Here is a 55102-nt window from a genome sequence, read left to right as displayed (position 1 = left end):
GGTTCTCAAGGATCGGATCGCCCGTCTCAGGGTCTTCCGGTACCCTGAAGAGAATTTCATCGATAACGACCTCCCGCAGATCAGATGTGTCTGGGTTCTTGGCGGCGTTCAGCGGATCTGTGATGCCCAGTTCGCGCAGCTCGTCCACGACCTCCCAGAACTGCTGGAGCTTGGTCTGGACTTCGAGATTGCCTCGTCCGGCCTTGCGCTTGGCCTCTGCCAGCAGCTTTTCGAATCGCTGATGGACAGAAGGGTAAGAGCGCAGGGCTTCCTCCCGGGTGCGCCCGAGGGGAGCGACAAGCTCGCCTTTGCCGATGATTTGCCTGAGAGAGTCTGGGACGCGTCTGCGATATCGAAACCGCTGACGGTTAGCCTGTGGTTCCTGAACGTACTTCAACACCAACCCCATGGTGGACCGCTCCATGTACTGAATTGTGTACCGGAAGGCTGCCTATCATGCTGCAAACGTTGATTTTATTGGACAAAAACGAAGAAAATGGCGCACCCGAAGAGATTCGAACTCCTGACCCCCAGATTCGTAGTCTGGTGCTCTATCCAGCTGAGCTACGGGTGCTTGCCTGACCGCCGTCGTTTCCGGCGGTGTGCGGCTCTACTACTGCGCGGCTTTGAGGATTGCAAGCGGCTTTTTCAAATAAATGCAACAAAAGCCGTGGGAGGTCGGTCGCAGGGCGGGCCAAACGGGGGCGCGGAGAATGCTCAAAGTCCTGCGCGATGCGGGATTTCCACCCGGAAGAGGCAGCCGGGAGAGGACTTTTCCACAAGGGTAATCGCGCCGCCATGGGCGAGCGCGATGTCGCGGGCGATCACCAGGCCGAGGCCGACGCCGCCGGCGCGGGTGGAGCCGCGGAAGGCGGAGAAGAGATGGGCGCGGGCTTTTTCGGGCATGCCGGGGCCGTTGTCGTCGATATCGAGCCGCAGGCGATCGCCGATGACGGCGACGTCGACCCGGATCTGCTTGTCGTCGCCGTCATGCGGCTCGAGCGCCTGCAGCGAGTTGCGGCAGAGATTGTAGATCACCCGGAACATCTGTTCGGGATCGGCCTCGATCTCCAGCGTCGGCTCGACGTCGGTCACGAATCGGATCTGCCCGTCCGCGGCCAGGCCGAGGATTTCGCCGACGTCGTCGATCAGCGGGCGCAGCGCGAAACGGCTGATCTGCGGCGCGGCCTCGCTCGCCCGGCCATAGGCCAGCACGTCGGAGGAATAGCTGATGGCGCGACCGAGCGTGCGCACCAGCTTGGCCGACAGCCCGCGGCCGACGGGATCGCCGAGTTCGGTGAGCCGGTCCGACATCAGTTGCGCCGACGACAGGATGTTGCGCATGTCGTGATTGATCTTGGAGACGGCGAGGCCGAGATCGGCGAGATTCTTCTGCTGCTTGAGCGTCCGCTGCAATTCTGTCTGCATGGCGGCGAGATGGCGGGCCGCGACCGAGAGCTCGTCTCGGCCCTCTGGCGGAGCCATGATCGCCGCGGGATTGCCGGGATCGGCGGCAAACCCCTGCATGCTCGCCGTCATCCGTCCGATCGGGCGGATCAGGATGCGGTTGATGGTGAAGAAGATCAGCGCCGCCGTGGTCAGCGAGATGACGATGGAGAAGAACAGGATTTCGCGGCAATAGACCAGCATCGCCTGGCGCAGCGCCCGGTCGCTCATGACCAGTTCGATCTCCATGCCGGACGCGCCGATCGGGCCGCGAACGCTCACCACCTGTTCGCCGCCCCAGGCCAGCGTCGAAAAGGCGTCATAGGCGTCTGCGAAGAAGCTCTTCGTCGACAGGTCATACTGCGCGTTCACCGCCGGCGGCACTTCGGACACCACGATCATCCGGGTCAGCTCTTCCTTGTGCAGCGCGATGGCTTTGGTGCCGGTGGCCATCAGCGTCGAATCCTCGAGTGAGCGCGGCAGCTTGATGTCCGGCAGGCCGTCGATGACGATCGCGGCGGCGGCGGCGGTGTTCAACCGGTCGCGCAGCCAGGACAGGCGCATGTCGGTGACCGACGGCACGAAGATCATGATTTCCGCCAGCATGACGAAGATGACGGTCAGCAGCAGGATCCGGGTGGAAAGCCGGGCGGTGGGCGGGGTTTCCACCGCCGCATCGAAGGCGAGGCTGCGGACAGGCGCCTGTGCTGTCGTTCCATCCCGGGCCAATCGCCGCTCCGTTGTCTGGCGTTTCCTGTCGGGGCCGTCGGGCCGTCCGTGCTCGCGCTCATCATGTAGAGGTCTGGGTGGAATGCGCAAGACCGCGACGCTCCGGAAATCGGGCCGAATGGTTGACTTCCTCGGCGTCTCTCCCTATAAGCCCGGCCACGTTCGGGAAGCCGGGCCCGCGCAAGCGGCCGCGGCGGCGCCGTGCGACATCCAAAAAAACGCTCATCAAGAAGGGCCGCACTCCGCGGTAATTAAATAAATGGCAACAAAGCGTACCTACCAGCCGTCCAAGCTCGTTCGCAAGCGTCGTCACGGCTTCCGCGCCCGCATCGCCACCAAGGGTGGCCGCAAGGTCATTAGCGCTCGCCGCAATCGCGGCCGCAAGGTCCTGTCCGCTTAAGCGGACGGGCCTGAAAGACCGATGACGAACCGAAAAGATGTTCGTACTGCCGGTCGGCTGAAGAGCCGGCCGGAATTTTTGCGTGCGCGCGAGGGTGAGAGGCGCAGAGGCCGCTTGTTCATCGTTGAGGTCCTGGATCGCAAGTCTCCCGAAGACGCGCCGCGCGTCGGCTTCACCGTCACCAAGAAGCAGGGCAATTCGGTGGAGCGCAACCGCATCCGCCGGCGTCTGAAAGAGGCGGTCCGGCTAAAGGCGCAGTTTGCAATGCAGCCGGGACACGACTATGTGATTGTGGCCCATCGGGAGGCGATGTCCGCCTCCTTCGATGATTTGAGCAAAACCCTTATCGCGCGCATCTCCAGCCGGCAGGACAAGAAAAGCCGGCCACCGGGAAAGAGTGATGGAAAACAACCGTAATTATTATCTCGCGATCGTTCTGTCCGTCCTGATCGTCTTCGGCTGGCAGTTCTTCTACATGGGCCCGAAAATGGAAGCCCAGCAGAAGCTCGAGGAGCAGCGCCAGGCCGAACTCGCCAAACAGCAGAAGGCCAACCCGGCCGCTGCGCCGGCCGTCGACCAGTCCGGCCAGCCGATTCCGGCCGCCAACGGCCAGGCCGTGGCGGTGGTGACGCGCGAGCAGGCGCTTTCCCAGACCGACCGCATCGTCATCGACACGCCCGCTCTGACCGGCTCGATCAGCCTGGCCGGCGCCCGCTTCGACGACCTCCGGCTCAAGAATTACCGCGAGACGATCGACAAGGACAGCCCGATCATCACGCTGTTCAGCCCAGGCAACACCAAGGACGGCTATTTCGTCGAACTGGGTTTTCTCGGCGCGCAGAACCTGCCCGGCATGACCACCAACTGGACGGTGGAGGGCGCCAATCGCCTGACCCAGTCCACGCCGGTGACGCTGACCTACACCAATCCCGAAGGCGTCACCTTCACCCGCAAGATCTCGGTCGACGACAAATACATGTTCCAGATCGAGGACAGCGTGAAGAACGGCTCCGCCGCGCCGCTGTCGCTGACGCCCTACGGCCGCGTCGTGCGCTACAATCAGCCGACGCACGCCTCCGCCTGGGTGCTGCATGAGGGTTATGTCGGCGTCATGGACGGCAGCCTGAAGGAAGAGACCTTCGGCAACGCCGAAAGCGAGCCGGCCAAGTTCGAGGCGCCGCAGGGCGGCTGGTTCGGCATCACCGACAAATACTGGGCCGCCACCATCGTGCCCCAGAAGAGCTCCTCCTTCACCTCGCAATTTTCGCATGTCGAGACCGGACAGCCGCTCTACCAGGCGGATTACCGCGAAAACGCCGCCACCAGCGTGGCCGCGGGCGAGACCAAGAGCTTCTCGACCATGGTGTTCGCCGGCGCCAAGCAGGTGCCCGTGATCGAGGGCTACGAAGAGAAATACGGCATCCAGGATTTCAACAAGCTGATCGACTGGGGCTATTTCTACTTCCTCACCAAGCCCATGTTCTATCTCATGGACTGGCTGTTCCACTATTTCGGCAATTTCGGCCTCGCCATCCTCGGAACGACCGTCATCGTCAAGCTGATCTTCTTCCCGATCGCCAACCGGCAATACGCCTCTATGGCCAAGATGAAGACGCTGCAGCCGAAGATGGAGGAGCTGAAGGCCAAGCATGGCGACGACCGCATGGCGCTGCAGCAAGCCATGATGCAGCTCTACAAGGAAGAGAAGGTCAATCCGGTGGCCGGCTGCTGGCCGGTGCTCTTGCAGATCCCGGTGTTCTTCGCGCTCTACAAGGTCATCTATGTGACGATCGAAATGCGGCATGCGCCGTTCTTCGGCTGGATCCAGGACCTGTCGGCGCCCGACCCGACCACGATCTTCAACCTGTTCGGCCTGATCCCCTGGACGCCGCCGCATGCGCTGATGCTCGGCGTCTGGCCGATCATCATGGGCTTCACCATGTTCATCCAGATGCGCATGAACCCGACGCCGCCCGATCCGACCCAGGCGATGATCTTCAACTGGATGCCGCTGATCTTCACCTTCATGCTGGGTTCGTTCCCCGCCGGCCTCGTCATTTACTGGGCCTGGAACAACACGCTGTCGGTGTTGCAGCAGGGCGTCATCATGAAGCGTCACGGCGCCAAGATCGAACTGTTCGACAATCTCAAGGGACTGTTCAAGCGAAAGCCATCATCGGCCTGAATGCGTCTTGAAAAGAATTGATCGATCGTAAATGTCGCAACCGGGGCTTCGCCCCGGTTGCTTTCGTTTACACTGACGACGACGCGAGCAGGGGACTGGACGGCAGATGGACAAGAGCATGACGGCCTCGCCGGCCGCGCAGGAGGGCGCAGGCGCGCTTTTGGTGTTTCTCTCGGCCGTGGCCTGGAGCTTCGGCGGCGCTCTCGCGCGCTATCTCGATATCGACGACAGTTGGACCGTGGTGTGCTGGCGCGGCCTGTTCGCCGGCCTCTTTCTCCTCGGCTTCCTGCTGTTGCGCGACGGACCGCGCAAGACCCTGTCGCTCTACCGGAACATGGGCGCGCCCGGCCTTCTCGTCGCCTTCGGCTTCGCCGTCGCATCCTCCTGTTTCGTCATCGCCATCTCCTACACCACCGTCGCCAATGTCGTGCTGATCCAGGCCGGCGTGCCGCTGTTTGCGGCGTTGATCGCCTGGATCCTGTTTCGCGAGCGGGTGACGTTCGCCACCTGGCTCGCCATCGCAGCCGTCATCGCCGGCGTGGCCATCATGGTGGCGGGCGGGCCGCTGCTCGCCGCGCTCACGGGCCACGAGGCGCAGGCTTCCGGCTCCGGCGTCGATTATCCCATGGCCTGGTTCGGCAATCTCCTGGCGCTCGCCATCGCCATCGTCTTCGCCATGACCACGGTGGTCACGAGACGTTTTCCGAATGTCCGGCAGACGCCGGGAGCGAGTCTCGGTTGTTTCGCCGCCTCGGCATTCGCCGCGACGCAGGCCTCGGGCTTCGCCGTGACGCCGGGCGAGCTCGGCGTACTCTTCGTGTTCGGCGCGCTCAATCTGGGGCTGGGCATGGCGCTGTTCGTCACCGGCGCCCGGCTGATCCCCTCGGCATTCGCGGCGCTGCTCGGAACGGCCGAGACCATGCTGGGACCTGTCTGGGTGGCGATTTTCCACGGCGAGATCCCCGGCGTCGAGACCGTGATCGGCGGCCTGATCATCCTCGCCGCGCTGATCTTCTACCTCTCCAAGGCGTTGAAACGGCAGGCGCCGGCGCCGGCCATCGCCGCCAAGCCTTGACTTATGCGGGGAATTGCCCAAAAGGCGTGGTTTAGCCGCAAGACAGGATAGACCCATGGCCGACACGCAAGCCGACAAACTCAGCCGCATCTTCACGCGGCCCTGGGTGTTTATCCGCGGCGTGCCGGCGATGAAGTTTCTGCCCCCGGAAGGCCCGGCCGAAATCGCCTTCGCCGGCCGATCCAATGTCGGCAAATCCTCGCTGATCAATGCGCTGGTCGGCCAGAGCGGGCTCGCCCGCACCTCCAACACGCCGGGCCGCACCCAGGAGCTCAATTATTTCGTGCCGGACGGCTATACGGGCGAGGCGGGCGACCTGCCGCCCTGCGCGCTGGTCGACATGCCGGGCTATGGCTATGCGCAGGCGCCGAAGGCGCAGGTGGACGCCTGGACCAAGCTGGTCTTCGATTACCTTCGCGGCCGCACGACGCTCAGGCGCGTCTATGTGCTGATCGACAGCCGCCACGGCATCAAGAAGAACGACGAAGAGGTGCTGAAGCTGCTCGACCTCGCGGCGGTGTCCTACCAGGTCGTGCTGACCAAGACAGACAAGATCAAGGCGGCCGAACTCGAGACGCTCAAGGTCGAGACGCTCGCCAAGCTCGCCAAGCATCCGGCCTCCTATCCGGAAATCCTCGCCACCTCCTCGGAAAAAGGCGTCGGCGTCGACGAGATGCGGGCGGCGATCCTGCATCTTCTGTCGCTCGGCTGACATTTCCATGAAAAAAGCCGCCCGGGAGGTTCGGGCGGCAAGAAAGGCGGGTCCGGGGGCGGCAGCCCCGATGGGAGGACCCGCGCGCGACTGCTCGGGCTTCAGCCCTTCGGCAGCAGCACCTTGTCGATCACGTGGATGACGCCGTTCTTCTGCTTGACGTCGGCGATGGTCACGGTGGCCATATTGCCCATTTCGTCGGTGAGCATGATCTTGCCGCCCATTTCCGTGGCCTTCAGCGTGCAGCCGCCCACGGTCTTGACGTCGTGCGAACCGCCGTCGTCCTTGATCATCTTGTCGATCGCGGCGGACATGGCGTCGGCCGCCACCACATGGCAGGTCAGCACCTTGGTCAGCTGATCCTTGTTCTCGGGCTTCAGCAGCGTGTCGACCGTGCCGGCCGGCAGTGCGGCGAAGGCTTCGTTGGTGGGGGCGAAGACGGTGAAGGGGCCTGCGCCGTTCAGCGTGTCGACCAGGCCGGCGGCCTTGACGGCGGCGACCAGCGTGGTGTGATCCTTGGAGTTGACGGCGTTTTCGACAATCGTCTTGTTGTCATACATCGGCGCGCCGCCGACTTCCGGGTTGGAAGAGGCATAGGCCACGGCGCCCACCCCGATCACGGCGGAGATGAGGGCTGCAGTGCGAAGCGTGGTCTTGAGCATGGATCTTTCCTTCCTGTTGAACATCACGCCGGGCGTTCCGCCGGCATGGTCCTCGTTGGGGGACGGAGCGATCTACGGAAGGGCGAAAAAAGAGTTTCAGCACGGGTGATAATTTTCTCAAGAAAATGCCGCAGGCCCCCAGTCTGTTCTCGCTCGAATACGCGACCCCTGATTCGAGCGGCTGCCGGGGCCGCCGCGCCAGCGTCGGACATCGGCGGAAAGCCGCCCAAATCAGCATTGAATAAGTATATGAGAGATTGTAAACTTACGCTGCGTCGCCTTTTAAGATCGTCGTGTTCGCGCGCCAGCGCCCCAAGCCCGACGAAAAGCGAAAACGTAAGAATTGCAGTCGGTGCGATGCCGCATTGTTTAAACGCCGAGGGGTGGGGGAGTTCTTGAACAGCATCCACGAGTCCGCCGTCTCGCCGACGCCGCTGTCTCCGACGGTGGCGGCGAATATCGACATCGTGCTCGAGATGATCCGTACCCATCTACGCATGGATGTGGCTTTCCTCGCCGAGTTTTCCGAAGCGGCGCGCGTTTTCCGGGGCGTGTCGGCGCGGCGCGACAATCCGCCGATCCGGGCGGGCGACGTTCACCCGATCGGCGCAGGCTATTGCCGGAAGATCGTCGACTGCATCCTGCCGGAATTGATCCCGGACACGGCCGATTTTCCCGTCGCCGCCATGATTCCCGAAACCGCTTCGATCCCGATCGGAGCCCATCTGAGCGTGCCGGTGCGGTTCGGCGACGGCCGGGTCTACGGAACGCTCTGCTGTTTCAGCTATCTGCCGCGACCGACGCTCGGCCAGAGCGATCTCGACCTGCTGCACCAGCTGGCGGGCCTGACGGCCAATATGCTGGCCGCCGATGTCACCGCGCATCAGCGTCGCAGGCGGTTGCGCAAGATGATCGATGCGGCTCTCTCCGCGGGCGATCCGCGCATCGTCTTTCAGCCGATCGTCGACCTCGCATCGCGAGCCGTCACCGGCTATGAAGCATTGTCCCGCTTCGCCGCCGAGCCTGCTCGAAGCCCGGACAAATGGTTTGCGGACGCCGCCGACGCGGGCGTCGGCAAGCGCGTCGAACTGATCGCCGCGCAAAAGGCGATCGTCGAGAGCAGGCGGCTGCCCGCAGAGCTCACGGTCAACATCAATCTGTCGCCGGCGACCATTGTGACCAGCGACCTCGAGCCGTTGCTCTCGTTGATCGACCCCGAAAGGCTGGTGATCGAGATCACCGAGCATGCTCCGATCGAGGATTACGGACGCGTCGAGACGGCGTTGAGGGCGGTTCGTGGGGCGGGGGCGCGTATCGCAATCGACGACGCCGGAGCCGGCTATTCGAGCCTTCTCCATGTTCTCAGGCTGCAACCCGACATCATCAAGTTCGACATCAGCCTGACGCGCGGGATAGACACCGATCCCAATCGGATCGCCATGGTCGGAGCCCTGGTGGAGTACAGCAGGCGAACCGGGACCACTGTCGTCGCCGAGGGCGTCGAAACACCGGAAGAAGAAAAGGTCCTGCGCGAACTCCGCGTCGACAAGGCCCAGGGCTATTTCTATGGCCGCCCTTCGCCGGTGTCCGATATAGCGGCTGTCTCGGGTCTCACAACGTAACCGCGCGCCCTGCGGCGATCACCGGCCCCGTCGGCTTGCCGTTGGGGGAGCCGCCGAGCGGTTCGACCGTAATCGCGATGGTGCGGCCGGCCGTGAACGAAGCGCGCAGCGAGGTGGGGATGACGATGTCGCCGCGGCCCGTATCGGGCAGCACGCCGACCGATAGCGGCGGCTTGCCGTCTTCGATCACCCACACTTCCAGCGATTTCGGCCCGTCCTGGCGAAGCGCCGCGGGGATGACGCTGAGACGGCCAGTGCCGAAGTCGTAGGTTGCGACGAGATTGAAGCCGTTCTTTTCGCCGGTCAGTTCGGCCACCAGGGGGCGGGCGGGCTGTCCGACCCCGAGCGGCGGAAGGCGGTGAGCGACGCCGAACCAGGCGGCGGCGACAGCCCCGGCCACCGCCAGGCCGCGCCACAGCGTCAGCGAGTTCCACAAACGCGACAGGCCGCCTCCGTCCCTGGCTTCTTCGGGCTGGAACAGCTGCGCTTCGATACGGCGGAAAACATGCGACGGCGGAGCTTCCGCCTGATAGTCGTCGTTGAATTCGGCGAGATTGGTCTGCCAGCGGCGCACCTGCATGGCGAATTTGGGATCGATGGCCATGCGGGCTTCGACGCGCCGGCGATCGGCGTCTGACAGGACGCCCAGCACGTATTCGCCCGAGATGATCTCATCCCGGCTACGATCCCAATCCTGCGGCTTCTCGCTCATTGCCCGAGGCACTCTCTCAATTTCAGCAGGCTGCGGCGCAGCCAGGTTCGCATCGTGTTCAGCGGCACCTGGTAGAGATCCGCCAATTCCTGATAACTCCGACCTTCGACATAGGCTTTCCGGACGGCGTCTCTCCTATCCGATTCGAGGGTCTGCATGCATCTGTGAATTCTCATCCCTTCGCTTCTCAACATGGCAAGTTTTTCCGGATCTGGATCGGACCCTGCCAGATCATAGGCTTCGTCGATCGAACTCGCTTCGGGACGCCGCGCCCTGAGCGCGTCGATCGCGTGATTGCGCGCCACAGCGGCGAGCCAGACCTCGGCCGAGCCGGCCTCATGATTGAACCGATCGGCGCGCCGCCAGACCTTGACGAAGACATCCTGCAATGCATCCTCGGCCTCCTGCCTGTTTTTGAGGATACGGAGGAGGATCCCGAAAAGTTTCGGGCCGCTTTGGTCATAAAGCGCGGAAAAGGCCTTGCGGTCGCCGAGGGCGACCCGGCCGAGCAATCCGTTCAGATCATGCATCGTCTCGTCCATTCGATGGTGAGCAGGATGCGCCTCCCCCGCGCGACGCCTGACGAAATTACGCCTTCATGCCGGAGACGGATCATTCCATCTGTCACGAAGTTGGGCTAAATAGGCTCGATTTCAGTCCATGCGAGGCCTTTCATGTCCCACACCGAAAGCGAGATCCAGGCGCGGCTCCTGGTCCAGGCGCTGCCCTTCATGCAGCGCTACGAGAACAAGACCATCGTGGTGAAATATGGCGGCCACGCCATGGGCAATCCGGAACTGGGCAAGGCTTTCGCGGCCGATATCGCGCTTTTGAAGCAGTCCGGCGTCAATCCGATCGTCGTGCATGGCGGCGGCCCGCAGATCGGCGCGATGCTCGCCAAGATGGGCATCGAATCCCGCTTCGAGAACGGTCTGCGCGTGACCGACCAGAAGACGGTCGAGATCGTCGAAATGGTGCTGGCCGGCTCCATCAACAAGGAGATCGTCGCGCTGATCAACCAGACCGGCGAATGGGCGATCGGCCTTTGCGGCAAGGACGGCAACATGGTCTTCGCCGAAAAGGCGCAGAAGAAGGTCAAGGACCCGGACAGCAATATCGAACGCATCCTCGATCTCGGCTTCGTCGGCGAAGTGGTCGAAGTCGACCGCACGCTGCTCGACCTTCTCGCACGCTCGGAAATGATCCCGGTCATCGCCCCCGTCGCACCGGGCCGCGACGGCGCGACCTACAATATCAACGCCGACACATTCGCCGGCGCGATCGCCGGCGCGCTCAACGCCTCGCGCCTGCTGTTCCTCACCGACGTTCCGGGCGTGCTCGACAAGAACGGCAACCTGATCAAGGAATTGTCGGTCGCCGAGGCGCATGCGCTGATCGAGGACGGCACGATCTCCGGCGGCATGATCCCCAAGGTCGAAACCTGCATCGAAGCCATCCAGGCCGGCGTGCAGGGCGTGGTCATCCTCAACGGCAAGACGGCGCATTCGGTGCTGCTCGAACTGTTCACCGAGACCGGCGCCGGCACGCTGCTGGTGCCCTGATCAGCCTCGCTTCAGCGAGCTGCGCTATCCAGCGGCGGGTTCCGCCGCTGGAGTTACGTCATGAAGCGCCTCGTTCTCGCCGCCTGCCTTGTTGCCGCTTTGGCGGCGACGCCCGTGGAAGCCGCCAAGCGCATCCGCTTTTCGGGCTATGATTTCACCGTCAAGATCGGCGCGGGCCTCGGCCCCGGTCCCAACCGCTGGGCGGCGAGCCAGGCCAGGGTCGACGGCCAGGGCCGTCTGCATCTGCGATTTTCCAGGGATGACGAAGGACGCTGGATATCTGGCGAAATCCAGAGCGTCAGCCGCTTCGGCTATGGAACCTATGAAATGGAGTGGGAGGGCGATATCGGCGGCCAGGACAAGAATGTCGTGTTCGGCTTCTTCAATTACCCTTCCGCCGATGTCGGACCGGACACCACCAACGAAATCGACGTCGAATTCGCCCGCTGGGGCGACCGCGCCAACAAGCCGCTCAACTTCACGGTCTGGCCCGCCAAGGACGATCTCAAGCAGACCGGCAAGAGTTTTTCCTGGCCGCGCGGCGTTTCCCGCAGTCGTCACGTCTTCGTCTGGAGCCGCAAGTCGGTGGACTACACCTCCGTGCTGCTCGATAGCGACGGCGACGCGCTGAAGACGGTAAGCTGGCGCTATGCGCCGACCGATCATCAAGACCGCATCGGCTCCAAACCCATGTCGATCTTCTTCAATCTCTGGGGCTTCCGGGGCAAGCCACCCAGCGACGGCAAGCCGGTCGAGGCGATCGTCACGAAGTTCAAGTTCACCCCCGCAAAGTGACGGCGACGCGCTGTGGCCGGCGCCGCATCATGCGTCGATCGTGTTCGCCACGCCATGCTCGCGCAAGAAAGAAAGAATGCGCCCGGCGACAACATCCGGGGCTTCCCAATGCGGATTATGCCCGACCTCCGCCAGCGCCACGAATTCCGCCAAGCGCAGCGTTTCGCAAAGGTCTTGGCGGTGAGAGCGACCGAACAACGGGTCGCACAGGCCGCTGATGGAGAGCGCCGGATTGGAAATCCTGGCGGCTGTCGAGGTCAGGTCGGTCTGTTCAAATCCATCGGCGATCGCCCGCCACAGCTTCGCCGGCATAACGGCGGCTTCCCGCCGCATCGTGTCGAGGAAGTCCGCATTCACCTGTGACGCACACGCATACCATTCTCTCAAGAACGCACTGGCCGGATCGATCGGATCGCGTAGAGACCGGATGGCGAGAGCGACGTCGTTGTCGTCGCCGAAGCCGGGATTCAGGCTCGCCGACAACAACACGATCGGACCGTCGAAGCTGCGGCCGGCGATTTCGAGGGTCGTCATGGCTCCCATCGAATGGCCGATGATCGCCGCGGGCGTGACCCCCATGCCATGCATGAGAGAAACGATGGATGTGGCGAAGTTTGCGACATGCATCTCGTTCATGGGCGCCGAGCCTCCATGGCCCGGCATATCCGGCATGATCAGGCGATACCCGCGAAGGAGCGGCTCGAGATATGCAAAGCTCCGGCTGGTGTCGGAGAAGCCGTGCAAAAGCAGAAGCGTGGGACCGGCTCCTCCGGTGTCGATGAACGCCATGCGACCGACAGCCGGAAGGTCGATCATCCGCTTGCGCGCGTTCCAGGCGTCGGCATGCGAGGGCGTCACAATCCCAACGACGCCTCTACGGCCGCAAGACCCGGCTGGCCGTCGAACGTGGTTACGCCCTCGAGCCAGACTTTCAGCCTTTGCGGCTCCTGCTTGATCGCCTTGAGCGCGGCTTCTTCCGGAGACAAACCGTCGTTCATGAGCAATGACATTCCCTTGTTTTCGAAGTCGATGTCGAAAGCGAGATTTTTCAGAAGCCGCGCAACGTTCGGGCACTCCTGCAGGTAACCCTTGCGCACCTGAGTGGAGACGGTGGCCGCTCCGAAATTCGGACCATAGAACTTGTCGCCGCCCGTCAGATATTTGATGGCGAACGTCGTATTCATCGGATGCGGAGCCCAGGCCTGAAAGACGATGAACGAGTGATCGCTCGTCTTCCGGGCGACTTCCGAAAGCATGCCCTGTTCACTGGATTCAACCACCTGCCAATCACTGATCTGGAGCGATTGGTCGTTGACGGCGTCCAGCATCAGTTGGTTCGATCCGGGTTCGATTCCGTAGAGTTTGCGGTCGAACTTGTCGGCGAATTTGTGAAGATCCGAGAAATCCTTCACGCCGGCCTCCCAGACATAGTCGGGAACTGCGAACGTGTATTTCGCGCCTTCGAGATTGGTCCTCACCGTTTCAACCGATCCGTCTTCGCCATAGGGCTTGAAATAGGAAATCATCGCCGGATCCCAATAGCCGAGGAAGACATCGAGATCCTTCGCCTTCAGGCTCGTATAGATCACGTCGATGCCGAGAAGCTTGCTGTTGGCTTCATAGCCGAGCGCTTTCAAGAGCGTGGCGCCGACGCCGGTCGTGAAAGCGAGATCATTCCAGCCGGGCTCGCCCATCCGGACCGTCTTGCAACTTTCCTGATCGGCGCAGAGAGCGGTTTCTGCGACCATGACGAGCGCCGCCGCGCCCAATGCTGCCTTCAACGTCCGGTGCATGCAAAATCCCCTTGACCGTATGGAATGAAAATTGACCCAATGGTCAACAATTGATCTTTCCGGGAAAATTGTCAATGTCGCCGCAAAAGGGATTCTGTGATGCGCCTTGCCAAAATCAGCGAAATTCGAAAAAAAGAACTGCGGCGCGCGGCCTTCGAGGTTCTGAAGCGCGAAGGCATGGCCGGCGCGACGCTCGAAAAGGTCGCCGCTCAGGCGGGGGCCTCCAAGGGTATCGTGCTGCACTATTTCTCGAACAAGCAGGAGCTTTTCGAGCACGCCATGCGTGAAGCCAATGCGGAACTCAGGGACGCGGTGGCGGCGCGCCTGGCGGCGGCGCGCTCACCGAGACAGCGCCTCGACGCCATCATCGAGGGAAACTTCGAAGAGCGCTTTTTCCAGCCATCCATCTGTCACGCCTGGCTTTCGCTCTGCGCGGAAGTGCCGAGAGAGCCGCAGCTGGCCCGCATTCAGCGAGTCATCCACGGCAGGATGCGTTCGAACCTGATGTCGGCGCTGACCGACATCCTTCCGAGGGACGAATGCGAGGAGGTCGCGCTGGCCATCACCGCATTGATCGATGGCCTCTGGCTGCGGCTGGGACTGCAATCGAATGGCTTGAACCGGGACGATGCGCTGCGTCAGATGCGAGACTATCTCTCGCACAGACTGCCGCAGACATACCGTTGACGCGAGGCGTCCCATGCTCTGGATCGGCCGGCTCGCATCCCGTCGAAACTCTCGACCTCCGGGCCGGGGTCACGCATGTCGTTCTGCCGGCCCGCCCGGCTCCTTGCGCCCTTGCGGGGGAGCCTCGAGAAACAGCGCGAGCAGAGAAACGACGCCATAACAGGCGATGTTGTAGAGAACGGCGGTGGAAAGCGCGGCGCGGTAGGCGGCGTGTTGGTCTGCGCCGCTCGCCAGGCTTCCGCCCAGCACTGCGAAGAATATCTGCGAGATGATCGCCACGCCGAAGGCGCCGCCGATCTGCTGGATCGATTGCAGCGCGCCGGAACCGGAGCCCGCATCCTTCGGCGGCACGCCTGCCAGCGCCGTCTGGAACAAGGGCGAAATGGCCAGGCCGGTGCCCAGTCCGCCCAGCGCCAGCGGCAGGATGAGACTGGCCTGATCCAGCGTGTCGCCCAGCGTTCCCACCGCGCTTCGAAGAAGCGTCATCGACCCGATCAGCGAGGCGGCGCCGAGGACGATGCGGCTGCGCGCGAATTTTCCGCCCGATCGCCCCGAGATCAGCGACGCGATCAAGACGCCGACGGGGAAGGGAATGGTGGTGACGCCGGAGGAGAGGGGATCGAGCCCGTAGCCGCTCTGCAGGAAGACGGCCAGGACGAAGAAGAAGCCGGGCAGCGCGGAGAAGAACACCATGGCGCCCACCGACGCCGTGACGAAATTGCGATTGGCCATCAGGCCGAGCGGCACGAGTTCGGCCGCGCCGGTCGCATTCTGTCGTTTTTCCCACCAGACGAAAGCGGCGGCGAGCGGAAGCGCGAGCGCCATCACGACGAAGATCCAGGACGGCCAGCCGAAGCCACGGCCCTCGATGAGCGGGAAGATCAGGCAGAGCATGGCCGCGCCCGCCAGCGCGATGCCGCCCCAGTCGTTGCGCAGGCCGGGATTGCCGGGAATGTCCGGAATGATCCTCGCCCCCGCCCAGAGCGCGAACGCCCCGATCGGCAGATTGATGAGGAAGATCGGCCGCCAGCCGAGATCGAACAGATCGGCATGAATGAGCGAGCCGCCGGCGACGGGCCCGGCCACCGAGGCGAGGCCGGCGGTGAGGCCGAACAGCGAAAAGGCCATCGCCCGCTCCTTGGGCGGGAACATCACCTGGGCGATCGACAGCACCTGCGGCGTCATCACCGCGCCGCCGACGCCCTGGATGATGCGGGCCGCAATCAGCATTTCGATATTGGCGGCCATGCCGCAGACCGCCGAGGCGAGCGTGAAGCCGCCGACGCCCAGCATGAACATCCGCTTCTTGCCGATGATGTCGCCGTAGCGTCCGAAGGGCAGAAGGCCGAGCGCGAAGGACAGGATATAGCCGGCCACCACCCATTCGATGCCGCTCTCGGTCGCGCCGAGATCGGCGCGCATGCTGGGCAGCGCGACATTGACGATGGTGACGTCGATCATATTCATGAAGCTGGCCAGCAGCAGCACCGCCATCGCCATCCAGCGGCGTTCGTGGGCGCGGCCTTCCGCAGTCCCGGCGGAGCCGGGTCGTATCGCTTCGTTCATGGCGGGAATCCTCTCTTCTCAGTCGCAAGAAGACAGGGGAATGCCAGGGAGGTCAAGGCTCGCAAGGGGGTCTGAGCGACTTCGACGTCAAAGCCGTCGCAGCGAGCGGTCGATGCTCGCGGCGTCGGACAGCGCCGAGGATCCTGTGGCGGTCGAGCCCGTGACCATGGCCAGGAATTTCTGCAGTTCTACGGCGTCGGCATTGGCGATATAGACGACATCCTTGTCGCGCAGGGCGAGCCGTTGGGCGGCGAACAGCATGGCGGGATCGGAGAGATCGACGCGCAGTATGGCTGCGGTCCGCTCGCCGGTCGATGCGGTCGGGAGACCGGCCGACGCGAGTTCGTCCTTCGTCATGTCGCGATAGAGAAAGATCCGGGCCGCATTGGCGCGGTCGTCGCGCAAGCCGCCCGCGCTGGCGATGGCTTCGCCCAGGCTCGGGGCGTCCTCGGCGAAATCGAACCGGCCCTGCTGCGAGGACGCGCCGAGCACGATATAGCTGCGTCGGTCGCGACTGACCGATACGACGTCGCCGGGCCGGACGAAGACATTGCGGTTCGGCTCGTCGATCAACTCTGTGAGTCGCATCGCGGCATGACGACGATGTCCCTCGATACGGACCCAGGCTTCCTGCTGCGGCCCATCTACTCCGCCGGCGCGGGCGATCAGATCCAGAACCCGTTCGCCGGCGGGATTGAGATCGAGCCGGCCGGGCTGCCTGACGTCGCCGAGCACGGACACCCGTTTCGAGCGGCTTTCCACGAGACTGACGACGGCTTGCGGCTCGATGGCGCGGTTCGACAGCTTCGTCTCGATATCCTGCTGGATGGCGGAAACGGTTCGCCCGGAGGCGACGATCGCGCCTGCATAGGGCACGACGATCAAGCCGCGCCCATCGACCGCCTGTCGGGGGAGGGTGATGTAATTGCCGGGACGGCTCCCGGCGTCGTCCGGAATGAACAAGCCGCCCGATTGCGATTCGAAGATCGTCACATCGACGAGGTCGCCGACGCCGAGCGTTTGTTGCGGGGCTGTGGGACTTGGGGGCGCGTCATGGGAAGCGGTCAGAGGCGCGTGGTTGAGGCGGTCCGCGAGGTCCAGCGACAGGTTCGTCAGCACGTAAGGCGTCTGAACGGCCGCATGCACAGGGTTGGAAGCCTGGGCGTCGATTTGCCGGTAGGAAGGCCCCGAACCGGGCAACTTGCCGCAACTCGCAACGAACAGAGGGATCAAAAGCAGAAAAAGCGCAGACGGAAAACGCACGCAGAGCCACATGGCCGCGCTCCAAATACCGAGTTGACTGAAAGAACTGCTAGAAGATCATGAAAGTAATGCGGCATGGATGCGCGTCGAAGCGCGCTGCCCGACCAAGCGCCGACATCACGCTCACGGAATAAGTGTAGAGAATTGCGCTGCAATTTCAAGATATATTTTCAACGACGATGCGCGCCCGCGATCGGCGCTCGCTGTCCCGGATCAATATGCATGCGATATGCCAGCGCGAAAGCCTCGCGCAGCCGCAAACATCTAGAAGAGGGCGGCACTCTCTCACGGCGACGGTCATGGACTACAAGCTGACGGATTCGGCAACCTATCTGACCAGCCTTCTGGCGCGGGCGTTTTCGCGTTCGTTGCAGGAGAGGGCGGCCGTATTGGGCTTCTCGCCCGGACAGTTTCCGGTACTTTGCGCGCTCTGGGATGAGGACGGCCTGACCCAGAGGCAGATCCTCGACCGACTGACGATCGAGCAGGCGACGCTCGCCAACACGTTGCAGCGCATGGAGCGCGACGGATTGATCCGCCGGCAGGTTCACCCGAGCGACCGGCGCGCCACGCAGAATTTCCTCACCGAGCGCGGCCGTGAGATCCAAGGCGAGGCGGTTGCCGCCGCGCTGGCGGCCGACGCCGAGCTCTTCAAAGGGTTCAGGCGTTTCGAAAAGGAGTTGCTGCTCGAATATATGCGTTGGGCGCTCGCCAATTCCGACAAGGCCTGACGGATCCGCATCGATGCCGGAACAGCCGGGGATGCGGCGCGTTTCTCCTCGAAGCAAAGGAGATAACCATGGCCGATCCCAAATCTCTCATCAAAGACGCCGCCACGCCCGTCAGCGGCGGCGCGCAGACCGAACGCGATCCCGGCCTCGGCGCTCCGCTGGACCCCGACGCCGCGCAATTGCCCATCGGCGACGCGCCGAACGGCGTTCCACCCCAGGGTCTCGACGATGCGCCCGCCGATGAGGCAGCCACCCGCCCGCCGCGCCTCGGTCCCGCGCCCGAGCCAGCGGCCAGCGAGCCAGATCTGAAAAATCGACTCGGCCAGGGAGAGCGGACATGACCGGTGATCACGACAAACATTCAGCCGAGCCGATCGTCAACGGGGCGTCCGATCGGGACGCCCATCAGCGGCGCAGCGGAGGCAGCGCGAACGATCCGCATGGCGGCTATGAGCAGGAGACGTCGTCGGTCGCATCCGGCTCGGATCCCGAACGGCTCGACGAACTGGCGCGAGTCAATTTCCAGGCGGGCCGGGATAAAGCATGGCATCGCTCGGCGCCGGATCTTCGCGGCGGCGACCAGCCCATATTGCGGTCAGACGGTGAGGTCAGGGTCGAAGGCGAAGAGAAGGTGAGGGATCAGGACGCCGGGAATAAAACATAGCGCGGTTCGTCAGATCCGCATCTTCGTTTTTTCCGCAGACGGACGTGCGGCTGAAGAGCCGCAACTGTCGGGATCAGTCGTCACGTCGTCAGACCGATGTCCGGAGACCCAGTCTCATCAGTTCATGAACTCGAAATAGCTGCTTTCGATGGCGTTGCGGGAAGCGGACGCGAGCGAAGCGTCGTCGGACTGGCGGTTTTCCTGCGCCGCCCACAGGGCGTTGGCCAGATTGGCGCTCAGCACGGCGTTGCTGCCGGTGAGGGCGTTGTCGCGACGGTCGATCCTCCCGGCGAGAGTCTCCGCCGAACTTTCCTGCTTCGTGGGCAGTTCGTAAGCGCGCGGCGTTCGACCATAGCCGCCGACATTCGTGTTGATTTCCATCGTCCGGACCCACCATCAATCGTTAACCGACGTTAACTTTCGAGGCTTGCCCGGAGCTTGCGGCCGACGATTGAGGGTGTTGCGCTCGGGCGTCGCTCCAGGAGGCGGCTTCTCAATCGCGGCAAGCCGGGGGCCGGCCGATTTTCGCCTGCGAGCGGCGAAAGGGAATTTGCATGTTCGAAGAAAGGGGGGCGGACAAAGGCTCGGAGAGGGGGAAGGAGCCTTTGTCCGTCGAACCTGGCAAGGCGGGGGACGAGCCAATCAACCAGGTTGTCGGGCGTTCATCATGAGCGCCGCGCCACTGATTTGTGTCTCGAAATGCGGCTTTTCAAGGAAGGCTCCGATTACAAATCGGTAACCTTGCCGTGAGGTCGGCGTGACCGCCCCTCCGCGATCAGGGGTAGATTACGCCCTTACGCAGGATGATGTTGCCGTAGAGCCTCGGCTCGGATGTCTGCACGATCGTATGGGCGCGCCGCACCCGTTCGTAGAAGTCCTGCGGAGCGAGCGGCAGCACGACCCTCTCCGGCTCCCATCGGGCGCAGACCGCGATCATCTCGGCGTGAACGGGGTCGACCGCTTCGAGATCGCCGCGAACGGTGGCGCGGAACAGGCCGCAATCGACGAAATCATCGACCGGCATCAGCGAAAGAATGGCGTCCAGAATGCGGATGACGCCGTGGCCATCGGCCCGGACAAGCCGACGCGCATGTTCGAGTCCGGGATAATTGCCATCCACCAAAGCGATTTCGTCGCCATGTCCCATGGCGCGCAACGTCGAAAGCAGATCAGGACTCAATACGGGATCGACCCCTTTCAGCATCAGGCCAGCTCCTTGAACAACACGCTTTGATCGATGTGGTAACGGGAAAACAGCGGCAGGCTGGCGGCGCCGATGGCGCGGGCGGACGCTCCGACCAATCCGGCTTCGATCACGGGGGCTGAGACGCCCTGCAGATTGACGCGGCCCATCGCCTGGCGGGTCGCCTCGACGATCCTTCCTTTGACCGACGGGCTGAAGCCTCCGTCGATGATGACGGCCTCGAAATCGATGACCGAACAGACCGACGCCGTGGCGAACGCCAGCGCGTCGGCCGTTTCCTCGATCCATTCGGTTTCGATCGCGCCGAAATCCTCCCAGCGATCCGGTTCGAGCCAGATGGAGGAGGGGTCGCGGCCGGCTTTTTCGAGCTTCCGCTCGAGCTGGATGATCGAGGCGTGATCGATCAGTTGGTCCTGCTCGGCGCTCCCCGCCCGGAACGGCATGGAGCCGAAGGCGCCGGCATTGCCCGTGCGTCCCGGATAGAGGGCGTGATTGATCGCCACGCCGCCGCCGATGAAGGTGCCGATGAAGAAATAGGCGAAATCGGCGTAGCGAGGCCCGTGGCCGAAGGCCAGCTCGGCGGCGCAAGCGGCGGTGGCGTCGTTCTGCACCACGACCGGCAACTCCATGGCGTCGGCCAACAGAGCGGCGACGTCCGTGTTGCGCCAGGCGTCCATATCCGCCTTGGGCGCCCCCAGCGCCTCCACCCAGTTCCACAATTCGAAGGGCAGAGCGACGCCGAGGCCCGAGACCTTGCGCCAGAGGCTGTCCGAGAGGTCGCGGCGCATGCTGGCGACGGATCGGGTGACGAAATCGACGATCAGCGCCGGCGTGGGATAGCGGTAAGCCTCGCTGCGGCGCATGCGGACCGCGCCGATGAAATCCATCAGGATGAGCTCGCAACTGCGGCGACCGACCTTGAGGCCGAGGGAGAACACTCCGTCGGCGTTCAGGCTCATCGGTATCGACGGCTGGCCGACGCGGCCGCGTTGCGGCAGGCCGCGGCTCAGCAAGCCGTCCTTTTCGAGCGCGCGCATGATCACCGACACCGTCTGCGCCGACAGGCCGGTGCGACGGGCGATTTCCGCTTTGGACAGGCTGCCATGACGGCGCACCAGCGACAGCACGAGGCGTTCGTTATAAGCGCGCACGCGTGTCTGGTTGGCCCCGCCCATGGGGTCGACGACGGTGTTTTCGACCGTCCTGATTTCTGTCGGATATATGTCCGCCATGCCCATTCTCCTCCCGGGCGTGACTATAGCAAGTGACCCGGACCATGCCACATCTAATTAATAAATCAACTCGATTTATTAATTGACACATGTTTTGTTTGGTGTTTATCTGATGCTCGGCGGTCGCACGAAGCGGGAGGAGCTTTGGGTCGTACCCGATAGTGCGGCGCTCGAACAGGGCGTCGGATAGTCCGGCGCCGGAGGTCAATTTCCGTGGGAGGAAATCATGAAGTCATCCATTCTTGCTGCAGCTTTCGGCGCGCTTGCGCTGGGCGTCGCCTTTTCGGGCTCGGCGCAGGCTGCCGACGTGTCTGCGTGCCTCATCACCAAGACTGACACAAATCCCTTCTTCGTCAAGATGAAGGAAGGCGCCGAAGCCAAGGCCAAGGAAATCGGCGTGACGCTGAAGGCCTATGCCGGCAAGGTCGATGGTGATTCCGAAAGCCAGGTCGCCGCCATCGAAACCTGCATCGCCGACGGCGCCAAGGGCATCCTGATCGCCGCATCCGACACCAAGGGCATCGTCCCGGCCGTCAAGAAAGCCCGCGACGCCGGCCTTCTGGTCATCGCGCTCGACACGCCGCTCGAGCCGATCGACGCCGCCGACTCCACCTTCGCAACCGACAACCTGCTCGCCGGCAAGCTGATCGGCCAGTGGGCCGCCGCCACCCTCGGCGACGCCGCCAAGGACGCCAAGGTCGCCTTCCTCGACCTGACCCCGTCGCAACCCTCCGTCGACGTGATGCGCGACCAGGGATTCATGATGGGCTTCGGCATCGACCCGAAGGATCCCAACAAGATCGGCGACGAGGACGACGCCCGCATCGTCGGCCATGACGTGACCAACGGCAACGAAGAAGGCGGCCGCACCGCCATGGAAAACCTTCTCCAGAAGGACCCGGAAATCAACGTCGTCCACACCATCAACGAACCGGCCGCCGCCGGCGCCTATGAAGCGCTGAAGGCCGTCGGCCGCGAGAAGGACGTGCTGATCGTTTCCGTCGACGGCGGTTGCCCGGGCGTGAAGAACGTTCAGGACGGCATCATCGGCGCGACCTCGCAGCAGTATCCGCTCATGATGGCCGCTCTCGGCGTCGAAGCGATCAAGAAGTTCGCCGACACCGGCGAAAAGCCGAAGCCGACCGAAGGCAAGACCTTCTTCGACACCGGCGTGGCGCTGGTGACGGACAAGCCCGCTGCAGGCGTGGAATCGATCGACGTCAAGACCGGCATGGACAAGTGCTGGGGCTGATGTGACATCCGGCGGTCCGGGCTTCGCGCCCGGACCGCCTCTGAAAAGATCTGTTTCCCGATCGATCCGATCGATTTCGCGGACATCGACGCCCGCAAGCGAGGCGAAACATGATCCGAGCAGCGCCCGTCGGCGCCGCTCTCTCCGACCGGACGCGAGGGGCGCCGGTGGGAAGCCTTCAGGGCGCATGTGAATCGCAACGAAGTCCGGCCGCTGTCGGAAAGGTTGCGCAACCAGAACAACGGGAGGAAGGAAGATGAGTGAGCCGCGCGCTGCCTCACAGCCGTCTCAGGAATTCGAGAAAGTCCTGTCGCAAAGCTCCACGCAGCTTGCGAGTTTCGACACGCATGACAAGACGCCGCTGCAGAGGCTGCAGCACTACCTGCATTCGAGCCCGGCGGCCGTGCCGCTGATCGTGCTGGTTCTGTCGCTGGCCATTTTCGGAGCGATTCTCGGCGGCAAGTTCTTCTCGGCCTTCTCGCTCACCCTCATTCTCCAGCAGGTGGCCATCGTCGGCATCGTCGGCGCGGCCCAGACGCTGGTCATCCTCACCGCCGGCATCGACCTGTCGGTCGGGGCGATCATGGTCCTGTCCTCGGTGGTTATGGGCCAGTTCACCTTCCGCTACGGCCTGCCGCCGACATTCGCCGTGATCTGCGGCCTCGCCGTCGGCGCGGCCTGCGGCTTCATCAACGGCCTGCTGGTCTCGCGCATGAAGCTGCCGCCCTTCATCGTCACGCTCGGCATGTGGCAGATCGTGCTCGCCTCCAACTTCCTCTATTCGGCCAACGAGACGATCCGCGGCCAGGACATCGAGCAGAATGCGCCGATCCTGCAGTTCTTCGGCGAGAACATTCGCTTCGGCGGCGCGGTTTTCACCTATGGCGTCATCGCCATGGTGCTGCTGACGGCGCTGCTCTGGTATGTGCTCAACCGCACCGCCTGGGGCCGCCATCTCTATGCGGTGGGCGACGACCCCGATGCGGCCGAACTCGCCGGCGTCAACGTCAAGCGCATGCTGACTACGGTCTACACGCTGTCGGGCCTGATTTGCGCCTTCGCCGGCTGGGCGCTGATCGGCCGCATCGGCTCGGTGTCGCCGACCGCGGGTCAGTTCGCCAATATCGAATCCATCACCGCGGTGGTGATCGGCGGCATCTCGCTGTTCGGCGGACGCGGTTCGATCATGGGCATGCTGTTCGGCGGCCTGATCGTCGGCGTCTTCTCGCTGGGCCTGCGCCTGATCGGCACCGACCCGCAATGGACCTATCTCCTCATCGGCGTGTTGATCATCACCGCCGTTGCGATCGACCAGTGGATCAGAAAGGTGGCTGGCTGATGTCTCGCGAACCCATTCTCACCGCACGCGGCCTCGTCAAGCGCTATGGCAAGGTGACCGCTCTCGACAATGCCGATTTCGACCTTTATCCGGGCGAAATCCTCGCCGTGATCGGCGACAACGGCGCCGGCAAGTCTTCGTTGATCAAGGCGCTTTCGGGCGCCGTGACCCCCGACGACGGCGAGATCCGCTTGGACGGCCAGCCTGTCCGTTTCCGTTCGCCGATCGAGGCGCGCAAATCCGGCATCGAAACCGTCTATCAGAACCTCGCGCTGTCGCCAGCGCTGTCGATCGCCGACAACATGTTTCTCGGACGCGAGATCCGCAAACCCGGTCCGTTGGGCTCGATCTTCCGCATGCTCGACCGCAAGGCGATGGAAAAGGTGGCGCGGGACAAGCTCTCCGAACTCGGCCTGCTGACCATCCAGAACATCAACCAGGCGGTGGAAACGCTCTCTGGCGGCCAGCGCCAGGGCGTGGCGGTGGCGCGCGCCGCAGCCTTCGGCTCCAAGGTGATCATTCTCGACGAGCCGACGGCCGCGCTCGGCGTCAAGGAATCGCGTCGCGTGCTGGAACTGATCCAGGATGTGAAGGCGCGGGGCCTGCCGATAGTGCTGATCTCGCACAACATGCCGCATGTCTTCGAAGTGGCGGACCGTATCCATATTCATCGGCTCGGCAGGCGCCTCTGCGTGATCAACCCAAAAGACTACACCATGTCGGACGCCGTGGCTTTCATGACCGGCGCGAAAGCGCCGCCGGAAGCCGCGATGGCCGCCTGATTTCCTTCCAAGGAGTTTCGAACGCCCGCCTCCACAGCGGGCGTTTCTTTTTGTGGGCCGAACTTCTCGTCGTCTCAGGCGTTGCGCGCTCTACGACGTCGCGTTATGGCCGTGTCCATCCCTTCTCTTGTTCGGAACCTCTATCGATGACCGAAATCACCCTGCGCCGCCCCGACGACTGGCATCTGCACCTGCGCGACGGCGAGATGCTGAAGGCCGTGCTGCCTTACACGTCCAGGCATTTCGCCCGCGCCATCATCATGCCCAATCTGGTTCCGCCCGTGGTGAAGACGGCCGACGCCCGCGCCTATCGCGACCGGATCATGGCCGCCAAGCCCGAACATCACCATTTCGAGCCGCTGATGACGCTTTACTTGACCGAAGGGACCGATCCCAACGATCTCGAGGAAGCGCATCGCACCGGCCTTGTGACGGCCGCCAAGCTCTATCCGGCGGGCGCCACCACCAATTCCCATTCCGGCGTGCGGGACATGGACAAGGCCATGCCGGTGTTCGAGCGCATGGCCAAGATCGGCCTGCCGCTCTGCGTGCATGGCGAGGTGACCTCCTCGGATGTCGACATCTTCGACCGCGAAGCCGTGTTCATCGAAACGGTGCTCGATCCCCTACGCGCGCGCCTGCCGGAGCTGAAAGTGACGATGGAGCATGTGACCACCAAGGACGGCGTCGACTATATCGCCGCCTCCAAGGCCAATCTTGCGGGCTCTATCACCACCCATCACCTGATCATCAACCGCAACGCCATCCTCGCCGGCGGCATCCGGCCGCACTATTATTGCCTGCCGGTCGCCAAGCGCGAAAGCCATCGCCAGGCGCTGCGCAAGGCGGCGACCTCCGGCGACGCCAGGTTCTTCCTGGGCACCGATTCCGCCCCGCATGTCGATCCGCTCAAGGAATGCGCCTGCGGCTGCGCCGGCTGCTTCACATCGATCAACACGATGAGTTGCCTCGCCCATGTCTTCGAACAGGAAAATGCGCTCGACAGGCTCGAAGCCTTCGCCTCGCTCAACGGTCCGGCCTGGTACGGGCTGGCGCCCAACGAGGAGCGCATCACGATGGTCAAGCGCGCCGAGAAGGTGGAGTTTCCCACCAGGATCGAAACGGGCGCTGGGCCGGTGACGGTGTTCGATCCGATGTTCGACATCTATTGGGAAGTCACCCCGTGATCAGGCGCGCTCGATATCGGTCTTGCTGAAATCCTCGCCCTTGAACATGAGCGGCAGCCGATAGTGACGGCCAGCGCTGTCTCCCAAACCGCCATTGGAGAGGTGATTTTGGCATCGGCTGCCAAAATCCGGTCCATCAAGCCCTCGGAGCCATCCTCCTTGAGCAAAATAGCGCAGATGGCGGAGGCTTCGAGAAACATGACCTACTCGTAGAGGTTGTCGATGAAATCCTTGTCGATAGGCTGAGCCCTTTCGGGATCGGACAGCGCGCGGACCTTGGCCTGGATCTTCTTCACCGCGTCGATCACGGTCGTGTCGCCGACCTCCTGGCTCCATTCGCGCGTCAGCGCGTCGCGAAGCACTTGCGTTGGGGTGACATTTCGGCGCTCGGCCAAGCGGGTGGCGAGTTGAACGACAACCTCATCTTCGAGCACGAGCGCCATGTTCAGTCTCCGGTTCAGGCCTGAGAATAACCCAGGCGATGGACTTGATCCAATCGTCTCGACTAACCCTTGCCGACCTCGATCGCCAGCGCATGCAGTCCCTCGTCGAATCCGAAGGCGAGGGCGGCGTTGATGGCGCGGTGCTGGTTGACGCGGCTCATGCCGGTAAGCGTCTCGGCGGTGATGCGGATGCGGAAATGGGTCTGGCCGGTGGCGGCGGCTTCCGGGTTGTGGCCGGCATGCATGCGGCTCTCGTTGACGACCTCCAACTGTGAGGGAGAAAACTCGGCCTGCAGCGCCGCTTCGATCTTGTCCTGGAGGGTCATGGCGAACTCGCGAAAAATAGTCCCACAAAGCCAAGAACTTTCCGATTTGTCAATTCTTGAAAGCGGATGGGTCGAAGACCCATAATGAGCGGATGAAACTCGACTCAAAATACTTCGACTCGATCCGGTCCAAGCGCTCAAAGGGTGCGCGGGTCGAGGAAAAACCCGACAAGCCGACCTGTCAGTGGGATGGTTGCGAGGCGCCCGGCGTGCATCGCGCCCCCGTGGGCAGGAACGCAGAGGGCAAGTATTTCATGTTCTGCTTCGAGCACGTCAAGGAATACAACAAGGGCTATAATTACTTCTCGGGCCTCTCCGACAGCGAGGTCGCCCGCTATCAGAAGGAGGCGGTGACCGGAAACCGCCCGACCTGGACCATCGGCGTCAACAAGAACGCCAAATGGTCTCCGACCATGAACGAGGCGCGCGCCAGCGCCGCCCGGATGCGCGATCCCTTCGGCTTTTCCGCCTGGCGCCAGAGCAAGCCCGAGCCGCGCGAGCGCAAGCTGAAGCCGCTCGAAGGCAAGGCGTTCGAAACGCTGGGGCTCGCCAGCAACGCCACGTCGAGCGACATCAAGTCGCGCTATAAGGAACTGGTGAAGAAACACCATCCTGACGCAAATGGAGGCGATCGCGGCTCGGAAGAGCGCTTTCGGTCGGTCGTTCAGGCCTATCAATTGCTCAAACAGGCAGGTTTCTGCTCCTGACCTCGGTGACGGGCGCGTATAAGGCGCGGCTTCGCGACGCTTTTTCAGGCGTCCGCGAGCATTGATTAATTCGTCGCCTCGGCCTAGGACAATGCCCGAGGAATTTTGCAGGCCGAACTCCCCGACGGCCGCGCTGGAGAGATGATGAGCAAGATTGACGTAGATATTGTGAAGCTTCCCGACACCACCGTTTCCGTGCGGGACGTTTTCGGCATCGATTCCGATATTCGCGTGCCGGCCTATAGCGAAACCGACGCCCATGTGCCGGATCTCGATCCGGATTACCTGTTCGACCGCGACACGACGCTGGCGATCCTGGCCGGCTTCGCCCATAACCGCCGCGTGATGGTCTCGGGCTATCACGGCACCGGCAAGTCGACCCATATCGAACAGGTCGCCGCCCGCCTCAACTGGCCCTGCATCCGCATCAACCTCGACAGTCACGTCAGCCGCATCGATCTGGTCGGCAAGGATGCGATCGTGCTGAAGGACGGCAAGCAGATCACCGAATTCAAGGACGGCATCCTGCCCTGGGCCTATCAGCACAATGTCGCGCTCGTCTTCGACGAATACGACGCCGGCCGCCCTGACGTGATGTTCGTCATCCAGCGCGTGCTGGAATCCTCGGGCCGCCTGACGCTGCTCGACCAGAGCCGCGTCATCCGTCCTCACCCGGCCTTCCGCCTGTTCGCCACCGCCAACACCGTCGGCCTCGGCGACACGACCGGCCTCTATCACGGCACGCAGCAGATCAACCAGGCGCAGATGGACCGCTGGTCGATCGTCACCACGCTCAATTATCTGCCCTTCGAGCATGAAGTGAACATCGTCACCGCCAAGGTGAAGCAGCTGGAAGCCGGCAAGGGCCGCGACACGATCGCCAAGATGGTGCGTGTGGCCGAACTCACCCGCGCCGCTTTCATCAATGGCGATCTCTCGACCGTCATGAGCCCGCGCACCGTGATCAGCTGGGCCGAGAACGCCGCGATCTTCGGCGACGTCGCCTTCGCCTTCCGCGTGACCTTCCTCAACAAATGCGACGATCTCGAGCGCGCGCTGGTGGCTGAACAGTATCAGCGCGTCTTCGGCGTCGAGCTCAAGGAAAGCGCGGCCAATCTGGTCCTGAGCGCCTGAGGTCGATCCGATGGCTGGACCGGGCGACAATTCCAAGGCGAGGCCGGGCGCGGCCGTCGATCTCGAACCCTTCCGCCGGGCGCTGACGGGCTGCATCCGCTCGGTGGCGGAATCGGCCGAGGTCGAGGTGGCCTTCGCCAATGACCGCCCGGGATTTGCCGGCGATCGCATGCGGCTGCCGGAGCTTTCCAAGCGTCCGACCGCGCAGGAACTCGCAATCGTGCGCGGCCTCGGCGATTCCATGGCGCTGCGCAAGGCCTGCCATGACGAGCGGCTGCACACGCAGTTCGCCCCGCAGGGGCAGGACGCCCGCGCCATCTACGACGCAGTCGAGCAGGCGCGCGTCGAAGCGCTCGGCGCGAGCCGCATGGCCGGCATGGCCGCCAATCTCTCCTCCATGCTGACGGACAAATACGCCCGCGCCAATTTCCGCGGCGTCTCCCAGCGCCAGGACGCCCCGATCGAAGAGGCGATGTCGCTCTATGTCCGCGAGGCCCTGACCGGCGAAAGGCCGCCGGAAAGCGCAGGCCCCGTTCTCGATCTCTGGCGCGACTTCTTCCACGAGACGGCCGAGCGCGAAGTCGGCTCGCTGAAGACCGTCATCGACGACCAGGAAGGCTTCGCCCGCGTCATCAGGTCGATGCTGGCCTCGATGCAGCTCGCCGAAGACATCTCCAACGAGACCGCCGAGCCCGACGAGGATGAGTCGACCTCCGAGGAAGAACAGCCGCGCAGCCAGGAGCAGAACGAGGAAGAAAACGAGGAAGAAGCCGGAACCGAAGAGGCTCCCGCCGAGGAGAACGAAGCCGCCGACGAACAGCTCGAACAGGGCGAGACCGACGGCGCCGAGATTTCCGAAGACGACCTGATGGAGGAGTCCGATGAGGATTCCGAGACGCCCGGCGAGGTCAAGCGGCCCAACAATCCGCTCTCCGATCTCAACGAGAAGGTCGACTATACCGTTTTCACCCAGGAATTCGACGAGGAAATCTCCGCCGACGAACTCTGCGACGAAGCCGAGCTCGATCGTCTCCGGGCGTTTCTCGACAAGCAGCTCGCCCATCTCCAGGGCGCGGTCGGCCGTCTGGCCAACAAGCTGCAGCGCCGGCTGATGGCGCAGCAGAACCGTTCCTGGGATTTCGATCTCGAAGAAGGCTATCTCGACAGCGCCCGCCTGGTGCGCATGGTCATCGATCCGATGCAGCCGCTGTCGTTCAAGATGGAGCGCGACACCAAGTTCCGTGACACCGTGGTCAGCCTGGTCATCGACAATTCCGGCTCGATGCGCGGCCGCCCGATCACGGTCGCCGCCACCTGCGCCGATATTCTCGCCCGCACGCTGGAGCGCTGCGGCGTGAAGGTCGAGATCCTCGGCTTCACCACCAAGGCCTGGAAGGGCGGCCAGAGCCGCGAGAAGTGGCTGGCGAGCGGCAAGCCGCCGCAGCCCGGCCGCCTCAACGACCTCCGTCACATCGTCTATAAATCGGCGGACGCTCCCTGGCGCCGCGCCAAGCGCAATCTCGGCCTGATGATGCGCGAAGGCCTGCTGAAGGAAAACATCGACGGCGAGGCGCTGATCTGGGCGCATAACCGGCTGCTCGGCCGGCCCGAACAGCGCAAGATCATGATGATGATCTCCGATGGCGCCCCGGTCGACGATTCCACCCTGTCGGTCAATCCCGGCAACTATCTGGAGCGGCACCTGCGCGCGGTGATCGAGGAGATCGAGACCAAGTCGCCGGTCGAGCTTCTGGCCATCGGCATCGGCCACGACGTCACCCGCTATTATCGTAAGGCGGTCACCATCATCGATGCGGATGAACTGGCCGGCGCGATGACCGAGCAATTGGCGGCGCTGTTCGCCGACGAGGCGGAACAGGCGCGCGGCGCAAAGCGTAAGGGCCGGTAACAGCCGGCCCTGAACCCTTACGGATAGGAAGCCGCCTTGGCGTCGAAAAAACTGCTCTCGCTCGTGGCTTATCTTCCCTTCGTCGTCGCCGGGCTGGGCTTTCCCATGGCCTTCGGCGGACGCCTGGCCGACGCCGGCGCCGAATTGCCGGTCAAGGCCATGGCGATCTCGGAATTTCGCCCGGGCGCAGGCAGGCTGTTCGGTCGATTGGAATTCATGGGCGGATTGTCGCTCGCGACCCCCAAGGGCGAAATGGGCGCCGTCTCCTCCATCCGCCTGACCGACGGCGGAAAACGTTTCATCTCGGTGATGGACACCGGCCACTGGGCGACCGGCGCGATCGAGCGCGACGCCGAGGGCGCTCTTTCGGGGATTTCCGACTACCGCATCTACGACATGCTCGGCCGCGACGGCCGCCCCGGCGACAAGCGCCATATGGATGCGGAAGGCATAGCGCTCGATGAGGGCCATGTCTATGTCAGCTATGAAGGCGATCACCGGATCGACGCCTATCCGCGTCCCGGTTTCGAAACATCCACGCCGGTTTCGACCGAACGTCCCGTGCTCGCCGCAGAGCGGCTCAAGAACAATGGCGGCATGGAGGCCTTGCTGAAGGCTCCCGACGACAGCGCCCTCGGCGGCGCGCTGTTCTATGTGGCGGAGCGCAGCTACGACACTGCCGGCAATTTCATCGCCGGCGTGCAATCCGGACCGCGTAAGGGAAACTTTACGGTCGAACGCGCCGCGCCTTATGATGTGACCGACGGCGTGGCGCTGGACGACGGCAGCTTCGTGCTTCTCGAGCGAAAGTTTGGGCTCCAGGCAGGCATCGGCATGCGTATCCGGCGCTTCATGCTGGATGACGTCGAGCCCGGCGCGCTGGTGAAAGGCGATGTCGTGATGGAGGGCGTCTTTCCAGCCCAGATCGACAATATGGAAGGCATCGACGCCTATAAGGCCGAAGATGGTTCGACCCGGCTGATCGTCGTCTCCGACGACAATCACAACCTGCTCGAACGCAATCTGATGCTGGAATTCAAGCTGATGCCATAAGCTGCGACCAGCGGTTTCTTTGCATTTGCGAAATTCTGGATGCCGCATTGCGGGAAAAGGTCTATGCTGGCCTCCGCAGGCGCTTCGCCTGCAGCGTAAGGCCCGCGCTTCGGCGCGCGTCTATCATTCGGTAACATTGCGTTGCTAAGCTTGCACAACGGCCTGCGCTCTCGCAGCGCAGCAAGATTCGAAAATCGGGGCGGCAAGATGATGAATTATGACCTGATCGTGATCGGCAGCGGACCGGCGGGACGCCGGGCGGCGATCCAGGCGGCGAAACTCGGCAAGAAGGTTCTGGTCGTCGAGAAGGGCAGCCGCGTCGGCGGCGTCTCCGTCCATACCGGCACCATCCCCTCCAAGACCCTGCGCGAGACCGCGCTCAACCTCACCGGCTGGCGCGAGCGCGGCTTCTATGGCCGCTCCTATCGCGTCAAGCAGGAGATCAGCGCCGACGATCTGCGGCGCCGACTGCTCATCACGCTCGATCATGAAGTCGAGGTGCTGGAGCACCAATTTGCCCGCAACCGCGTCCATCACCTGCGCGGCCGCGCCGAATTCGTCGATCGCAACACGCTGTCGATCGAAAAGAACGACGGCGAAGTGGTGCGGGTGACGGCGACCTCGATCCTGCTCGCCATCGGCACGCGTCCCTATCGCCCCGACAGCATCCCCTTCGACGGCGAGAAGATCATCGACAGCGACGAATTGCTGGAAATCCAGGAGATCCCCCGTTCGATGATCGTCATCGGCGCCGGCGTCATCGGCATCGAATACGCCACCATCTACAGCACGCTCGATACGATGGTCACCGTGATCGAGCCGCGCGCCAGCATGCTGGATTTCATCGACAAGGAAATCGTCGAGGATTTCTCCTACCAGCTCCGCGACCGCAACATGAAGCTGCTGTTCGGCGAAACGGCCGACAAGGTCGAGCGCGAGCCGAACGGCAAATGCAAGGTGACGCTGGCGAGCGGAAGATCGCTGCATGCCGACATGGTGCTCTACGCCGCCGGCCGCTCCGGCGCCACCGCCCAGCTCAATCTCGACGCGGTCGGCCTGAAGCCGGATTCGCGCGGTCGTCTCAAGGTCAATCCGGAGACCTTCCAGACCGACGTGCCGAACATCTACGCCGCCGGCGACATCGTCGGCTTTCCGAGCCTCGCCTCCACCTCGATGGAGCAGGGCCGCATCGCCGCCCGTCACGCGGTCGGCGCGCCGGCGTCGGATCCGCCGCAATTCTTTCCCTATGGCATCTACGCCGTGCCGGAAATTTCGACCTGCGGCCTGACCGAGGAAGAGGTCAAGGCGCGCCATATTCCCTATGAATGCGGCATCGCCCGCTTCCGCGAAACCTCGCGCGGCCATATCATGGGCCTCGACAACGGCATGTTGAAGATGATCTTCTCGCTGAAGACGCGCCGCCTGCTCGGCGTCCATATCGTCGGCGAAGGAGCCACCGAACTCATCCATATCGGCCAGGCGGTCCTGAACCTGAAGGGCACGGTGGACTACTTCGTCGAAAACACCTTCAACTATCCGACCCTCGCCGAAGCCTACAAGATTTCTGGCCTCGACGCCTGGAACCGGATGGGCGAATTGCACGAGCATATCGTCGAAGCGGCGCAGTGATCTTATCGTTTCAAGTCTCGCTAGTCTTGCGTGTTTCGGCGCGCAGGATATGAATAATGGCGACCGCCGATCCGTCTATCGCCTCGATAGCAATCGGCGCCACAGGGGGAAGCCATGACATTTCAGGACGCAGTCAAATCTGTTCTGACCACCAACTACGCCAATTTTTCCGGCCGCGCGCGGCGTTCGGAATATTGGTGGTATGTGCTGTTCGTCTTCATCGCGTCGCTGGTTCTCGGGCTGATCGATGAAATGGTGATCGGCATGGGGCTTCTAGGCGGCGTCTTCGCGCTCGCGACCCTGATCCCCGGCATCGCGGTCGGCGTGCGCCGTCTGCACGACCGCGACATGTCGGGCTGGTGGCTTCTGATCGGCTTCGTGCCGCTGGTCGGCTGGCTGATCCTGATCTATCTGTTCGCGACGCCCGGTGCGAGCGGGGAAAACCGCTTTGGGCCGGAACCCCTGGCATGACGCCTGCTCGCGCCTCCGGCCTGGCGGCGGGCAAGCGGTGAAGGTGAGCAGGCGCATCGTCTCCATCAGAACCTCGTAAATGGCGTTCGACATGGCGGTTCTCCTTTCGCCAGTGTTATCCGCCGGTTGCGGCGCGGGCTCAAACGACTATAGTCGGGCCTTCGGATAACCTGAGGTTATGAGAGCCATGAAGCGCGGCCGCCTTCCTCTGACCGCTTTGCGCGCCTTCGAATCCGCCGGCCGGCTCGGCGGCTTCTCCAAGGCCGCCGAAGAGCTCCATGTGTCGCAGGCGGCGATCAGCCGACAGATCCGCGAGCTCGAGAGTCTGCTCGGCCAGCCGCTCTTCACCCGGGTGCATCGCGGCGTCGAACTGACGGAGACGGGGAGGGCGCTGCTCGCCGAGGTGACATTGAGCTTCGACAGGATCGATGCGGCGCTGGGCGAAGCCGGCCGGCAGCCGTCGGGCGCGGTGAAAGTCAGCGCCGAACCCGGTTTCGCCGCCCTCTGGCTTGCGCCCCATATCCAGGAGTTTAGGCATCTGAGGCCCGAGATCGACGTGGAAATCGACGCCGATCCGCGTCTCGTCGAATTTCGCGGCGGCGCCGTCGATCTCGCTGTTCGCCACAGCCGGGGAGCGACGTCCTGGCCTCGGGTGGAGGCGCGGTTGCTGTTGCGAACCCATTGTCGGCCGGTAGTGAGCCCGGCCTTCGCCGCGGACCATCGCCTGGCCTGTGCGGGGGATCTCGCGAATGTTCCATTGCTGCATGAGGAAAACCGCAGCGGCTGGAGCGATTGGTTCAGAAGCGTCGGCGTCGAACCGCCGGCGGAGAAGGGCACTGTGTTCGCAGATGGCGGCCTGGCGCTTCAGGCGGCGCTGCGCGGTCATGGCGCGGCGCTCTTCGATCCCCGGATGATCGACGGCGAACTGTCCTCGGGCGCACTCGTCGCGCCGTTTGGCGCTGAAGTCGATTGCGGGTGCTATTTCCTCGTTGCGCGGTCTTTCGGAGCGCCGTCTCCCGCCGCGCGGGCCTTCTCCGACTGGATCGAGGCGGCCTTTGCCGCAGATTGACCCGGTTCGGCTTCCATCGCGCCGTCGTTCCTGCTAAGCGCGATCAGTCCACCCGAGCAGGAGTCCGCCGATGTTTTCCAACGCCTTCAACGACAAGTCCGTCAATGCCCGCCTGATGGCGCGGATGCTCTGGGAAATCAAGGCGGTGCATTTCCGGGCGGACGATCCTTACAAGCTCGCTTCGGGCATGCGCAGCCCGGTCTATATCGATTGTCGCAAGCTTCTCTCCTATCCGCGCATCCGCTCGGCGATCATGGATTTCGCCGCGGCGACGATCACCGCTGAAGCCGGCTTCGAGGCCTTCGATTGCATCGCGGGCGGCGAGACGGCGGGCATTCCCTTCGCGGCCCTCCTCGCCGACCGGCTGTCGCTGCCGATGATCTATGTCCGCAAGCAGCCCAAGGGCCATGGCCGCACATCGCAGATCGAGGGCGAGATGAAGCCCGGCGCGCGCGTGCTGGTGATCGAGGATCTGACCACCGCCGGGGGCTCGATGTTCACCTTCATCGAGGCGGTGCGCAAGGCGGGCGGCGTCGTCGATCACGGCATGGCGCTGTTCTTCTACGGCATCTTCGAGGAGGCCGAAGCCCGCTTTTCCAATGGCGGCGTGCAACTGCACCATATCGCCACCTGGCGGGACGTGCTGGCGGCGGCGCGGGAGCAGGACCTGTTCGATAAAGACACACTCGCTTCCGTCGAAACCTTCCTCAACGACCCTTTGTTCTGGTCGGCGGCCCATGGCGGCGTTTCCGAATTGCCAACCGCCTGAATTTGCCGCATTTCTCTGCATTCGTAACGGACGGGGCCGAGATGGCCCCACCGAATATTGACCTTTGCCGGACAAAGACGTTAGGAAATTTATACCATGAAATTTGCAGGACTCGGATGAGCGGTATGTATCAAGCGACGACCAGGGGCATTGAAGTCACTGTCGAGCCTTATTATCTGGCCGAGCAATCGGATCCGGCCGACAGCCGTTATGTTTGGGGTTACAGGATCGTCATCGCCAACAATTCGGCGACGGGCGTCAAGTTGATGAACAGATACTGGCACATCACCGACGAAAACGGCCAGATCGACGAGGTCACCGGTCCCGGCGTGGTCGGCGAACAGCCCGTGCTCGGTCCGGGCGACACCTATGAATACAATTCCGGCTGCCCGCTCGACACGCCCTCGGGGATGATGTTCGGCCACTACCAGATGCTGGCGGACACGGGCGAAATGTTCGACGTGGCCATTCCGGCCTTCTCGTTGGATGCGCCGGGTCTGCAGCGCACGCTGAACTGAACCTCGCCGTCACGAAAAACGCGCGCCTTGTTTCGCGACGCGCGTTCCTGATCAATTGGGGACGATGAACTCTTCCGGCTTGAAACGATAGCGCGTCGAGCAGAATTCGCAGGTCACCTGGATCTCGCCGTCCTCGATGGTCGAGGCGATCTCTTCGGCCGTAAAACCCTGCAGCACGCCGCGGATCTTGTCTTCCGAACAGCTGCAACGGTCAAACACCGGCTGGGCGTCGTAGACGCGTACGCCGCGTTCGTGAAACAGCCGGAACAACAGCCGCTCGACGCCGAGATCGGGGTCCGTCAATTCTTCGGGCCCGGCCGTGGAGGCCAGCATCTGGGCTTCCGACCAGGTGTCGTCTTCCTCGAAGTCATGGCCGTTGTCGCCGTCGCCGCCATGAAGATCGCGTTGCCGCATGCGCTCAGGCGCTTCGGGCAGGAACTGCACGACGAGACCGCCGGCGCGATAGCTGTGGCGCATCTTTCCGTCGGCGTCGCGATCGAACAGTTCGGCCGAGGCGAGCTTCACCTTGGTCGGGATCTGCTCGGACTGGCGGAAATAGGCGGCAGCCGCTTCCTCCAGCGTTTCGCCGTCCAGAGCCACGATGCCCTGATAGCGCTGCGTGTGCTCACCCTGATCAATGGTGAAGGCGAGCACGCCCTTGCCCAGCAATTGATGCGGTTCCGTCTGCCCGGCCTTGACGGCTGCGGCGAGCGCGTCGTCGTCGAAGCGGGCATAGGCGCGCACGGCGTCGGGCGCGGCGAAATCCGCAACGAGGAAATTCACCGGTCCGTCCGTCTGGGTCTGCACGATCAGCTTGCCCTCGAATTTCAGCGAGGTGCCGAGCAGCACCGTCAGCGCGATCGTCTCGGAGAGAAGACGGGCGACGGGGGCGGGGTAATTGTGGCGCGACAGGATGGCGTCGGTCAGCGGGCCGAGCGTGACGGCGCGGCCGCGCACATCGAGCCCTTCCACCTGGAACGGCACGACCCGGTCATCGCCGGCGAAGGGGGCGGGGCCCCCAGGATTGGTAATGTCCACTGTCATGATGGTCTCGGTCTTGCGGCATGCGATGTCATGCCCTTCGTTTGAAGGGAGGTAAATAGGCGATCACCAGGCCGATTCAAGGTGTTCAAATGGCGCCGAGGCACCAGGCCAGCACCGACTTCTGCGCATGAAGGCGGTTTTCGGCTTCGTCGAACACCACCGACTGCGGCCCGTCGATCACCTCGTCGGTCACCTCTTCGCCACGATGGGCCGGCAGGCAATGCATGAACAGCGCCTCGGGATCGGCCTTCTTCATCAGCTCGGCATTGACCTGGAACGGCATGAAGACATTGTGGCCGCGCGCCTTGTGCTCCTGGTTCATCGACACCCAGGTGTCGGTGACCACGCAGTCGACGCCGTCCACGGCCCGGTCGGCGTCATGGCAGAGCATGATCTCGCCGCCGTTGTTGCGCGCCCAGTTGAGATATTTGTCGTCGGGCTCCGAGCCGAGCGGAACGGCCATGTTCATGCGGTAGCCGAAGCGGGCCGAGCCCTCGACGAGCGAATGCAGCACATTGTTGCCGTCGCCCGTCCAGGCGATCGTCTTGCCCTTCACGGAGCCGCGATGCTCTTCGAAAGTGAGGATGTCGGCCATGATCTGGCAGGGATGCGTCGCGTCGGTCAGGCCGTTGATGACGGGCACCGTGGCGTGCTCGGCGAGTTCGAGCAGCCGGTTGTGATCCGTGGTGCGGATCATGATGGCGTCGACATAGCGCGACAGCACCTTGGCGGTGTCGCCGATCGTTTCGGCGCGGCCGAGCTGCATTTCGGTGCCCGACAGAAACAACGTTTCGCCGCCGAGCTGGCGCATGCCGACATCGAAGGACACGCGGGTGCGGGTGGACGGCTTCTCGAAGATCATCGCCAGCATCTTGCCGGCCAGCGGCTTGCCGGCCGTGCCGTCGCGCGTCGAGGCCTTGCGGGTCTTGGCGTCGTCGAGGATATGCCGGAGATCGTCGGCGGACACTGCGGAAAGATCGAGAAAATGCCGGTGGGACGTCATCATAAGTTCCTTGGACTGCTGAAGTGAGAGACTAGCGGGAAAGCGGGAGGCGACCAAGCCTCATCGCAGCTTTTCCGCGCGCAGCGTCTCGGCAGCCTTTTCCAGCCGCGCCAGGCCCTCGCGGGCTTCCTCCGCCGTGGTGATCAGCGGCGGCAATACGCGCACCACGTTGTCGCCGGCCATCACCGTCAGCACATGCTCGGCGCGCAGCGCCTGCAGCAGATCGCCGGCGGCAACCTTGGCCTTGACGCCGATCATCAGCCCGCGGCCGCGGATCTCTTCGATCACATCAGGGTACCGGTCCTTCAGGCCTTCCAGCCCCTGGCGGAACTGCAGGCCGAGATCCTTGACATGCTGCAGGAAACCCTCCGACAGCACCACGTCGAGCACGGCGTTGCCGACCGCCATGGCGAGCGGATTGCCGCCATAGGTCGAACCATGCGTGCCGGCGACCATGCCGGACGCGGCGTCCGCCGTCGCCAGGCATGCGCCCATCGGAAAGCCGCCGCCGATGCCCTTGGCGACCGCCATGATGTCGGGCGTCACACCCATCTGCATATAGGCAAACAGCGTGCCGGTGCGCCCGACCCCGCATTGCACTTCGTCGAAGATCAGCAGGATGCCGTGTTCGTCGCACAGCGCGCGGATCTCCTTCAGGAATTCCGGCGAGAAGGTGCGAAGTCCGCCTTCGCCCTGCACGGGCTCGAGCAGGATGCCGGCGGTGGCGTCGGTGATCTCGGCCTTGACGGCGTCGAGATCCTCGAAGGGGACCTGGTCGAAGCCGGGCGCCTTGGGGCCGAAGCCGTCGATATATTTCTGCTGGCCGCCAGCGGCGATGGTCGCGATGGTGCGGCCATGGAAGGCGCCTTCGAAGGTGATGATGTGGTAGCGGTCGGGCTGGCCCTTTGAATAGTGATAGCGGCGCGCCGTCTTGATCGCGCATTCCAACGCTTCGGCGCCGGAATTGGTGAAGAACACCTTGTCGGCGAAGGTGTTCTCGATCAAGCGCTCGCCGAGCTTTTCCTGCCCCGGGGCCTGGTAGAGATTGGAGGTATGCCACAATTTCTCGGCCTGGGCCTTCAACGCCTCGACCAGATGCGGATGGCTATGGCCGAGCACGTTGACCGCGACGCCTGCGGCGAAATCGAGATAGCGCTCGCCGCCTTCGGTGATCAGCCAGACGCCTTCGCCTCGCTCGAAACGGAGGGGCGCGCGGGCGTATGTCTCGTAAAGGGGCGAGGTAGCGGCCATGGCAGTCATCCTTCCGTCATGTTTCAGGCAGGCGGCGCTCGTGTTTTCCACAAGCGAAAACGAAAAATGCCGCCCTATAGGGCGGCGCGGGCAAATTGCACATTTCCCGTGGTTCCGTCAACAAAAACCCTCAATTGGGAGAGATCGGAGCGGCGCTGAACGGCGCCCGGAACGTCTCGAAACGGGCCATCGCGAATCTGATTGACAAATCAATCTTGGGGATAACTCGAAAAACGATTCCCCCGGAATCGCCATGGCCTTGTCACGGAGTCACCGGGTCACTACCTTAAGAACAGATTACTAGACCTGCATGCGGCGGAACTAGTCACCGGAAATGTAGAGCGTTTCGAGCTTCGGCGGCGCCGGGCCTCGGTGAGGGATTCCGCAGAAGGAACGCCCCAATGGAAAATAGCGTAAACTGGACTGACGAACGCGTCGAGAGGCTGAAAAAGCTTTGGTCCGAAGGACTGAGCGCCAGCCAGATCGCAGCCCAGTTGGGCGGCGTCAGCCGCAATGCGGTCATCGGCAAGGTTCACCGTCTCAATCTGCCCGGTCGCGCCAAGTCGGGCGGCGCCGCTCCGTCGCGCGCTCCCAAGCGTCCCGCTGCAGCGCAGCCAACGGCGGCGCGTCCTGCGCAGGCCACCTTCGCGCAGCAACGTCCGGTCACCCGCACCGTGGCGCGCCCCGCCGGCGCGACCATGCTGAAGGAAGAAGTCGAAATGGATGCGATGGAGGTCGTCGAGACCTCGTCGGACAATGTGGTCGTGCCGATCTTCCGTCGCGTGCCGCTCATCCGTCTCACCGAGCGGACCTGCAAATGGCCGCTCGGCGATCCGCTGAAGGAAGACTTCTGCTTCTGCGGCAACGACTCCCCGGACACCTCGCCCTATTGCACCTTCCACCAGCGGCTGGCTTACCAGCCTTCGGCGGAGCGTCGCCGCGTTCGCTGAACGGATAGGGCGAAGACAGATATGCGAAAGCGGCCCGCGGGCCGCTTTCGTCGTTTCGGGCCGCCGTCACTTCAGGATCTTGGGGCCGCCGAGTATCTTGTCGTCGATCTCGCCGATCGCCTTCTTGTCCTTGCCTTTGTAATCGAGCGCGCCCAGCACCGAGCGGATGATGTTGAGCCGCGCCCGCCGCTTGTCGTTGCCGCGCACCACCGTCCAGGGCGCGTGATCGGTATGCGTCTCCTTGAGCATGCGATCGCGCTTTTGCGTGTAATCGTCCCATTTGCTCAGCGCCGCGATATCCATCGGCGACAGTTTCCAGCATTTCAGCTTGCTGTGCCGGCGGTCGTGGAAGCGCTTGAGTTGCATTTCGCGGCCGATGTCAATGTAGAATTTGAAGAAATGGATGCCGTCGCCGGTGATCAACTTTTCGAGCCGCGGCGCGCTTTCGAGAAAATGCTCGTAGTCTTCAGGCGAGCAAAAGCCCATGACCGGCTCGACGCCGGCGCGATTGTACCAGGAGCGGTCGAAATTCACGAATTCACCGCGGGTCGGGAACGTCGAAATGTAGCGCTGGAAATACCACTGGCCTTTTTCGGTCTCGGTCGGCTTGGTCAGCGCCACCACGCGCGCATTGCGGGGGTTCATATAGGACATCAGCGCCTGAATCGCGCCGCCTTTGCCGGCGGCGTCGCGGCCTTCGAACAGACAGATCACCCGGGCGCCGGTGTCCTGCTGCCAGAACTGAACCTTGACCAGTTCCTCCTGCAACTCCTCGAGCGTCTTGGCATATTCGGCCTCGTCCAGCTTCTTCTTGTAGGGATAGCCGCCCGACGATAGCGCTTCCGCCTCGATCCAATCGGGCAAAGTCGGATTTTCGATGTCGAATACGCGCCTTTCCCCGCCTATATCGAGCGGGACGGGCGTATGAACTTCGTCTTCGGCCATGCGGCTTCCTCCATGCAAAGTGCCTGAAATATCAAACTGGACATAAGCGACTTGCGATTTCAAGTTCGCCATGAAAAAACCTGTCACAATCCAGCGTTAGGAAGGGAGAACGGCTCTAAGCCAGATGACGATTCTGGTCAGCGCTCGATGCGGCGGCGACCCGCATGATGCATGCAATCGTCGGTTCGACGCAATGCACCGCCTCGGGAGGATGAGATCACGGCATGGCAAGACAGGTGGGAAAAGCGGTGAGAGAATGGATGGCGCGCCACTTTTTCAGTCTGTTGATGGCCGCCGCCGGCGTTGCGGCGCTGATTGCGGCCGGAACAAATTCCTGGGTGGCGGTCGCCGTGATGACGCTCGCCGTCTTGCCGAGCCTGGCCGCGCGCGCTCCCGTCCCGGCGCCCGCGCCGGCGGCGGACGAAACGCCGACCGCCATCGATCCGCTCCGTGAGGTCAAGGCCGCCTTCGCCGGTTTCGACAGCCCCGTCTATGTTCTCGATCTCAAGGCCAACGTCCTCTACCAGAACCCTTCCGCCCAGCATATTTTCGGTCCCGTCGATCCGGGGCAGCATATTTCGGTGAAAGTGCGGATGCCGGTCGTGGCCGACATGATCCGCGATGCACTGGCGAGCGGCCGCAACGGGCAAGTGGAATTCGCCGCGACCGTGCCGTCCGAAAGCGTGTATCTCGTGCGCATGGTCCGGGCCGAACCGATTGACGGCGCGGGAGCCTTCTACGTCTTGATCTTCCGCGATGTCTCCGAGGCGCGCCGCATCGACCGCATGCGTTCCGATTTCGTCGCCAACGCCTCGCATGAATTGCGCACGCCGCTCGCCTCGCTGCGCGGCTTCATCGAAACGCTGCTCGGCCCCGCCAAGAACGACGTCAAGGCGCAGGAGCGCTTCCTCAACATCATGCTCGAGCAGGTGACCCGCATGAGCCGGCTGGTCGACGATCTCATGTCGCTGTCCCGGCTGGAGCTCAAGGCCCGGCTGGCTCCCGGCGACGAGGTGGATCTGGTTCCGCTTTTGGGCTCGGTGGCCGATGCCCTGGCGCCGCTGGCCGGCGATCTCGGAGTCGAGATCAGGCTCCATCTTCCCGAGGAGCCCGTGCTGGTGATGGGCGATCGAGACGAACTCACCCAGGTGTTCGAGAACCTCATCGAAAACGCCTGCAAATACGGACAGGAAGGCAAGGCCGTCGATATCAGGCTGGAGCCGGCGGCCAAGGGGCAGGCGGCCCATGTCACGGTGGCCGACTATGGGCCCGGCATCGCCGAAGAGCATGTGCCGCGCCTGACGGAGCGCTTCTACCGCGCCAATGTCGAAAGCAGTCGCTCCAAAAAAGGCACGGGTCTGGGATTGGCGATCGTCAAGCATATTCTCACCCGCCATCGCGCCCGCCTGGTGATCAAGTCGGAATTGGGCAAAGGCAGCGCCTTTACCGTGCGCTTTTGACACAATAGCCGGAGCGCTGACGCCCGGGGTCGATATTATCATTGTTTTACAGTGGGTTGCGCTGTCATAAATCTTTCACCGAATTGACATAAAAGCGGTGGTGTCCGGGGTCTAATCAGAACTCGGCCGGACACGAAAAGGCCGAGGGCGCCGCGCCAGGCGCGATCCATCAAGCCCGAACGGGAGAACCACTATGAAACTCGCACACACCACCATGGCGGCGCTGGTCGCCTCCGTCGCTTTCATGGGCGCCGCCCATGCCCGTGACCAGATCAAGATCGTCGGCTCTTCGACCGTGTTTCCCTATACGCAGGCGGTCTCTGAAGAATATTCCAAGAAGTCTGGCAAGCCGGCTCCGGTCGTCGAGTCCACCGGTACGGGCGGCGGCTTCAAGGCGTTCTGCGCTGGCGTAGGCGAGGAATTCCCGGACATCACTGGCGCGTCGCGCGCCATCAAGAAGTCCGAAGTTGAACTCTGCGCCAAGGCTGGCGTCGACAATATCACTGAAGCGATGATCGGCTATGACGGCCTCTCCATCGCGATCTCGCGCAAGAACGAAGCCGACTGGAGTCTGACCGAAGAGCAGATCTTCAAGGCTCTCGCGGCTGAATTGCCGGATGGCAAGGGCGGCTTCGTCGCCAACCCCAACAAGAAGTGGTCGGACATCGACGCTTCCTTGCCCGCTACCAACATCGTCGCCTTCGGCCCGCCGCCGACATCCGGCACCCGCGACGCCTTTGTTGAACTTGTCATGCATGACGGCTGCAAGGGCCTTCCGGGCATGGCCGACCTCAAGAAGTCCAATGAAGACAAGTGGAACGAAGTTTGCTCGCGCATGCGTCAGGACGGTCCTTTTGTTGAGGCCGGAGAAAACGACAACCTGATCGTGCAGCGTCTCGAGGCCGATCAGAACTCTGTCGGCATCTTCGGCTACTCATTCCTGTATGAAAACGAAGACAAGCTCAAGGACGTCAAGATCAACGGCATCGAAGCGAGCCCCGAGACGATCGCCGATGGTTCCTACCCGGTTGCTCGTCCGTTGTTCATCTATATCAAGAACGCTCATCGCGACGTCATTCCTGGCATGAAGGAATTCCTCGCAGAATACGTCACTGAAGCCGCTCTCGGCCCGGATGGCTATCTCGCCGAGCGTGGCCTGACCGCGCTGTCGGAAGATCTTCGCAAGAAGGTTGCCGACGACGTGACCAACGCCGCCAAGCTGACCAACTAACACTCTGTGAAGCCGCCCGGATTGCACGATCCGGGCGGCGACTTCATTCAGTTGAGGGGCTGCCATGACCGGCGCGTTGATTTTATTCGTATTGGCCTTGTCGTTCATTTCGGCATTGATCGCTTCCAAGAGGGCGGTGTTTTCGGCCGGCGGAGTGACTGAAAAAGTACATTCGAGGCCGATTTACCACGGGCTCAACACTGCAATCTGGGCGGGGGCGCCCGCGCTGCTGATCGTGCTCGTGTGGCTTTTCGCCCAAAGCACCGTCATCGACAGCCTTGTCGTGTCCACCATTCCGTCCGCGGCCACGGCGACACCGTCCGAACAGGCTCTGATGATGAGCGAAGTCCGGCAGAACGCCGCCGGCAGGACATTCAAGGAGCCGTCCGAAGAGATCAGGACGGCGACAGCCGCCTATAAGTCGCTGCAGACCACCGCAGCCTGGGCAATGGCGGCCATCGTGGCGGCAGTGGCGGTGGCGGGGGCGGCCCTCGGGCTGCGCGCAATCGAGCCGCGCTTTCGCGCACGTCATTCATTCGAGCGCGCCGTCACCATTTTCATGCTGTTTTCGTCCCTCGTCGCCATCGTGACGACGGCGGGGATCGTCGCATCGCTCATTTTCGAAGCCGGTCACTTCTTCGCCAAGGTTCCCGTAACCGAGTTTCTGTTCGGCTTGCGCTGGGAGCCGCAGATCGCCATGCGCGCCGACCAGGTGGCGGGCCAGGGCGCCTTCGGCGTCATCCCGGTGATATTTGGCACGATCCTGATTTCTCTCATCGCCATGATTGTCGCCGTGCCTATCGGCATCCTCTCGGCGATCTATCTCACTGAATATTCGCCCCGCAGCTTCCGCGCAGTGGTGAAGCCGCTGCTTGAGATCCTCGCGGGCGTGCCGACTGTCGTCTACGGCTTCTTCGCGGTTCTCACCGTTGCGCCGGCCATCCGCAACTTCGGCCTGTTCCTTGGTCTTGATGCGTCGCCCAACAGTTCGCTGGCCGCTGGCCTGGTGATGGGGATCATGATCATTCCATTGATTTCTTCGCTCGCCGACGACGCGCTTGCCGCTGTCCCCCGCGCCATGCGCGACGGATCGCTGGCCCTCGGTTCGACCAAGAGCGAGACGATCAAGAAGGTCCTGATTCCCGCCGCCCTGCCAGGGATCGTAGGCGGCGTGTTGCTGGCTTTGAGCCGCGCCATCGGTGAAACCATGATCGTTGTCATGGCCGCCGGCTTGATTGCCAAGATCACGCTCAATCCCTTCGACTCCGTGACCACAGTGACGGTTCAGATCGTCACCCTGCTGACCGGCGACGCCGAATTCGACAACCCGAAAACGCTGGCTGCCTTCGCGCTTGGCTTGGTGCTTTTCATCATTACGCTCATTCTCAACATTATCGCCCTGCAAACAGTCCGCAAATATCGGGAGAAGTACTGATGACCTCAGTCTCCGCAACCAATCCGACCACAGCCGTAGACTGGCAGTCGAAAAGCATGGCGGACCGGCGCAAATCGCGCTACGCGGCCGAGGCTCGGCTGAAGGGCTACGGGGTGGCGGCCATCGTTTTCGCCCTCGGCTTCCTGGTCTTTCTTATCGGCTCCATATCGCTGACCGGATATCGCGCTTTCACCCAGACCATGGTTGAGATCGAGATCGACCTCAGCGCCGCTGCGATCGACAAGAATGACCTCATGGGCGCCGACTGGAGAGGCGTTGTTCGCGACGCGCTCAAGGTCTATGGCGGCGATATTTCCCGCCGCGACCAGAAGGAATATTTCGGCCTGTTTACCGACCAGGCGCCCTATCTGGTGCGTGACGAAGTGATGGCCGATCCGGCCAAGCTTGTCGGCAAACATTCCTACAAGATCCCGATGTCGGATCCTGCCGACCAGCTCGCCAAGGGTCAGGTCGACCGTTCGATCCCGGAAGACCAGCGCCGCGTCACCGACAAGCAGATCGCCTATTTCGATGCGCTGGTGGCCAAGGGCGCGGTGTCGTCGCCCTTCAACTGGGGCCTGTTCTTCAACCCGGACAGCCGGTTTCCTGAACTCGCCGGGTTGTCCGGCGCGATCTCCGGATCCTTCTGGACGCTTCTGGTGACCCTGGCGATCTCTCTGCCGATCGGCATCGCCGCAGCCATCTATCTTGAAGAGTTCGCGCCGAAGAACCGCTGGACCGATCTGATCGAGGTTAACATCAACAATCTCGCCGCCGTTCCCTCGATCATCTTCGGTCTGCTCGGCCTGGCCGTCTTTCTCGGTTGGTTCGGTCTGCCGCGTTCCGCGCCGCTCGTCGGCGGTCTCGTTCTGTCGCTGATGACGCTTCCGACGCTGATCATCACAACGCGCAATTCGCTGAAGTCGGTTCCGTCCTCGATCCGCGAAGCGGCGCTTGGCATTGGCGCATCGAAGCATGAGGCAATCTTTCACCATATTCTTCCCCTCGCCATGCCTGCGGTCATGACGGGCACCATCATCTCCCTGGCGCGCGCGCTCGGCGAGACGGCGCCGCTGTTGTTGATCGGAATGAACGCATTCATCACATCGGAGCCGGGTGGTGTTATGGATGCTGCGACGGCTCTGCCCACCCAGATCTATATCTGGGCGGACAGCCCTGAACGGGGCTTCGTCGCGCGAACCTCCGCAGCAATCCTCGTGTTGCTCGGTTTCCTGATCGTCATGAACGGCATCGCCATTTACCTGAGACAGCGCTTCGAGCGCCGCTGGTAAGGAGAACTCACATGAACATGCTGACAGATATCGAAGTTGAAAAAGCGCTGGTAAAACCGATGAGCGATACACCTGAACTGAAGATGATCGGCAAGGATGTTTCCGTCTACTACGGCGAGAAGCGGGCCTTGTTCGACGTCAATCTCAACATCCGCAAGAACACGGTTACCGCGCTGATCGGGCCGTCGGGTTGCGGCAAGTCCACCTTCCTGCGCACGCTGAACCGCATGAACGACACGATCGACGGTTGCCGCGTGACCGGGGAGATCAAGCTCGACAATCAGGATATCTATGCGACGTCGATTGACGTGGTCGAACTGCGCGCCCGTGTCGGCATGGTGTTCCAGAAGCCGAACCCTTTCCCGAAATCGATCTACGAAAATGTCGCCTACGGCCCACGTATTCATGGCTTGGCCCGCACCAATCAGCAACTCGACGCAATCGTCGAACAGAGCCTGCAGCGCGCCGGCCTGTGGAACGAAGTCAAGGATCGTCTGCTCGAAGCCGGCACCGGCCTGTCCGGGGGACAGCAGCAGCGTCTCTGCATCGCCCGCGCCGTCGCCGTCAGCCCGGAAGTCATTCTGATGGACGAGCCCTGCTCGGCGCTCGATCCGATTGCGACCGCCAAGGTCGAGGAACTGATCCACGAACTGCGCGAGAATTTCACCATCGTCATCGTGACCCACTCGATGCAGCAGGCCGCCCGCGTGTCGCAGCGCACCGCCATGTTCCATCTCGGCTATCTGGTCGAGGAGAACGACACGGACAAGATCTTCACCAATCCGGATGACCAGCGCACCCAGGATTACATCATGGGCCGCTTCGGCTGATACTTGTGACGCCGGTCTCGCCGGCTGGAGGATACATTCATGGGCGCATCCCATATCTACTCCGTCTTCGACGAAGAGCTGAAATATCTCGCCCGCCGCATCGCGGAAATGGGCGGCATGGCCGAACAGATGGTCTCCGACGCCGTTCGCGCGCTCGTCAACGCCGATGCGGCGCTGGCGCAACGCGTCATCTCCCAGGACGTGGTGATGGACGAGGCCGAGCGCGAGATCGGCGAACGCGCCGTTCTGATGATCGCCAAGCGCCAGCCGGTCGCCGCCGACCTGCGTGAAATCATCGGCTCGCTCCGCATCGCCTCCGATCTCGAGCGCGTCGGCGATCTCGGCAAATCCAACGCCAAGCGTGTCATTGCGGTGCAAAACAGCGGCATTCCGCGCACGCTCGCCCGCGGCATCGAGCATCTATCCGAACTGGCGCTTACCCAACTTCAGGACGTGCTCGACGTCTACGCGACGCGCTCGGCCGAAAAAGCCGAGGCCATCCGCCTGCGCGACGAGGAAATCGACGCGATGTACACCTCGCTCTTCCGCGAGATGCTGACCTATATGATGGAAGATCCGCGCAACATCACGCCGTGCACGCATCTCTTGTTCTGCGCCAAGAATATCGAGCGCATCGGCGATCACGCGACCAATATCGCGGAATCGATCTTCTACATGACCACGGGCGCCCAGCCGGTCGGCGAACGTCCTAAGGACGACAACACCGCCACCGTCGTGCAGCAGCCCGCCGGATGACCTGAGACTTGAGCGCCCGGCGTCGAGCCGGGCGCCGCTCGCTTGCGAATGGAGTAAGAACGCATGCAGCCCCGTATCATGGTGGTCGAAGACGAAGAAGCGCTCGGCACCCTGCTCAGCTACAATCTCGAAGCCGAAGGCTATGACGTGGAGGTCATCGCCCGCGGCGACGAAGCCGACATCCGCCTCCAGGAGCGCGTGCCCGATCTTCTGCTGCTCGACTGGATGCTGCCCGGCGTGTCCGGCATCGAGCTGTGTCGCCGCCTGCGCATGCGGCCCGAAACCGAGCGTCTGCCGGTGATCATGCTGACCGCGCGCGGCGAGGAAAGCGAGCGCGTGCGGGGACTGTCGACCGGCGCCGACGACTATGTCGTCAAGCCCTTCTCCACGCCGGAGCTGATGGCCCGCGTCAAGGCCATGCTCCGCCGCGTGCGGCCCAACGCCATTTCCTCCGTGCTGAAATGCGGCGACGTCGAACTCGATCGCGAGACCTATCGCGTTCACCGCCGCTCGCGCGAAGTGCGGCTCGGGCCGACCGAATTCAAGCTTTTGGAATTCTTCATGTCTTCGCCGGGCCGGGTGTTTTCGCGCTCGCAACTGCTTGACGGCGTCTGGGGCCACGACATCTATGTCGACGAACGCACCGTCGACGTCCATGTCGGACGCCTGCGCAAGGCGCTGAACCTCACCAACATGCCGGATGTCATCCGCACCGTCCGCGGCGCGGGCTATGCGATGGAAGCCTGATCCATTCTGGCTCGAAGATCTGTCGAAGCGCCGGCGGCAACCGGCGCTTTTCTATTCGAGGGCTCGGGAAATCAGGATCCCGGCAGGACGCGGACGCCGTAGAGCTTGAGCTTGCGGCCCTTGCCCATGACGTCGCTGTTGATGACGATCTGCCCCGCCTCGGACGGGGCCATCTTGCCGTCGAACGTCACATGGATCAGTTCGTCGCTGCGCTCGTTGCCGACGGTGAAGCGATGACGGCCGCAACCGCCCATCGCGCCGAAGGCGCATTCGACATAGATCTGCGTCGGGACATCGCCATCGGCCTTGACGGTCAACGCGATCGTCGCGGTCTTGCCGGCGAGCGTCTGCAACAGCTCTTCGGGTGTCTCGACCGTCGCCTCGCCGTCTTTGCCGGGCGCGTTGGAGGCGATCGTCGCGCCTTCGCCGTCGCTGTCGCTGAAGGGCGTCACCAGCGCCTGGCCGCGCGGCGACACCGCATTCGGCTCCTTGCCGCTGTAGACGCTGACCCAATCGCCGGAGAAGCGGCGCAGCGGATCGAGCGGTTCGGATTGCGCCGCAGCCGGCGCGGCGGTCTGCAATTCCTTGGGCACGAGGTCGAAATTGCCTTCGCCTTTGAGTGCGACATCGATCATGCCGGTGGCGTAGACCCACCAGATCCCGAAGCCGACCGCCCCGAGAAAGCATGCATAGACGAACAGCGATACGAGGAAGGAGACGAAGCCGCGCCGTTTTCTGGGGGGCTTTTCGGCTCTGGACTTGCGCTTGGCGCCTTTGGTCTTTCGGATCTCACCCATAGGCGCAGCCGTCGGCGCGGCTGCGGGCGCGCGGCGATCGTCCGCCACGAGCCGCGCCAGAGCCTCGTCGTTGCGCGGAGTGATGTCGTCCAGCGATCCAGCGCCATTTCGCGCCCCGCCGGCCCGATCGCCGCGATCGAGTTCGATGCTAGGGGCTGTCCGCGCGTCGCCATGGGCGTCGTCGCGAACGGGTGCGGTCATGGAAAAATCCTCGTCCCGATCCGGCGCGGCGAGACGCGGTTCCGGCGCGACGGCCGGTTCGGGCTCCGGCTCGCGCTCGATCAGCACTTTTTCCAGCCGCGCCATGGACCGCAGCCTTTCGCGCTCTTCCTCCTCGATCGCCTGGATCGTGGCGTCGAGCCGCTGGCGCTGCCGGGCGATCACCTCCTCGTCCTCGACCTCCTGCTTGGCGAGGCCGGCGTCGAGCGCGTGCCGTGCGGATTGATAGATCCGGGCGCGGATCTCCGGGTCGGCGCGATCGGCGCGTTCGAGCGCGTTGCGGATAGCGTGTTCGAGACCGCTCACTGTCGTTTCAATCCCGTGCTCGTTTCAAAAACCGTGCATTTCGGTAAACATTCCCCGCCACACTTGCAAGCGCGCATGAGGGTGCGATCCCCGGCAAACACCGGCAATGCAGCCAAAAAAGGGCGACGCGGCCGTCCCGTAGAAAATTCAAGGTTGAACAATTCCGCCGGCTTTGTTTATCATGGCGGCGAAACTGGTCCATCCTGGGAGTGACTATGAGCCTGCCGTCCATTCTCACCGACAATCTCCGTTTGCCGGTCGTCGCCTCGCCATTGTTCATCATTTCCCATCCCGAGCTGGTGATCGCCCAATGCAAGGCGGGCGTCGTCGGTTCCTTTCCGGCGCTGAACGCCCGTCCCGCAAGCCAGCTCGACGAATGGCTGGCCGAAATCACCGAAACGCTCGCCGCCCATGACGCCGCCAATCCCACCAGCAAGGCCGCGCCCTTTGCGGTGAACCAGATCGTGCATACGACCAACAAGCGGCTGGAACACGACCTGACGATGTGCGTGAAATACAAGGTTCCGATCGTCATTTCCTCGCTGGGCGCGGTGCCCGAGGTCAACCAGGCGATCCATTCCTATGGCGGCGTGGTGCTGCATGACGTGATCAACAATCGCCACGCCAATTCCGCCATCCGCAAGGGCGCCGATGGGCTGATCGCGGTGGCGACCGGGGCGGGAGGGCATGCCGGCAAGCTGTCGCCCTTCGCGCTGGTCCAGGAAATCCGCGAATGGTTCGACGGGCCTCTGCTGTTGTCGGGCGCGATCGCCAATGGCGGCGCCATCCTCGCCGCCCAGGCCATGGGGGCCGACATGGCCTATATCGGCTCGCCCTTCATCGCCACCAACGAAGCGCGGGCGGTGGACGCCTATAAGCAGATGATCGTCGAAAGCTCCGCCGACGACATCGTCTATTCCAACTATTTCACCGGGATTCACGGCAACTATCTCAAGGGCTCAATCCGCGCCGTCGGGATGGACCCCGATCACCTGCCGGACGCCGAACCCTCCAAGATGGATTTCGAAAAGGCGACCGAAGGCCCCAAGGCCTGGAAGGAGATCTGGGGCTGCGGCCAGGGCATCGGCGCGGTCAAATCCGTCCTCCCCGTCGCCGACCTCGTCGATCGCTTCGAACGCGAATACAAGGCGGCCCGTGCGCGCCTCTGCGGCTGAGGCCGCCTTCGCTTTTTTCCGCGAAAACCGCCCGCCCGCGTCTTGCATTCCTGAAACTTTGATTGTATCAGCCCGTCATCGCCCGAACAGGCGATGACGGCGCTTCGCCGGGCCGCTTTAGCTCAGTCGGTAGAGCACATCATTCGTAATGATGGGGTCACGTGTTCGAGTCACGTAAGCGGCACCATTTTTCCTCTCTGCTGAGCAACAATAGAAACAGGAAGGTCGCAGAACCTGCCTCGTCACGCCTGCGCTCCCCAATCGCGCAAATTTGCACCCAATTTCTCAAGTTACCTTAATTTTATGCCGCTACAACCTCTTTACTGCGCTCTGCGCAGCGCGGTTGATGGGGAATGCGATGGTGGATCCGGTGCAGGGTGAGAACAAACGTATCGCGCCGAGATTACGCTCGCTGAAGGCGGGGCGGATCGTGTTTCATCATGGCGGATCGACGCTCGACTGCATGATCCGCAATCTTTCGGAGACCGGCGCAAAGCTTGCGATGGAGCAGGCGCTGCTGGCGCCCGATCAGTTCCAATTGCAGTTCCAGGACGGAGCGATGCGGCCCTGCACCGTGCGATGGCGCAAGCTCACCGAACTCGGCGTCAGTTTCGACGACGCCTGAGCCGATGGCGCGGCGCCTTGTCGTTAGACCGGCGTCACCGCATCGAGAAAACGGCTCAACCGGTCGCCTTCTCCGAGCGGCTCCGAGCCCATTTGCATCGCCACGGAAAAGGCGATGGCCGAGGAGATCTCGTTGTGCGAGGCGGCGCCGGCGCGGAGATTCATCACCAGTGTGGGGCAGAGGAAGAGCGCCAGTTTCAGCGTCTCGCGCCAGTCGTCCGGCAGCATGTTCCGGCTCTTTAGCAGCGCTAGAAGCGGCCGCCACAGCCGTTCGGCCTTGGTCTCCAGCAGCGCCTGCCGGACGGGGCTCAGGTCCCAATCGGTCTCGAGCGAGAGCACGCCGTCGCGATAGACGGCGCTCGCCGAGTAACGCTGCGCAGCCTCCCGTGGATCGTAGAGCCAGAAAGGGTGTGCGAAGATGTTGTGGAACGTCGCCTTGGCTTCGGCGAGCAGCGTCGGAACATGCTCGCCGGCAAACGCAGGGTCGAAGAAGGACAGGCCGGCGCCGCCCGTCTCGTGGCCTGAATACCACACATTGGCGTTGTGTGCGTCGCCATGGGCGACCACGCCGCCCGCGCCGGCGAGATGGATGGGGTTCAGCCTCTCCGCGGCGCGGGTGAACAGCGCGCCGAACGTGTCGCGATAGGCCAGGCCGTTGATGCTCACCCGTGCGGTCGAGAACCTCTCCCAGTCGAGGCTGACGCCGGGGAACCGGAAACTCTGGCCGATATAGAAATCGCGATAGCGCCCGCCGGGCGGCTGGCGCGTGGCGGGCTCGATCATTCGCTCGAAGAACAGCCGGTTGATCGGCTCGGCCCGGGCCTGATCGGCGGTGATCGGATGCAGGGTCTCGCGATAGACGGCCAGAAGACGGTCGTTCAACTCGGCTTCGGCCGCCACGGCCTCTGCTTCGGCTTCGGCGTCGGGTTGGAGATCCAAGCCGCGCAGCACGTCGGAAAAACGCGGATCGGAGCGCCGGGCATAGACAAGGATCTGCTCGCCCGGCAAAACCGACATCATCACCGGCTGATCGACCGGCAATCCGGCGCGGGCGAGAATGTCGGCGCGATAATATTCGCCCGTCATCGCCTCCTCGCCCTCTTCCTGATGGAATTTGAAGAAGTAAGCCTTGCCATCCGCCTCGAAGAAGCCGTTCAGCGAATTCAGGCTGTATTGGTCGTGATTGATGGCGAGATTTTTGGGCGAAATAGAGAACAGCTCGGACAGGAGCGTCGAGAGTTGAGCAAGGGCGCGGGGCTCGTCCGTGCGGGCCAGCGCGCGGATTTCGGCGGTGCGGCTCTTCGGCGTTTCAATCATGATCCGCTCCTTCGGGCATGTGTGGACAGCGACGGCTTAACGGATGGAGCCGGGCGTATAGCGGCTGCCGAGTGTATAGCGGCTGCTATAAGTGAAGCGGTTGACGGTGGCGACGGTCGAGCCGGTCCAGGTGCGGCGGTGTAGAAGCAGACACGGCGCCCCGGCCTCCAGCGCCAGCATGCGGGCTGTCTCCTCGTCGGCGGTGATGGCGGCGATCACCTGTTCGACTTCGGTGAGCGGCGTGCTCTTCTGCAGGAAGTCGTAGGTGGTCACGGCGGAGAAATCCTGCTTGTCGTAATCGGGCGCGAGATCGGAATTGACGAAACGCTCCTCGATCATGACAGGCATGTCGTTTTCATGATGCAGGATCACCGAATGGCCGACCGGCCTGCGGGTGGCGAAGTCGAAGGCGGCCAGCAGTTCCTGGCTCGGCTGCAGGCTTTCGAGCAGCAGGATATCGGCCCTGTAGCGCGCGCCGCGCGCGCGGATCTCGCTGGCGATATCGACGATCTCGATCAGCGTCGAATAGGGTTTCGGCGGGGCGACGAAGGTGCCGACCCCCTGGATGCGCACGAGATGGCCGTCACTCGTGAGTTCGCGCAGCGCCCGATGCACGGTCATGCGCGACACGCCGAGCATCGAGACCAGCTCGTGTTCGGAGGGAACGCGCTGATCCTTGCCCCAGGCGCCGCTGCCGATATGGTCGAGAATATAATCCTTGACCTTCTCGTAGAGTGGCCCGGCCGTTTCGGGCAGGTTAGCCATGACCGCCTCCCTGTTGTGGGACGATGATGGTTTTCAGGCCGGCGGCGCGACCCTCCAGCAGCCTCTCATAGGCGGCGGGCGTGTCGTCGAGCGTGATGCGCGCCTCGATCAGCCTGCCGAGTTTCTCGGACAGCGCCGGCATCAACGCTACCGCCTCCGGCAGTTCGTCTTCGAAAGCGTGGCAGCCGATCAAGGCGATCTCACGTTCGACCAGCAGGTTGGGATCGAGCGACAGCTTGCCATGCGAAATGCCGACCAGCGCCAGCGCGCCGCCGCCGGAGAGCAGGTCTACCAGCGCCTCCAGTGCGCCGATACTGCCCGTGGCGTCCAGCGCATGGCGCAGAGGCTGTCCATCCAGCTCCGCCGCGAGGGAGCCGGCCTCGAGATCGACGCGTCGGGCGCCCGCGACATCGCTGACGAGGGCCGCCCGCGCCGCATTGCGCTCGGCGACCAGGATCGGCCCGTCATGCAGCCGGGACAGCAGCAGCGCCGCAAGCCCGCCGATCGGGCCGCAGCCCGCCACCAGCACCGGCTCGCCGGCGGGCGGGCGCAGGCGCTTGACCGCGTGCAGCGCCACCGCGAGCGGCTCGGCCATGGCGGCGATCTCGGGCGAGAGGTCATCAGGGCAAAGCGTCACCAGTCGGGCTGGCAGTACGCATTCCTCGGCGAAACCGCCGTCGCAGACTTCGCCGACAAAGCCGAGCTTTTCGCAGATGTTGCGGCGGCCGGAGCGACAGGCGGCGCATTCGCCGCACCAGTAGCGGCTGTCGGCGGCGACGAGATCGCCGGGTTCGAGGCCCACGACATCGAATGCGATTTCGGTGATCACGCCCGCAAATTCATGGCCGGCCACCGAAGGCGATCGGCTGATCCATTGGCCGGTGCGATAATTGTGCAGGTCTGAGCCGCAGATGCCGGCGGCCTTCACTGCGATCCGCACCGAGCCTGACGCGAGCGGCCCGGGCGTCGCGATATCCTCGACGCGCAGGTCGCCTGCTTGATGGAGCCTGACCGCCTTCATGCCGGCCTCACTTCGGCAGATAGGCGTCGCGAACCGACGACACCGCATGCTCATGCGAGGAGAAGCCCTCATAGCGGGCGAGCAGCCGTGCGTTATGGGCGAATTCCGGATAGGCCGAGGCCGTAACATAGCCGATCGACGAGCGCTTGACGAAGTCCGTCACCGACAGCGGACCATAGGTGCGCGCCCAGCGGCTGGTCGGCAGCACGGCGTTGGGGCCGAGCCCGAAATTGCCGATGGACACAGGCGTATGCGGCCCCATCAGGATTTCCGCCGCCTCGGTGATCTTGCCGAGATGGGCGAAGG

58 protein-coding genes and 2 tRNA genes (2 of these 60 running past the window's edge) are annotated in these 55102 nt (G+C 63.2%); 36 read left to right on the top strand and 24 right to left on the bottom strand.

The window, feature by feature from the left end; translation table 11 throughout:
* The 3 genes from xerC to OCK01_RS16245 all read right to left on the bottom strand — a co-directional run.
* Positions 1-409, bottom strand: the 5' portion of a protein-coding gene (gene xerC, locus OCK01_RS16255) for a tyrosine recombinase XerC (RefSeq protein WP_263824820.1). It extends 962 nt beyond the left edge of the window; only the first 409 of its 1371 coding nucleotides appear in the window; the start codon lies at positions 407-409; its stop codon lies beyond the left edge, outside the window.
* 88 nt (positions 410-497) lie between these two features.
* Positions 498-574, bottom strand: a tRNA-Arg gene (locus tag OCK01_RS16250).
* Between the two features lie 143 nt (positions 575-717).
* A complete protein-coding gene (locus OCK01_RS16245; RefSeq protein ID WP_412179023.1) occupies positions 718-2052 on the bottom strand; it encodes an ATP-binding protein in 1335 nt (444 codons plus the stop codon).
* 382 nt (positions 2053-2434) lie between these two features.
* On the opposite strand from OCK01_RS16245, the gene rpmH reads away from it, so the two are divergent.
* The 5 genes from rpmH (at position 2435) to yihA (ending at position 6547) form a co-directional block, all read left to right on the top strand.
* Positions 2435-2575 carry a 50S ribosomal protein L34 gene (gene rpmH / locus OCK01_RS16240; protein WP_182827670.1) on the top strand — a complete coding sequence of 47 codons (141 nt, stop codon included), beginning with the start codon at positions 2435-2437 and terminating at the stop codon, positions 2573-2575.
* 21 nt (positions 2576-2596) lie between these two features.
* Positions 2597-2992 (top strand): ribonuclease P protein component, encoded by a 396-nt coding sequence (gene rnpA, locus OCK01_RS16235; protein ID WP_182827669.1) that lies wholly within the window; start codon positions 2597-2599, stop codon positions 2990-2992.
* The gene (gene yidC / locus OCK01_RS16230; protein ID WP_263824818.1) at positions 2976-4760 is read left to right on the top strand and encodes a membrane protein insertase YidC; all 1785 of its coding nucleotides are present in this window, start codon (positions 2976-2978) and stop codon (positions 4758-4760) included. Before rnpA ends, yidC begins: the two co-directional genes overlap by 17 nt.
* 118 nt (positions 4761-4878) lie before the next feature.
* Positions 4879-5835, top strand: a complete 957-nt coding sequence (locus tag OCK01_RS16225; protein ID WP_246697356.1) for a DMT family transporter — start codon at positions 4879-4881, stop codon at positions 5833-5835.
* Positions 5836-5890: 55 nt separating this feature from the next.
* Positions 5891-6547, top strand: a complete 657-nt coding sequence (gene yihA / locus OCK01_RS16220) for a ribosome biogenesis GTP-binding protein YihA/YsxC (RefSeq protein ID WP_263824817.1) — start codon at positions 5891-5893, stop codon at positions 6545-6547.
* Between the two features lie 101 nt (positions 6548-6648).
* On the opposite strand, the gene OCK01_RS16215 is transcribed toward yihA, so the two are convergent.
* Entirely contained in the window at positions 6649-7209 is a 561-nt protein-coding gene (locus tag OCK01_RS16215; RefSeq protein ID WP_182827667.1) for a fasciclin domain-containing protein, read from the bottom strand.
* Positions 7210-7604: 395 nt separating this feature from the next.
* Here OCK01_RS16215 and OCK01_RS16210 point away from each other — a divergent pair, with 395 nt between their 5' ends.
* A complete protein-coding gene (locus OCK01_RS16210) occupies positions 7605-8831 on the top strand; it encodes an EAL domain-containing protein (RefSeq protein ID WP_263824816.1) in 1227 nt (408 codons plus the stop codon).
* Here the strand turns inward: OCK01_RS16210 and OCK01_RS16205 are convergent.
* On the bottom strand, positions 8821-9543 hold the full coding sequence (locus tag OCK01_RS16205) for an anti-sigma factor domain-containing protein (RefSeq protein WP_263824815.1): 723 nt from the start codon (positions 9541-9543) through the stop codon (positions 8821-8823). The two genes, OCK01_RS16210 and OCK01_RS16205, sit on opposite strands and share 11 nt — an antisense overlap.
* Entirely contained in the window at positions 9540-10073 is a 534-nt protein-coding gene (locus tag OCK01_RS16200; protein WP_246697355.1) for a sigma-70 family RNA polymerase sigma factor, read from the bottom strand. The genes OCK01_RS16205 and OCK01_RS16200 overlap by 4 nt, the downstream gene beginning before the upstream one ends.
* A 144-nt stretch (positions 10074-10217) precedes the next feature.
* Here OCK01_RS16200 and argB point away from each other — a divergent pair, with 144 nt between their 5' ends.
* On the top strand, positions 10218-11105 hold the full coding sequence (gene argB / locus OCK01_RS16195; RefSeq protein WP_182827664.1) for an acetylglutamate kinase: 888 nt from the start codon (positions 10218-10220) through the stop codon (positions 11103-11105).
* Between the two features lie 60 nt (positions 11106-11165).
* A complete protein-coding gene (locus OCK01_RS16190; RefSeq protein WP_263824814.1) occupies positions 11166-11900 on the top strand; it encodes a glycoside hydrolase family 16 protein in 735 nt (244 codons plus the stop codon).
* A 27-nt stretch (positions 11901-11927) separates the two neighbouring features.
* Here OCK01_RS16190 and OCK01_RS16185 read toward each other — a convergent pair whose 3' ends face one another.
* Positions 11928-12758: an alpha/beta fold hydrolase gene (locus OCK01_RS16185; RefSeq protein WP_263824813.1), complete on the bottom strand. Its 831-nt coding sequence runs from the start codon at positions 12756-12758 to the stop codon at positions 11928-11930.
* Complete coding sequence (gene choX / locus OCK01_RS16180; RefSeq protein WP_263824812.1) at positions 12755-13693, bottom strand: choline ABC transporter substrate-binding protein; 939 nt, start codon at positions 13691-13693, stop codon at positions 12755-12757. Before choX ends, OCK01_RS16185 begins: the two co-directional genes overlap by 4 nt.
* Before the next feature lie 99 nt (positions 13694-13792).
* Here choX and betI point away from each other — a divergent pair, with 99 nt between their 5' ends.
* Positions 13793-14380, top strand: a complete 588-nt coding sequence (betI, locus tag OCK01_RS16175) for a choline-responsive transcriptional repressor BetI (RefSeq protein WP_263824811.1) — start codon at positions 13793-13795, stop codon at positions 14378-14380.
* Positions 14381-14449: 69 nt separating this feature from the next.
* Here betI and OCK01_RS16170 read toward each other — a convergent pair whose 3' ends face one another.
* Both OCK01_RS16170 and OCK01_RS16165 read right to left on the bottom strand, forming a co-directional pair.
* Positions 14450-15946 carry an MFS transporter gene (locus OCK01_RS16170; RefSeq protein ID WP_263824810.1) on the bottom strand — a complete coding sequence of 499 codons (1497 nt, stop codon included), beginning with the start codon at positions 15944-15946 and terminating at the stop codon, positions 14450-14452.
* 87 nt (positions 15947-16033) lie between these two features.
* Positions 16034-17221 carry a polysaccharide biosynthesis/export family protein gene (locus tag OCK01_RS16165; protein ID WP_263824809.1) on the bottom strand — a complete coding sequence of 396 codons (1188 nt, stop codon included), beginning with the start codon at positions 17219-17221 and terminating at the stop codon, positions 16034-16036.
* Positions 17222-17508: 287 nt separating this feature from the next.
* Here OCK01_RS16165 and OCK01_RS16160 point away from each other — a divergent pair, with 287 nt between their 5' ends.
* The 3 genes from OCK01_RS16160 (at position 17509) to OCK01_RS16150 (ending at position 18604) form a co-directional block, all read left to right on the top strand.
* The gene (locus OCK01_RS16160) at positions 17509-17940 is read left to right on the top strand and encodes a MarR family winged helix-turn-helix transcriptional regulator (protein WP_182827658.1); all 432 of its coding nucleotides are present in this window, start codon (positions 17509-17511) and stop codon (positions 17938-17940) included.
* A 68-nt stretch (positions 17941-18008) separates the two neighbouring features.
* Positions 18009-18281: a hypothetical protein gene (locus OCK01_RS16155; RefSeq protein ID WP_263824808.1), complete on the top strand. Its 273-nt coding sequence runs from the start codon at positions 18009-18011 to the stop codon at positions 18279-18281.
* A complete protein-coding gene (locus tag OCK01_RS16150) occupies positions 18278-18604 on the top strand; it encodes a hypothetical protein (RefSeq protein WP_263824807.1) in 327 nt (108 codons plus the stop codon). The genes OCK01_RS16155 and OCK01_RS16150 overlap by 4 nt, the downstream gene beginning before the upstream one ends.
* Positions 18605-18721: 117 nt before the next feature.
* Here the strand turns inward: OCK01_RS16150 and OCK01_RS16145 are convergent, their stop codons facing one another.
* The 3 genes from OCK01_RS16145 to OCK01_RS16135 all read right to left on the bottom strand — a co-directional run bounded on the left by OCK01_RS16145 (position 18722) and on the right by OCK01_RS16135 (position 21040).
* Positions 18722-18985, bottom strand: a complete 264-nt coding sequence (locus tag OCK01_RS16145) for a hypothetical protein (RefSeq protein WP_182827655.1) — start codon at positions 18983-18985, stop codon at positions 18722-18724.
* 394 nt (positions 18986-19379) lie between these two features.
* Positions 19380-19808 carry an RbsD/FucU family protein gene (locus OCK01_RS16140; RefSeq protein ID WP_263824806.1) on the bottom strand — a complete coding sequence of 143 codons (429 nt, stop codon included), beginning with the start codon at positions 19806-19808 and terminating at the stop codon, positions 19380-19382.
* Complete coding sequence (locus tag OCK01_RS16135; protein ID WP_263824805.1) at positions 19808-21040, bottom strand: ROK family transcriptional regulator; 1233 nt, start codon at positions 21038-21040, stop codon at positions 19808-19810. The genes OCK01_RS16140 and OCK01_RS16135 overlap by 1 nt, the downstream gene beginning before the upstream one ends.
* A 226-nt stretch (positions 21041-21266) precedes the next feature.
* Between OCK01_RS16135 and OCK01_RS16130 the strand changes: the two genes are divergently transcribed.
* The 4 genes from OCK01_RS16130 to pyrC all read left to right on the top strand — a co-directional run bounded on the left by OCK01_RS16130 (position 21267) and on the right by pyrC (position 25600).
* On the top strand, positions 21267-22292 hold the full coding sequence (locus OCK01_RS16130; RefSeq protein ID WP_263824804.1) for a sugar ABC transporter substrate-binding protein: 1026 nt from the start codon (positions 21267-21269) through the stop codon (positions 22290-22292).
* A gap of 256 nt (positions 22293-22548) precedes the next feature.
* Positions 22549-23631 carry an ABC transporter permease gene (locus OCK01_RS16125; protein WP_182827651.1) on the top strand — a complete coding sequence of 361 codons (1083 nt, stop codon included), beginning with the start codon at positions 22549-22551 and terminating at the stop codon, positions 23629-23631.
* Positions 23631-24413 (top strand): ATP-binding cassette domain-containing protein, encoded by a 783-nt coding sequence (locus OCK01_RS16120; protein ID WP_263824803.1) that lies wholly within the window; start codon positions 23631-23633, stop codon positions 24411-24413. The genes OCK01_RS16125 and OCK01_RS16120 overlap by 1 nt, the downstream gene beginning before the upstream one ends.
* Positions 24414-24559: 146 nt before the next feature.
* On the top strand, positions 24560-25600 hold the full coding sequence (gene pyrC / locus OCK01_RS16115; RefSeq protein WP_263824802.1) for a dihydroorotase: 1041 nt from the start codon (positions 24560-24562) through the stop codon (positions 25598-25600).
* Between the two features lie 203 nt (positions 25601-25803).
* Here the strand turns inward: pyrC and OCK01_RS16110 are convergent, their stop codons facing one another.
* Together OCK01_RS16110 and OCK01_RS16105 are read right to left on the bottom strand one after the other, a co-directional pair.
* Entirely contained in the window at positions 25804-26043 is a 240-nt protein-coding gene (locus tag OCK01_RS16110; protein ID WP_263824801.1) for a type II toxin-antitoxin system VapB family antitoxin, read from the bottom strand.
* A gap of 62 nt (positions 26044-26105) precedes the next feature.
* Positions 26106-26369 (bottom strand): BolA family protein, encoded by a 264-nt coding sequence (locus tag OCK01_RS16105; protein WP_263824800.1) that lies wholly within the window; start codon positions 26367-26369, stop codon positions 26106-26108.
* Positions 26370-26461: 92 nt separating this feature from the next.
* On the opposite strand from OCK01_RS16105, the gene OCK01_RS16100 reads away from it, so the two are divergent.
* The 9 genes from OCK01_RS16100 to apaG all read left to right on the top strand — a co-directional run bounded on the left by OCK01_RS16100 (position 26462) and on the right by apaG (position 35628).
* Complete coding sequence (locus OCK01_RS16100) at positions 26462-27076, top strand: J domain-containing protein (protein ID WP_263824799.1); 615 nt, start codon at positions 26462-26464, stop codon at positions 27074-27076.
* A gap of 144 nt (positions 27077-27220) precedes the next feature.
* Positions 27221-28210: a cobaltochelatase subunit CobS gene (cobS, locus tag OCK01_RS16095; protein ID WP_263824798.1), complete on the top strand. Its 990-nt coding sequence runs from the start codon at positions 27221-27223 to the stop codon at positions 28208-28210.
* A gap of 10 nt (positions 28211-28220) precedes the next feature.
* Positions 28221-30119, top strand: coding sequence for a cobaltochelatase subunit CobT (cobT, locus tag OCK01_RS16090; protein ID WP_263824797.1), 1899 nt, complete (start codon positions 28221-28223; stop codon positions 30117-30119).
* Between the two features lie 36 nt (positions 30120-30155).
* The gene (locus OCK01_RS16085) at positions 30156-31172 is read left to right on the top strand and encodes an esterase-like activity of phytase family protein (protein WP_263824796.1); all 1017 of its coding nucleotides are present in this window, start codon (positions 30156-30158) and stop codon (positions 31170-31172) included.
* A gap of 207 nt (positions 31173-31379) precedes the next feature.
* Positions 31380-32801: a Si-specific NAD(P)(+) transhydrogenase gene (sthA, locus tag OCK01_RS16080; protein ID WP_263824795.1), complete on the top strand. Its 1422-nt coding sequence runs from the start codon at positions 31380-31382 to the stop codon at positions 32799-32801.
* A 114-nt stretch (positions 32802-32915) separates the two neighbouring features.
* Positions 32916-33272 carry a DUF805 domain-containing protein gene (locus OCK01_RS16075; RefSeq protein WP_182827642.1) on the top strand — a complete coding sequence of 119 codons (357 nt, stop codon included), beginning with the start codon at positions 32916-32918 and terminating at the stop codon, positions 33270-33272.
* Positions 33273-33459: 187 nt separating this feature from the next.
* Positions 33460-34341 carry a LysR substrate-binding domain-containing protein gene (locus tag OCK01_RS16070; protein ID WP_263824794.1) on the top strand — a complete coding sequence of 294 codons (882 nt, stop codon included), beginning with the start codon at positions 33460-33462 and terminating at the stop codon, positions 34339-34341.
* Positions 34342-34411: 70 nt separating this feature from the next.
* Positions 34412-35110, top strand: coding sequence for an orotate phosphoribosyltransferase (locus OCK01_RS16065; RefSeq protein ID WP_263824793.1), 699 nt, complete (start codon positions 34412-34414; stop codon positions 35108-35110).
* Between the two features lie 125 nt (positions 35111-35235).
* Positions 35236-35628, top strand: coding sequence for a Co2+/Mg2+ efflux protein ApaG (gene apaG / locus OCK01_RS16060; RefSeq protein WP_182827640.1), 393 nt, complete (start codon positions 35236-35238; stop codon positions 35626-35628).
* Positions 35629-35679: 51 nt separating this feature from the next.
* On the opposite strand, the gene OCK01_RS16055 is transcribed toward apaG, so the two are convergent.
* From OCK01_RS16055 to OCK01_RS16045, 3 genes are all read right to left on the bottom strand, one after another.
* Positions 35680-36672, bottom strand: a complete 993-nt coding sequence (locus OCK01_RS16055) for an Hsp33 family molecular chaperone (RefSeq protein ID WP_263824792.1) — start codon at positions 36670-36672, stop codon at positions 35680-35682.
* Between the two features lie 85 nt (positions 36673-36757).
* Positions 36758-37675, bottom strand: a complete 918-nt coding sequence (argF, locus tag OCK01_RS16050) for an ornithine carbamoyltransferase (RefSeq protein ID WP_263824791.1) — start codon at positions 37673-37675, stop codon at positions 36758-36760.
* Positions 37676-37735: 60 nt separating this feature from the next.
* Positions 37736-38926 (bottom strand): aspartate aminotransferase family protein, encoded by a 1191-nt coding sequence (locus OCK01_RS16045; RefSeq protein ID WP_263824790.1) that lies wholly within the window; start codon positions 38924-38926, stop codon positions 37736-37738.
* 401 nt (positions 38927-39327) lie between these two features.
* Here OCK01_RS16045 and OCK01_RS16040 point away from each other — a divergent pair, with 401 nt between their 5' ends.
* Complete coding sequence (locus tag OCK01_RS16040; RefSeq protein WP_182827637.1) at positions 39328-39876, top strand: GcrA family cell cycle regulator; 549 nt, start codon at positions 39328-39330, stop codon at positions 39874-39876.
* A 66-nt stretch (positions 39877-39942) separates the two neighbouring features.
* Here the strand turns inward: OCK01_RS16040 and ppk2 are convergent, their stop codons facing one another.
* The gene (gene ppk2, locus OCK01_RS16035; RefSeq protein WP_263824789.1) at positions 39943-40821 is read right to left on the bottom strand and encodes a polyphosphate kinase 2; all 879 of its coding nucleotides are present in this window, start codon (positions 40819-40821) and stop codon (positions 39943-39945) included.
* Positions 40822-41045: 224 nt separating this feature from the next.
* Here ppk2 and phoR point away from each other — a divergent pair, with 224 nt between their 5' ends.
* The 7 genes from phoR (at position 41046) to phoB (ending at position 48572) form a co-directional block, all read left to right on the top strand.
* Positions 41046-42281, top strand: a complete 1236-nt coding sequence (gene phoR / locus OCK01_RS16030) for a phosphate regulon sensor histidine kinase PhoR (protein WP_412179018.1) — start codon at positions 41046-41048, stop codon at positions 42279-42281.
* Positions 42282-42474: 193 nt separating this feature from the next.
* Complete coding sequence (locus OCK01_RS16025; RefSeq protein WP_263824788.1) at positions 42475-43512, top strand: PstS family phosphate ABC transporter substrate-binding protein; 1038 nt, start codon at positions 42475-42477, stop codon at positions 43510-43512.
* A gap of 64 nt (positions 43513-43576) precedes the next feature.
* Positions 43577-44947, top strand: a complete 1371-nt coding sequence (gene pstC, locus OCK01_RS16020; protein WP_263824787.1) for a phosphate ABC transporter permease subunit PstC — start codon at positions 43577-43579, stop codon at positions 44945-44947.
* The gene (gene pstA / locus OCK01_RS16015; RefSeq protein ID WP_263824786.1) at positions 44947-46239 is read left to right on the top strand and encodes a phosphate ABC transporter permease PstA; all 1293 of its coding nucleotides are present in this window, start codon (positions 44947-44949) and stop codon (positions 46237-46239) included. Before pstC ends, pstA begins: the two co-directional genes overlap by 1 nt.
* An 11-nt stretch (positions 46240-46250) precedes the next feature.
* Complete coding sequence (gene pstB, locus OCK01_RS16010; RefSeq protein ID WP_263824785.1) at positions 46251-47069, top strand: phosphate ABC transporter ATP-binding protein PstB; 819 nt, start codon at positions 46251-46253, stop codon at positions 47067-47069.
* A gap of 39 nt (positions 47070-47108) precedes the next feature.
* Positions 47109-47825 carry a phosphate signaling complex protein PhoU gene (gene phoU / locus OCK01_RS16005; RefSeq protein ID WP_263824784.1) on the top strand — a complete coding sequence of 239 codons (717 nt, stop codon included), beginning with the start codon at positions 47109-47111 and terminating at the stop codon, positions 47823-47825.
* Positions 47826-47888: 63 nt separating this feature from the next.
* On the top strand, positions 47889-48572 hold the full coding sequence (phoB, locus tag OCK01_RS16000) for a phosphate regulon transcriptional regulator PhoB (RefSeq protein ID WP_137155448.1): 684 nt from the start codon (positions 47889-47891) through the stop codon (positions 48570-48572).
* Positions 48573-48643: 71 nt separating this feature from the next.
* Here the strand turns inward: phoB and OCK01_RS15995 are convergent, their stop codons facing one another.
* Positions 48644-49894: a hypothetical protein gene (locus OCK01_RS15995; protein ID WP_263824783.1), complete on the bottom strand. Its 1251-nt coding sequence runs from the start codon at positions 49892-49894 to the stop codon at positions 48644-48646.
* A 215-nt stretch (positions 49895-50109) separates the two neighbouring features.
* On the opposite strand from OCK01_RS15995, the gene OCK01_RS15990 reads away from it, so the two are divergent.
* From OCK01_RS15990 to OCK01_RS15980, 3 genes are all read left to right on the top strand, one after another.
* Positions 50110-51069, top strand: a complete 960-nt coding sequence (locus OCK01_RS15990; protein WP_263824782.1) for an NAD(P)H-dependent flavin oxidoreductase — start codon at positions 50110-50112, stop codon at positions 51067-51069.
* Between the two features lie 111 nt (positions 51070-51180).
* Positions 51181-51256: transfer RNA gene (locus OCK01_RS15985), tRNA-Thr, on the top strand.
* A gap of 171 nt (positions 51257-51427) precedes the next feature.
* Positions 51428-51694, top strand: coding sequence for a PilZ domain-containing protein (locus tag OCK01_RS15980; protein WP_263824781.1), 267 nt, complete (start codon positions 51428-51430; stop codon positions 51692-51694).
* Positions 51695-51717: 23 nt separating this feature from the next.
* On the opposite strand, the gene OCK01_RS15975 is transcribed toward OCK01_RS15980, so the two are convergent.
* The 4 genes in view from OCK01_RS15975 to hisD are tightly spaced (at most 39 nt apart) and all read right to left on the bottom strand, a layout consistent with a single transcriptional unit that may run on beyond the window.
* Entirely contained in the window at positions 51718-53007 is a 1290-nt protein-coding gene (locus OCK01_RS15975; RefSeq protein WP_263824865.1) for a hypothetical protein, read from the bottom strand.
* Positions 53008-53046: 39 nt separating this feature from the next.
* A complete protein-coding gene (hutC, locus tag OCK01_RS15970) occupies positions 53047-53775 on the bottom strand; it encodes a histidine utilization repressor (RefSeq protein ID WP_182827608.1) in 729 nt (242 codons plus the stop codon).
* On the bottom strand, positions 53768-54796 hold the full coding sequence (locus OCK01_RS15965) for a zinc-dependent alcohol dehydrogenase (protein WP_263824780.1): 1029 nt from the start codon (positions 54794-54796) through the stop codon (positions 53768-53770). The genes hutC and OCK01_RS15965 overlap by 8 nt, the downstream gene beginning before the upstream one ends.
* Before the next feature lie 7 nt (positions 54797-54803).
* A protein-coding gene (gene hisD, locus OCK01_RS15960) for a histidinol dehydrogenase (RefSeq protein WP_263824779.1) crosses the window boundary here: on the bottom strand, positions 54804-55102 show its 3' portion. Its footprint extends 1024 nt past the window's final position; 299 of the gene's 1323 nt are visible here — the last part of the coding sequence; its start codon lies off the right edge, out of view; the stop codon is at positions 54804-54806.

The sequence above is a fragment of the Rhizobium sp. TRM95796 genome (assembly GCF_025779995.1).
Classification (GTDB): domain Bacteria; phylum Pseudomonadota; class Alphaproteobacteria; order Rhizobiales; family Rhizobiaceae; genus Rhizobium_E.
This window is presented reverse-complemented; position numbering and strand designations above follow the sequence as displayed.

Bases quoted from the DNA above. Each gene is read 5' to 3' on its own strand.
- OCK01_RS16245 (WP_412179023.1), bottom strand. From the start codon at position 2,052: ATGCTGGCGGAAATCATGATCTTCGTGCCGTCGGTCACCGACATGCGC.
- rpmH (WP_182827670.1), top strand. From the start codon at position 2,435: ATGGCAACAAAGCGTACCTACCAGCCGTCCAAGCTCGTTCGCAAGCGT.
- rnpA (WP_182827669.1), top strand. From the start codon at position 2,597: ATGACGAACCGAAAAGATGTTCGTACTGCCGGTCGGCTGAAGAGCCGG.
- yidC (WP_263824818.1), top strand. From the start codon at position 2,976: ATGGAAAACAACCGTAATTATTATCTCGCGATCGTTCTGTCCGTCCTG.
- OCK01_RS16225 (WP_246697356.1), top strand. From the start codon at position 4,879: ATGACGGCCTCGCCGGCCGCGCAGGAGGGCGCAGGCGCGCTTTTGGTG.
- yihA (WP_263824817.1), top strand. From the start codon at position 5,891: ATGGCCGACACGCAAGCCGACAAACTCAGCCGCATCTTCACGCGGCCC.
- OCK01_RS16215 (WP_182827667.1), bottom strand. From the start codon at position 7,209: ATGCTCAAGACCACGCTTCGCACTGCAGCCCTCATCTCCGCCGTGATC.
- OCK01_RS16205 (WP_263824815.1), bottom strand. From the start codon at position 9,543: ATGAGCGAGAAGCCGCAGGATTGGGATCGTAGCCGGGATGAGATCATC.
- OCK01_RS16200 (WP_246697355.1), bottom strand. From the start codon at position 10,073: ATGCATGATCTGAACGGATTGCTCGGCCGGGTCGCCCTCGGCGACCGC.
- argB (WP_182827664.1), top strand. From the start codon at position 10,218: ATGTCCCACACCGAAAGCGAGATCCAGGCGCGGCTCCTGGTCCAGGCG.
- OCK01_RS16190 (WP_263824814.1), top strand. From the start codon at position 11,166: ATGAAGCGCCTCGTTCTCGCCGCCTGCCTTGTTGCCGCTTTGGCGGCG.
- choX (WP_263824812.1), bottom strand. From the start codon at position 13,693: ATGCACCGGACGTTGAAGGCAGCATTGGGCGCGGCGGCGCTCGTCATG.
- betI (WP_263824811.1), top strand. From the start codon at position 13,793: ATGCGCCTTGCCAAAATCAGCGAAATTCGAAAAAAAGAACTGCGGCGC.
- OCK01_RS16170 (WP_263824810.1), bottom strand. From the start codon at position 15,946: ATGAACGAAGCGATACGACCCGGCTCCGCCGGGACTGCGGAAGGCCGC.
- OCK01_RS16165 (WP_263824809.1), bottom strand. From the start codon at position 17,221: ATGTGGCTCTGCGTGCGTTTTCCGTCTGCGCTTTTTCTGCTTTTGATC.
- OCK01_RS16160 (WP_182827658.1), top strand. From the start codon at position 17,509: ATGGACTACAAGCTGACGGATTCGGCAACCTATCTGACCAGCCTTCTG.
- OCK01_RS16155 (WP_263824808.1), top strand. From the start codon at position 18,009: ATGGCCGATCCCAAATCTCTCATCAAAGACGCCGCCACGCCCGTCAGC.
- OCK01_RS16150 (WP_263824807.1), top strand. From the start codon at position 18,278: ATGACCGGTGATCACGACAAACATTCAGCCGAGCCGATCGTCAACGGG.
- OCK01_RS16145 (WP_182827655.1), bottom strand. From the start codon at position 18,985: ATGGAAATCAACACGAATGTCGGCGGCTATGGTCGAACGCCGCGCGCT.
- OCK01_RS16140 (WP_263824806.1), bottom strand. From the start codon at position 19,808: ATGCTGAAAGGGGTCGATCCCGTATTGAGTCCTGATCTGCTTTCGACG.
- OCK01_RS16135 (WP_263824805.1), bottom strand. From the start codon at position 21,040: ATGGCGGACATATATCCGACAGAAATCAGGACGGTCGAAAACACCGTC.
- OCK01_RS16130 (WP_263824804.1), top strand. From the start codon at position 21,267: ATGAAGTCATCCATTCTTGCTGCAGCTTTCGGCGCGCTTGCGCTGGGC.
- OCK01_RS16125 (WP_182827651.1), top strand. From the start codon at position 22,549: ATGAGTGAGCCGCGCGCTGCCTCACAGCCGTCTCAGGAATTCGAGAAA.
- OCK01_RS16120 (WP_263824803.1), top strand. From the start codon at position 23,631: ATGTCTCGCGAACCCATTCTCACCGCACGCGGCCTCGTCAAGCGCTAT.
- pyrC (WP_263824802.1), top strand. From the start codon at position 24,560: ATGACCGAAATCACCCTGCGCCGCCCCGACGACTGGCATCTGCACCTG.
- OCK01_RS16110 (WP_263824801.1), bottom strand. From the start codon at position 26,043: ATGGCGCTCGTGCTCGAAGATGAGGTTGTCGTTCAACTCGCCACCCGC.
- OCK01_RS16105 (WP_263824800.1), bottom strand. From the start codon at position 26,369: ATGACCCTCCAGGACAAGATCGAAGCGGCGCTGCAGGCCGAGTTTTCT.
- OCK01_RS16100 (WP_263824799.1), top strand. From the start codon at position 26,462: ATGAAACTCGACTCAAAATACTTCGACTCGATCCGGTCCAAGCGCTCA.
- cobS (WP_263824798.1), top strand. From the start codon at position 27,221: ATGAGCAAGATTGACGTAGATATTGTGAAGCTTCCCGACACCACCGTT.
- cobT (WP_263824797.1), top strand. From the start codon at position 28,221: ATGGCTGGACCGGGCGACAATTCCAAGGCGAGGCCGGGCGCGGCCGTC.
- sthA (WP_263824795.1), top strand. From the start codon at position 31,380: ATGATGAATTATGACCTGATCGTGATCGGCAGCGGACCGGCGGGACGC.
- OCK01_RS16075 (WP_182827642.1), top strand. From the start codon at position 32,916: ATGACATTTCAGGACGCAGTCAAATCTGTTCTGACCACCAACTACGCC.
- OCK01_RS16070 (WP_263824794.1), top strand. From the start codon at position 33,460: ATGAAGCGCGGCCGCCTTCCTCTGACCGCTTTGCGCGCCTTCGAATCC.
- OCK01_RS16065 (WP_263824793.1), top strand. From the start codon at position 34,412: ATGTTTTCCAACGCCTTCAACGACAAGTCCGTCAATGCCCGCCTGATG.
- apaG (WP_182827640.1), top strand. From the start codon at position 35,236: ATGTATCAAGCGACGACCAGGGGCATTGAAGTCACTGTCGAGCCTTAT.
- OCK01_RS16055 (WP_263824792.1), bottom strand. From the start codon at position 36,672: ATGACAGTGGACATTACCAATCCTGGGGGCCCCGCCCCCTTCGCCGGC.
- argF (WP_263824791.1), bottom strand. From the start codon at position 37,675: ATGACGTCCCACCGGCATTTTCTCGATCTTTCCGCAGTGTCCGCCGAC.
- OCK01_RS16045 (WP_263824790.1), bottom strand. From the start codon at position 38,926: ATGGCCGCTACCTCGCCCCTTTACGAGACATACGCCCGCGCGCCCCTC.
- OCK01_RS16040 (WP_182827637.1), top strand. From the start codon at position 39,328: ATGGAAAATAGCGTAAACTGGACTGACGAACGCGTCGAGAGGCTGAAA.
- ppk2 (WP_263824789.1), bottom strand. From the start codon at position 40,821: ATGGCCGAAGACGAAGTTCATACGCCCGTCCCGCTCGATATAGGCGGG.
- phoR (WP_412179018.1), top strand. From the start codon at position 41,046: ATGGCAAGACAGGTGGGAAAAGCGGTGAGAGAATGGATGGCGCGCCAC.
- OCK01_RS16025 (WP_263824788.1), top strand. From the start codon at position 42,475: ATGAAACTCGCACACACCACCATGGCGGCGCTGGTCGCCTCCGTCGCT.
- pstC (WP_263824787.1), top strand. From the start codon at position 43,577: ATGACCGGCGCGTTGATTTTATTCGTATTGGCCTTGTCGTTCATTTCG.
- pstA (WP_263824786.1), top strand. From the start codon at position 44,947: ATGACCTCAGTCTCCGCAACCAATCCGACCACAGCCGTAGACTGGCAG.
- pstB (WP_263824785.1), top strand. From the start codon at position 46,251: ATGAACATGCTGACAGATATCGAAGTTGAAAAAGCGCTGGTAAAACCG.
- phoU (WP_263824784.1), top strand. From the start codon at position 47,109: ATGGGCGCATCCCATATCTACTCCGTCTTCGACGAAGAGCTGAAATAT.
- phoB (WP_137155448.1), top strand. From the start codon at position 47,889: ATGCAGCCCCGTATCATGGTGGTCGAAGACGAAGAAGCGCTCGGCACC.
- OCK01_RS15990 (WP_263824782.1), top strand. From the start codon at position 50,110: ATGAGCCTGCCGTCCATTCTCACCGACAATCTCCGTTTGCCGGTCGTC.
- OCK01_RS15980 (WP_263824781.1), top strand. From the start codon at position 51,428: ATGGTGGATCCGGTGCAGGGTGAGAACAAACGTATCGCGCCGAGATTA.
- hutC (WP_182827608.1), bottom strand. From the start codon at position 53,775: ATGGCTAACCTGCCCGAAACGGCCGGGCCACTCTACGAGAAGGTCAAG.
- OCK01_RS15965 (WP_263824780.1), bottom strand. From the start codon at position 54,796: ATGAAGGCGGTCAGGCTCCATCAAGCAGGCGACCTGCGCGTCGAGGAT.